Genomic DNA, 55008 nt, shown 5'->3' on the forward strand with positions numbered 1-55008 from the left:
CCAGCTCGCCGACGCGCACCCGGCCGTCCTTTTCCGAGATCCGGCCGTTATAGTGATTGCAGCCTGCTTTACCCGCGATCAGGCCCTTTTCGGGATGGGTCAGCGTGACTTCGACGCCGTCGGGCAGGGGCTTGCCGTCGATCGCGACAACTTCCCAGATCGCGTTCGGCGCGATCACCTCGAGAGGGTCGCCCGGCTCCGACTGGCATCCTGCCACAAGCCCCAAGGCCAGCAGCGGCCCGATCACGATCGCACGCATTTTAAGCATCCCTTCTGGTCTCACGCGCCTTGCTTAGACCCTGGGAATGGGCTGTGCCATTCACGCCCCCGTGAGCGGCTATCGGAAAGTTGCGACATCGGCGCGCATCCTCCTTGGCCCGAAGGCCGGATATCTCTATGCTCTCGCCCCGCGACAGGAGGAGTCCCATGATCAATGAACTCGGGCATTTTGCCCTGATTCTCGCCTTTGCGGTGGCCATCGTGCAGGCCATCGTGCCCATCGTCGGCGCGCAAAAAGGCTGGCGCGGCTGGATGGCGGTCGGCGAACCCGCAGCGACAGCGCAGTTTTTGCTCATCGCGGTGAGCTTCGCGGCGCTGACCCACGCCTTCGTCGTGTCGGACTTCTCGCTGAAGCTGGTCTGGGCGAATTCCCATACCGACAAGCCGATGCTCTACAAGATCACCGGCGTGTGGGGGAATCACGAAGGCTCGATGCTTCTGTGGGTGTTGATCCTGTCGCTCTTCGGGGCGGCGGCGGCCGTGTTCGGTGGCGCTCTGCCGCCGCGACTGCGCGCCCGCGTGCTGAGCGTTCAGGCCTGGATCGGCGTGGCGTTCCTCGGCTTTATCATCTTCACCTCCAACCCGTTCCTGCGTCTCGCAGAGCCGCCGTTCAACGGCGAGGGGATGAACCCGCTGCTGCAGGACCCGGGCTTGGCTTTCCACCCGCCCTTCCTCTATCTCGGCTATGTCGGCCTCTCGATGTCGTTCTCCTTCGCGGTGGCGGCGCTGATTGAGGGCCGGGTCGACGCGACCTGGGCGCGCTGGGTGCGCCCGTGGACGCTGGCGGCGTGGATCTTCCTGACCATCGGCATCGCGCTGGGCTCGTGGTGGGCCTATTACGAGCTTGGCTGGGGCGGTTTCTGGTTCTGGGACCCGGTGGAGAACGCCTCCTTCATGCCGTGGCTTCTGGCCGCCGCGCTGTTGCACTCGGCCATCGTGGTCGAGAAGCGCGAGGCGCTGAAGTCGTGGACCATCCTTCTGTCGATCATGGCCTTCGGTTTCTCGCTGATCGGCACCTTTATCGTGCGTTCGGGCGTGATCACCTCGGTGCATAGCTTCGCCTCCGACCCGCAGCGCGGCATCTTCATCCTCGGCATTCTTGCGCTCTTCGTGGGCGGGGCGCTGACGCTCTATGCATTCCGAGCGACCTCGATGCAGGCCAAGGGCGTGTTCTCGATGCTGTCGCGGGAAACCGCGCTGGTGATCAACAACATCCTGCTGGCGGTCGCGGCGCTGGTGGTCTTCGTGGGCACGGTCTGGCCGCTGGTCGCGGAGATGTTCTTTGGCCGCAAGCTGTCGGTCGGCGCGCCGTTCTTCGATCAGGCTTTCACCCCGTTCATGGTGATCCTCGCCCTGATCCTGCCGATCGGCGCGATGATGCCGTGGAAACGCGCGCGTCTTGGCCGCGTGGTGAAGCCGCTGATCCCGGCCTTCGTGCTGGCGCTGGCCGTGGGCGGGCTCGCCTGGGCCGTCGAGAGCGGCAATTCGCTGCTCGCCCTCGTCGCGGTGTTCCTGGGCAGCTGGCTGGTCTTCGGGGCCATGACCGAGCTGTGGCAGCGTTCGGCGCGCAATTTCGGACGCCTCAAGCGCCTGCCGCGCGCTGATTGGGGCAAGGCCACCGCGCATGCGGGGCTGGGTGTTACCTTCATCGGCATCGGTCTTCTGACCGCGGGCCAGATCGAGGATATCCGCGTCGCCAAGATCGGCGAGCCCTTCACCGTGGACGGCTACCAGATCACGCTTCAGAAGGTCGAACAGGTCAAAGGCCCGAACTACACCTCCTCCACCGGCACGATGACGGTCGAGAAAGACGGCAAGCTGATCGGCACCATGCATCCCGAGAAGCGCGTCTATCCGGTGCAGCGGATGCCGACGACCGAAGCCGCTATCCACACCACGCCGCTGGGCGATATCTACCTCGTGCTCGGCGATCCGCAGGATCAGGGCGGCTACGCGGTGCGCACCTATATCAAGCCCTTCGCGGACTGGATCTGGGCGGGCGCGATCATCATGGCGTTGGGTGGGCTGCTGAGCCTTTCGGATCGCCGCTACCGTGTGGCAGCGGGGGCGCGCAAATCGCGTGCCGCCTCGTCGCAAGCGTCTCCGGCGGAGTAAACGATGCTCAGGAAAACCTTCTTTGCCTTGGCGTTGGTGCTTTCGGCGCTCCTCTCGATCGGGCCTGCGCTTGCGGTGCAGCCCGACGAGATCCTGAAGGACCCGGCGCTGGAGGCGCGGGCGCGCGAAATCTCCAGAGTGCTGCGCTGCCCGGTCTGTCAGGGCGAGAATATCGACGACTCCAATGCCGAAGTGTCGAGGGATCTGCGGCTGCTGGTGCGCGAGCGCTTGCAGGCGGGCGACACCAATAGCCAGGTGATCGACTACATTACCGCGCGCTACGGCGAATATGTCCTGTTCGAGCCGGAGAAGCGCGGGGCGAACCTGCTGCTGTGGTATCTCGGCCCGGGGGCTTTGATCGTCGCGCTGATCGGCGGGTTCTTCTATGTCCGCTCGCGCCGCTCCGCGTCCGAGGGTCCGGCTCAGCCCGATCTCTCCGAGGACGAGCGCAAGCGGCTTAATGAGCTGATGGGCGAGTAGGGGGCTTTCCTGCCCTCGCTCGAGCCTTCCATCCAGACGGAAAAGCAGGGCGCGCGGCGGCCCGTGGGGTGGCGCATCGCGACCTTGGACGGCAGGCGCTTTATGCCAGCCACGCCCCTCCATCGAATGAACGTCGCGCGCGGTTACCAATGCGTCAGCCCGTCGGGTCGGGCCGGCGCGCGCCCTGCGCCTTCGGCGCGCTCCGGGCGCAGGCGCTCTTCAGGCGTCTGAAAATGAAAGAAGCGCCGGGTAAGCCCGCCGCTTCTCTATTCTCGCCCTGATCTCTCGGGGGCAGCGCTTACTCGATCCCGCCGAGGCACATGTATTTCAGCTCGGTGAAATCCTCGATCCCGTATTTCGAGCCTTCGCGGCCGACACCCGATTGCTTGATGCCCCCGAACGGGGCGACCTCGGTCGAGATCAGCCCAGTGTTCACACCGACGATCCCGGTCTCCATCGCCTCGGCCACACGCCAGACGCGGGCGAGGTCGTTGGCGTAGAAATAGCCCGCCAGCCCGAACTCGGTCGCGTTGGCCATCTCGATCGCCTCGGCCTCGGTCTCGAAGCGGATCAGCGGAGCGAGCGGCCCGAAGGTCTCCTCGCGCGCGACCCGCATCTGCTGCGTCACGCCGGTCAGCAGCGTCGGCTCGAAGAAGGTGCGCCCGAGGTTCGAGCGATGCCCGCCTGCTGCGACCTGTGCGCCCTTTTCGGTCGCGTCGGAGATATGCGCCTCGACCTTGGCCAGCGCGTCCGCGTTGATCAGCGGCCCGGTGGTCACGCCCGGCTCGAAGCCGTTGCCCGGCTGCAGGGTCGCAAGCCGCGCGGCCAGCTTCTCGGCGAAGGCGTCATAGACCCCGGCCTGCACGTAGATCCGGTTCGCGCAGACGCAGGTCTGCCCGTTATTGCGGAACTTCGCGATCATCGCGCCGTCGACCGCCGCGTCGAGATCGGCATCGTCGAAGACGAGGAAGGGCGCGTTGCCGCCGAGTTCCAGGCTGATCTTCTTCACCGTCTCCGCCCCTTGGCGCATCAGGATCTTGCCCACGCGCGTCGAGCCCGTGAAGGTGATCTTGGCGACCTTGGGGTTGGCGCAGAGCTCTTCGCCCATGCCCGCCGCATCGACGCCGGGGATGATGTTGAAGACGCCCGCAGGGATACCCGCGCGCTCGGCCAGAACGGCCATCGCGAGGGCCGAGAGCGGCGTCAGTTCGGAGGGGCGCCCGACGAAGGTGCAGCCCGCCGCCAGCGCCGGGGCCAGCTTGCGCGCGATCATCGCGTTGGGGAAGTTCCACGGCGTGATCGAGCCCACCACGCCCACGGGCTGGCGGATCACGAGGATGCGCTTGTCGCGCTGGTGGCCGGGGATCACGTCGCCATAGACGCGCTTGGCCTCTTCGGCGAACCATTCGAGGAAGCTTGCGCCATAGGCGATCTCGCCCTTGGCCTCGGCCAGCGGCTTGCCCATCTCGGCGGTCAGGATCGCGGCGAGGTCATCCTGATTTTCCATCATCAGGTCGTGGAAGCGGCGCAGGTAGCCTGCGCGCTCCTTGCCGGTGAGCGCGGCCCAGTCCGGTTTCGCGGCATGGGCGGCCTCAATCGCGGCGCGCGTGGCGTCCACGTCGAGATCGGCCACTTCGGCGACGGTTTCGCCGGTCGCAGGATCCTGCACGGCGAAGCGTTTCGCGCCCTCGATCCACTCGCCGTTCACATAGGCGCGGGTCTCCAGCAGGCTCGGGTCGTTCAGCTTGAGCATATCAGCCCTCCTTCGCGGCGGTCATCGCCTCTTCGAGGATGTCGAGCGCCTTGGCCATCTGGTCGTCGGGGATGGTGATCGGCGCGAGGAAGCGGATCACGTTGCCATAGACACCGCAGGTCAGCAGCAGCAGACCGCGGTTGAGCGCCTCGACACGGATGCGCTGGGTCAGCGCTGCATCGGGCTTGCCGTCCGACATCAGCTCGACCGCGACCATGAAGCCGGGGCCGCGGATCTCGGCGATCTCCGGCATGTTGGCGCGGATCGCTTCGAGACGCTGCTTGAGACGCGAGCCGAGCTCGTTGGCGCGGGCGCAGAGGTCTTCTTCCTCGATCACGTCGAGCACCGCGTTCCCGGCAGCGATTCCCAGCGGGTTGCCGCCATAGGTGCCGCCCAGACCGCCCGGGTTCGCCGCGTCCATGATTTCGGCGCGACCGGTCACTGCCGCGATCGGAAGACCGCCGCCCAGACCCTTCGCCATCGTGGTGATGTCTGCGGCCACGTCGTAGGCGTCCATCGCAAACATCGTGCCGGTACGCGCGAAGCCGGTCTGCACCTCGTCCGCGATCATCACGATGCCATGCTCGTCGCAGAAGGCGCGCAGGCGCTTGACGAAATCATGCGGCGCCGGGTTGAAGCCGCCTTCGCCCTGCACCGGCTCGAAGATCACCGCGGCGAGGCGCGTGGGGTCGAGATCGGTTTTGAACAGGCTCTCCATCGCGGCGAAGCTGTCCTCGGTCGACACGCCATGCAGCGCGTTCGGGAAGGGGACGTGGAACACGTCGGGCATCATCGCACCGAAGCCCGCCTTGTAGGGCGCGACCTTGCCGGTGAGCGTCATGGTCATGAAGGTCCGGCCGTGGAAGCCGCCGCTGAACGCGATGACCGCGTTGCGACCCGTGTAGGCGCGGGCGATCTTGATCGCGTTCTCGACCGACTCGGCGCCGGTGGTGACGAAGATCGACTTCTTGCCGAAATTGCCCGGCACTTTTTCGTTGAGCCGCTCGGCGAGGCGCACATAGGGCTCGTAGGGCATCACCTGATGGCAGGTATGGGTGAAGGCGTCGAGCTGGGCTTTCACCGCCTCGATGACTTTCGGGTGGCGGTGGCCGGTGTTCACCACCGCGATCCCGGCGGCGAAATCGATCAGTTCGCGGCCATCGGCATCGGTGACGGTGGCGTTCTCGGCGGAGACGGCGAAGTTCTGGGTCTGCACTCCCACGCCCCGGGCAAGGGCGGCGGCGCGGCGGGTTTCGAGGTCGGCATTGCGGGACATGGGCACTCCTCAGGGGCTGGAGAATCACGGAATGATGTGACGCTAGTGTTTAACGGATGACTGTGCAATGTTTAGTTTGTTAAACGCATGGCGACGGTGCGCGCGCTGGAATTCCGCCCGGCCGCACTCTAGAACAGGCAAAGGACAGGAGGATTGCGGTGAGCGAATTCGACGTGGGCGGACGGCTTCGGGCGATCCGCGAGGACAAGGGATTGTCGCAGCGCGAGCTGGCGCAGCGCTCGGGCGTGACCAACGGGCTGGTTTCGCTGATCGAGCGTAACAAGACCTCGCCCTCGATCACCTCGCTGCGCAAGATCCTCGAAATTCTCGAGACGACGCTGGCGGAGTTCTTCGACAGCGATACGCCCTCCGAGCCCGGCAAGTTCGTCTTCCGGCATTCCGAGCTTACCGAGATCAACCCGGGCCGGATCTACCGCTCGGGCGGCGCGGCGCTCGATGCGCTTTCGCTCAAGCGGGCGGGCAAGTCGCGGCAGACCAACATTCTGCTGCTCTACGAGACCTATGAGCCCGGCGCCGATACCGGGGCGGAGGCCTATGCCCATGAGGGCGAGGAGGGCGGTTTTGTCATCGAGGGCGAGTTGCTGCTGACGGTCGGCGAGACCACCGAGTTGCTGCGCGCGGGCGATGCCTACCTGTTCGACAGCCGCCTGCCGCATCGTTTCCGCAACGTGGCCAAGGCGCGTTGCGTGGTGGTCTCGGCCGCGACCCCGCCGACTTTCTGAGCGGTGCTCTCAGTAATAGGTCCGCTCTTTCAGGTCGCTCTCGGCCATCATTTTTTCGCAGGCCGCGAGGAAGGCGGCTTCCGCGCTCGACTGCTTTCGCTGCCGATTGGTGAGCAGGTAGATATTCACCATCGGCAACCCGTCATAGGGCGGCAGCTGGCGTAGCCGACCCGACTCGACGTCGCGATGCGCGACGTGCAGCGGCAGCGCCCCGATGCCGATGCCGGCCACGATCATCCGGCGCAGTTCGTGCAGGTTCGACGACACCCCGCGCCAGCTCGGGGCGAGTTTGGCCCGCGCACGCAGCAGCGAAACCGGGTGAAGCGGGCCGTCCTCGGTCTCGGTCTGGAACGACACCGAGGTCTCGCCTTCGATTTCGGCGAGCGTGATGTCCTTGCGGTCGAAAAGGGGATGGCGCGTGCCGCAGAACAATCCGAAATACTCGCGGTAGAGCACCTGCGCGCGAAGGTTCTCGGGCGTTTTGTGAAGCAGGCAAATCCCCAGGCTCGCCCGATTCTGTTGCACCCGGTTCACCACTTCCTCGCTCTCGGCCACCGTCATCGAGAAGGTCACCTTCGAATGTTCGGTGGCGAAATCATGCAGCACCGCGTCGTAGTGATCCGAGATCACATGCGAGGTCGTCGTGATCGCGATATGGCCGCGCAGCTCCTCCGCGCCGGTCTCCAGCAGGGAAGGTATCTGCGACACCGCGCCGAAGATCTGGGCGCATTCCTGATAAAGCAGGTTTCCCGCCCTAGTGACTTTGAATTCATTGGGTTTTCGGATGATCAGCTCGTGGCCGGTGCGTTCCTCCAGCCGCTTGAGCGCGGCCGAAATCGTGGGCTGTTTGAGCCCCAGAAGATAGGCCGCCCGGGAGATGCCCCGCTGCTCCACCACCACCATGAAAGTGCGCAGAAGGTTCCAGTCGAGATGCCAGGGGAAACGTTGTTCGTAGGGCTTGACCATAGCCTAGATCTATATTGAAGATTTCTATTATTTATTTGCGCAATGGCGGTCGCCATGCAAGCGTTTCCGTCAACGAGGCTCTGGAAGGGGCGCTCGCCGTGGCGGGACGCGCCGGAAACAAGGCCGCCCGCAGTCATGACCAACAGGAGAAATCCATGACCAACCGCAGAACCGTTCTCAAAACCATCCTCGGGGCTGGCTCGCTCGCCGCGACCGGCATCTCGCTGCCCAGCCTCGCCGCGGCTGACGAGCTGGAGAGCCTCAAGGACAAGGGCGTGATCCGGATCGCCATGTCGGGCGCTTACCCGCCCTTCAACTTCATCAACGATTCGAACGAAGTCGTGGGCTTCGACCCGGCCATCGGCGAGGAGATCGCCAAGCGCATGGGGCTGAAGACCGAGATCGTGACGACCGCATGGGACGGGATCATCGGTGGTCTGCTGGCCAACAAATACGACGCCATCGTCGGCTCGATGTCGATCACGCCCGAGCGCGAGAAGGTCGTCGATTTCGTCGGCCCTTATTACACGACGAAGCGCGCGATCTTCGTGCTGCCCGACAGCCCGATCAAATCCGTTGCCGACCTGAAGGACGTGACTGTCGGCGTGACGCTGGGCGAGACGCACGAAGAGTGGGCGCGTGAGCAAGGCTATGACGTGAAGACCTACAAAGGTCTGCCCGAGCTGATCCTCGAGCTTCAGAACGGTCGTGTCGACGCGATCATCAACGACTCGATCGCGGCGATCCTCGCGATGAAGAAGAACGATTACAAATACCGTATTCTCGACGATCTGAAGACCGACGCGATCGGTGCGGGCATCGCCATCCGCAAGGGCAATCCCGAGCTGAAAGACGCGATGCAAAAGGCGCTCGATTCTATGATGGAAGACGGCACCTACGAGAAAATCGCGATGAAGTGGATCGGCGCTGACATCCGCTGATCGGCGCGATCCAAGGAATGGTGGGCAGTCCGTCGTCTGACGGCTGTCCCGCCACACCCCAAACTTCGATGGATTCCCGAAAGGACACCGAACGGATGACCGCCGACTATGGAAAGCTGACTTGGGAGCAGGTCCGTGACGCGGATAAGGATCGTGTGGTGATCCTGAATGTTTCCGCAACGGAAGATCACGGGCCGCATATGCCGCTCGATACCGATACGGTTCTGGGAATGGCGGTGGCCAACGGCGTTGCCGAAGCCGCGCCCGACGAAGTTTTCGTCATGCCCGCGATCCCCTATGGCTTCAACGAGCATCACAAGGACTTTCCGGGTGTCATCTGGATCCAGCCGGAGACGCTGATCAATTTCGTCTGCGACGTGACCGAGTCCCTCGCGCATCACGGCTTCCGCCGGATCCTGCTGCTGAACTCGCACGGGTCGAACCACCCGATCCTCGATCTCGCGGCGCGCAAGACGGTCATCCGCACCGGCATCATCTGTGTTTCGGCGTCCTATTGGAACTTGTGCAGCGATCGAATTCAGGGCCTGCGCAAATCCGAGGTGGGCGGCATTGCCCATGCCGGAGAATTCGAAGCTGCGATGTACAAGCATCTGCACCCCGAGCTTGTCGATCTCGACAAGGCCGAGTGTCAGAACCTGCACGATCCAGACACCAAATTCTTCAATCTCGATTTGGCGGCCGGTGGTGGCAAGGCGATGCTGATGCGCTGGTGGTCCTCTGTGTCACCCGACGGCACGATGGGGGATCCAACCGTCGCCGATGCCGAGACCGGCAAGGCGTTCCTGGAAGCGGCGATCGAAGAGACGACAGCGCTCGTGCGCGAGATACGCGCGCTGCCCATCCTGTCCCGCCGCGATCATCATTAAGGGGAATGCCGTGGATATCGAACTAATCCTCAAGGTCTATCCGTACTTCCTGAAAGCTGCCGTGATCACGGTCGAACTTTCGGTTCTGACCATCGTGCTGGGGCTCATCTGCGGCGCACTTGGCGCAGCGTCCCGGCTTTCGCGCTTTGCCATCCTGCGCTTCATCGGGGCGGCCTATGTCAGCTTCTTTCGTGGCACGCCCGCGCTGATCCAGCTGTTTCTGCTTTATTTCGGCGGCCCGCAGATCGGCATCCAGCTCGATGCCTTTCAGGCAGGTGTGATCGGGCTGGGCGTCAATATCGGGGCCTACATGACCGAGACGATGCGCGGCGCGATCGTCGCGGTCGACCGGGGGCAGACCGAGGCCGCGCGCACGCTGGGTCTGTCGAAGGCGCAGGCCTTCCGCAAGGTGACGCTGCCGCAGGCGCTGCGCCTGATGATCCGACCGCTCGGCGTGAATATCAACGCGCAGATCAAGGGCACGGCGCTCGTCTCGGCGATCTCGGTGGTGGAGCTGACCTACACCGCGCAGCGCTACATCGGTTCGACCTACAAGCCGTTCGAGATGTTTTTCCTCGCGGGGGTTCTCTACCTCATCATCATCACCGCGGTGGGTAAGGGCGTGTCGTTCCTCGACCGCAAGGTGCGCATCCAATGAGCCGCGCATCCGCCCCCCTTTCCCGCCCGCAAGAGAAGGAGTGAGCCATGGGTCTCGATTTCTCCGTCATCCCGCCTTTCTACGGCACGCTCTTGCTGGGTGTCCTGTGGACCATCGCCATCACCGCCGCCTCGGCGCTCCTGAGCTTCTTCGGGGGTATCCTGCTTGCGGTGATCGCGCTTTACGCGCCAGCCATCATTCGCCTGCCGGTGCGCTTCATCGCCTGGCTCTTCATGGGCACGCCGCTGCTGCTGCAACTCTTCTTGATTTATTTCGGGCTGGTGCAGATCGGCATCGACCTTCCGGCCTTCGTGGCGGGCGTGATCGGCCTCGGCTTCCACTTCGCGGTCTATAATTCCGAGCTGATCCAGACCGCGATGCTCGCGGTGGACAAAGGCCAGATGGAGGCCGCCCGGACGCTGGGCCTGTCGCGCAGGCAGGCGCTCGTCAAGGTCGTGGTGCCGCAGGCGGTGCGCGACGTGCTGCCGCCCATCGGCAACAACATGATCGCGCTTCTCAAGGACTCGGCGCTGGTCTCGGTGATCGGGGTGTCGGAACTGACGCTCTCGGCGCAGCGCGCCATCGGCCAGACCTACCGCGCCTTCGAGTTCTACGCGGCCGCTGCCGTCCTCTACTACATCATCAATCTCGGCATGGAGGCGGTGATCCGCTGGTTCGAGAACCGCAACCGCCTCTATCGCTGATCCGGGAGATATCGACATGACAGAGACAAAATCCTTCGTCGAGATCCGTCACGCCCAGAAATCCTACGGCACGCTGGAAGTGCTCAAGGACATCTCGCTCAATGTGGAGCGTGGCCAGATCGTCGCGATCATCGGCCCCTCGGGCTCGGGGAAATCCACGCTGCTGCGCGCCATCAACGATCTCGATCCGCTGACCGGCGGCGAGGTTTGGCTCGACGGGGTGCAGGTGAATAAGTCCCTGCCGCACAACCAGTATGAGAAGCACATCAACCAGATGCGTCAGGACATCGGCATGGTGTTCCAGCACTTCAACCTGTTCCCGCATCTCAGCGTCCGGGACAACGTGACGATGGCGCCGAAGCTGCTGAAGAAGATCTCCGACAAGGAGGCCAACAAGCTTGCCGAAGAGCAGCTCGATCACGTCGGCATGCTGGAGCGGATCGACTATTACCCGGCGCAGCTTTCGGGCGGTCAGAAGCAGCGTGTGGCGATCGCCCGTGCGCTCGCGATGAAGCCGAAGCTGATGCTGTTCGACGAAGCCACCTCGGCGCTCGATCCCGAGCTGGTGGAAGAGGTGAACCTGGTCATGAAGAAGCTCGCGCAAGAGCACATGACCATGATCATCGTCACCCACGAGATGGATTTCGCCGCCTCGGTCTGCGATCGCGTGCTGTTCATGGACAAGGGCGTCGTGGTCGAGGAGGGCCCGCCCGAGCAGGTCTTCAAGAACCCGACCCAGGAACGGACCCGGAATTTCCTGCGCAAACATCTCGAAGGTGCAAAATGACGACTGAAAGGTCTCACCTGTTCTACCAGTCGCGCCAGCCGCGGCCTTTCCTCGAACGCTCCGAGGGAATCTACCACTACGACGAGAACGGGAAACGCTACATCGACGGTTCATCGGGGGCGATGGTCTCGAATATCGGCCATTCCAATCCGCGCGTGCTGGAGAAGATGAAGGCGCAGATGGACCGTTCGACCTTCGGCTACCGGCTGCATTTCCGCACGCACCCGTCCGAGGATCTCGCCGCACGGGTCGCCGCACGGATGCCCGAAGGGCTCGACAAGGTGTTCTTCGTCTCCGGCGGCTCCGAGGCCGTCGAGACCGCGATCAAGCTCGCACGGCAATATGCGGTCACGCAGGGCGAGGAGAGCCGCTACAAGGTGATCTCGCGGCTGCCCTCCTATCACGGTGCGACGATGGGTTCGCTGAGCGTGACCGGCAGCCCGCTCTTCACCGGAAAATTCGCGCCGATGTTCACGGAGATGCCGAAGATCCCGGCGCCGACCTGCTATCTCGACCGCGACAATCTCACCGAGGAAGAACGCGGCATCAAATATGCCGAGATGCTGCGTGAGAAGATCGAGGCCGAGGGCCCCGAGACGGTGCTCGCCTTCCTGATGGAGCCGGTGGGCGGGGCCTCGACCGGCGCGCTCGTGGCGCCCGACAGCTATTACACCCGCGTGGCTGAGATCTGCCAAGAATACGGCATCCTGCTGATCTATGACGAGGTGATGACCGGGGCAGGGCGCACCGGCAAGTTCCTCGCCGCCGAGCATTGGGGGATCACCCCCGACATCGTCGCGCTCTCGAAAGGGTTCGGGGCGGGCTACGCGCCGCTGGGCGCCGTGGTCGCGCGTCACGACATGGTCGAGGCGCTGCTCGACGCGGGCGGCTTCCTGCACGGCTTCACCTATGCGGGCAACCCGCTGGCCTGCGCGGCCGGTCTCGCGGTGCTCGACGAGATGGAAGAGCAGGACCTGATCGGCAATGCCGCGCGGATGGGCGATGTTCTCAAGGCCCGGCTGACCGGTCTGATGGACCGCTATCCCTTCATCGGCGATGTGCGCGGCAAGGGCCTTCTGCTGGCGTTCGAACTGGTTTCGGACCGCGACACGATGGAGGTTCTGCCGAAAGAGTGGAACGCCCATACCGAGCTGGTCGAATTGGCCTATGAGCGCGGTCTCATCATCTATTCGCGGCGCACGCGGGGCGGTTACGAGGGCGACCATTTCCTCGTCTGCCCGCCGCTGATCGTGACCGAGGCGCAGATCGACGAGATCATGGCGATTCTCATCGACGCGCTCGATGCCTTCGCCGCCAATCACGACCTGCCGGTGGTCGAGGAGGTCAGCGCATGAAGCTGCCCGACAAATCCATCGCGATGGAAGAGGTGGTCGCGCAGATCCCCGACGGCGCCACGGTGCTGGTGGGCGGCTTCGGCGTGCCCGGTACCCCCTTCGCGCTGCTGCGCGAGCTGGCCCGTCAGGGGCAGCGCGATCTCGTGCTGGTCAAGAACGACGCCAACGAGGCGGGCATGGGTATCGACCACCTGATCGCGGGCGGTCAGGTGCGCAAGCTGATCGTGACCCATCTCGGGCTCAACGCCAACGCCATCGCGGCGATGAACGAGGGCCGGATGGAGGTCGAGTTCTGCGCGCAGGGCATCCTCGCCGAGCGTATTCGCGCCGGTGGCGCGGGGCTTGGCGCGATCCTCACCGATATCGGCATCGATACCGAATTGGCGCAGGGCAAGCAGGTGGTCGAGATGAATGGCCGCCCGATGCTGGTCGAACCGGCTCTGCGTGGCGATGTGGCGCTGGTCCATGCCGCGCGCGCCGATTGCTTCGGCAACCTCGCCTATGCCGCCACCGCGCGCAATTTCAACCCGCTTATGGCGATGGCCGCGACCCGCGTGATCGCCGAGACCGAAGAGCTGCTGCCGTTGGGCGGGATCGACCCGGACGCGGCCGAGAGCCCCGGTGCCTTCATCGACCACGTCGTGAAGCTCGACGAGATTTCCGAGGAGTATGGCATTGTCAGACGCTAGATCCCGCATGGTGGCCCGTGCCGCGCGCGAAATCGCGCCCGGCATGGTCGTGAACCTGGGTATCGGCTTGCCCACCAAGGTGGTCAACCATCTGCCCGCCGACTTCCCCGTCTGCCTGCATTCGGAAAACGGGCTGACCGGGATCGGGCCGACGCTGCCGCCCGAGCGCGCCGACCGCAACCTGATCGACGCGGGCGGGGCCTATGTCTCGACGATCCCCGGCTCGGCCTTTTTCGACAGCGCGGTGAGCTTCGCGCTGGTGCGCTCGGGGCGGCTCGACCTGACGCTGCTGGGCGCTTTCGAGGTCGCGCAGAACGGCGATCTGGCGAACTGGAAAATCCCGGGCAAGTTCTCCCCCGGCGCGGGCGGCGCAATCGAACTGGCGCAGAAGGCGCGCCGCGTCGTCGTGATGACCACCCATTGCGACCGCAAGGGCAACCCGAAGCTGCTCGAGACCTGCTCGCTGCCGCTGACCGCGAAGGCGCGGGTGGCGCGGATCTATACCGACATGGCGGTCGTGGACGTGACCGCGCAGGGCTTCGCGCTGGTCGAACTGGCCGAGGGCATCTCCGAGTCGGAGATCCGCGAAGCGACCGGCGCGCCCCTTGCACTGCCGCAAGGCGACATTCCCAGATTCTGAGGCACCACATGGATACCGAGCTGAAAACCCGCATCCTCTCGGCGGTCGACGCCGCATTCGACGACGAGACCGCGTTTCTCTCCGAGCTGACCTCGCACCCGTCCACCCGTGGGCAGGAGCAGAGCGCGCAGGACTTCATGGCCGCCGCCCTCGACGAGCGCGGCTACGAGGTGGACCGCTGGCAGATCGATGTCGACAAGATCCGCGACATGCCGGGCTTTTCGCCGGTGATGGGCGATTACGAGGACGCGGTGAACGTGGTGGGCACCCATCGCAGCCAATCGCAAAAGGGCCGCTCGCTGATCCTCAACGGTCATATCGACGTGGTGCCTGCGGGCCCTCTGGACATGTGGGACGCGCCGCCGTTCGAGCCGCATGTTGCCGATGGCTGGCTCTATGGCCGCGGCGCAGGCGACATGAAGGCGGGGCTGGTGTCGAACCTCTTCGCGCTCGATGCGCTGCGCAAGGCGGGCTTCGCCCCCAGCGCGGATGTGTTCTTTCAATCCGTCGTGGAAGAGGAATGCACCGGCAACGGCGCGCTGGCCTGCCTTGAGCGGGGCTACCGCGCCGACGCCGCGCTGATCCCCGAACCGTTCGAGGAAAAGCTGGTCGGCGCACAGCTCGGCGTGGTCTGGGCACAGGTGCACCTGAAAGGTCTGCCCACGCATGTGGCCTATGCTGGCACCGGCGCCAATGCGATCGAGGCCGCGATCCCGCTGATCGAGGCGCTGCACGGGCTGGAGGAGCGCTGGAACGAACCGGGCTGCCGGCACGGTGATTTCGGTCATGTGCATCACCCGATCAACCTCAATATCGGCAAGATTCAGGGTGGCGACTGGGCCTCCTCCGTCCCGGCCTGGTGCATCTTCGACATGCGCATCGCGATCTATCCGGGTCAGGATATTGCCGCCGCGCGCGCCGAGATCACCGAGACCATCATGGATGCCGCGCGCTCCAACGCCTTCCTGAAGAACTCGCTGCCCGAGATCGTCTGGCACGGCTTCATGGCCGAGGGCTACGCGCTTTCCGACGACCACTCCGCCACCGCGAAGGCGGCGATCGGTGCCCTCGAAGGCGCGCATCGCAGCGTCAACGAGAGCGATCTCGACCGCGTGGCGATCACCGCGACCACCGATGCCCGCTTCTTCGGGCTCTATGCCGACACGCCCGCGCTGGTCTACGGGCCGCGCGCCGAGGCGATCCACGGCTTCAACGAGCGCGTCGAGCTGGAAAGCATCCGTCGCATCACCCAGAGCACCGCCCTGTTCATCGCGGACTGGTGCGGGCTCGAAACCATCTGAGGATTCCCATGCGCGACGCTGTCATCGTCTCCACCGCCCGCACGCCGATCGGCAAGGCCTATCGCGGGGCGTTCAACAATCTCGAAGGTCCGGCGCTGGCCGCCCATGCCGTGCGTGCTGCCGTTTCTCGTGCAGGGCTCGAAGGCGGCGAGATCGCCGATGCGATCTTCGGCTCCGCCCTTACGCAGGGCTCCACCGGCGTCAACGTGGCGCGCCATATCGCGCAGGCTTCGGGCCTGCCCGATAGCGTGGCGGGCGTCACGCTGGACCGGCAATGCGCCTCGGGTCTCAATGCGATCGCGGCGGCTGCCCATGGCGTGATGACGGGCGAGATGGACGTGGCGCTTGCGGGCGGGCTCGACTCGATCTCGCTGGTGCAGAACGAGCATTGGAACGGCTATCGCTATCGCAGCCCCGGTGTGCCCGACGCCTATTACATGTCGATGATCGAGACGGCGGAGGTCGTGGCCGAGCGCTATGGCGTGACCCGCGAAGCGCAGGACAGCTACGCGTTGCAAAGCCAGATGCGCACCGCCGCCGCGCAGGAGGCGGGGCGTTTTGACGCCGAGATCGTGCCGGTCGAGGCGGTGAAGCTGGTGAAAGACAAGGCCACGGGCGACGTCTCGGAACAGTCGGCGCGGCTCGAGCGCGACGAGTGCAATCGTCCGCAGACCACGCTGGAGGGGCTTCAAGGGCTCAAGCCGGTGCTGGGGCCCGACAAATGCGTCACCGCAGGCAATGCGAGCCAGCTCTCCGACGGCGCGTCCGCCTGCGTGGTGATGTCCACCGAAGAAGCCGCGCGGCGTGGGCTGGAGCCGCTGGGCGCGTTCCGGGGCATGGCGGTTGCGGGCTGTTCACCCGACGAGATGGGCATCGGCCCGGTCTTCGCGATCCCGCGCCTGCTGGAGCGCGCGGGGCTCTCCATCGAAGATATCGATCTGTGGGAGATCAACGAGGCCTTCGCCTCGCAGCTTCTCTATTGCCGCGACCGGCTGGGCATTCCCGACGACAAGCTCAACGTCAATGGCGGCGCGATCTCGATCGGCCACCCCTATGGCATGTCGGGCGCGCGCATGGCGGGCCATATCCTGCTGGAAGGCAAGCGCCGGGGCGCGCGCTACGGCGTGGTGTCGATGTGCATCGGCGGCGGGCAGGGGGCTGCGGGCCTGTTCGAGATCTTCTGAAGAAAACAAGGCGGGCGCGCTTCGTGACGCCCCGTTCCGCTTTCCCTTCGCGTGACCCGCGTTATCGTGGGGCCGCGACAAAGAGGGAGGCGCGTTTTCCAGATGGTGTTCAAGGTTATCCGGTACGAGGTCGAAGAGCAGGTCGCGGTGATCACGCTCAATCGGCCCGATGTGATGAACGCGCTCAACGCGCAGATGCGCGCGGAAATCCTCGAGGCGGTAAAACGCGCCGAGGATGAGGCCCGGGTGATCGTGCTGACCGGAGCGGGGCGGGCCTTCTGCTCGGGGCAGGATCTGGGCGATGGCGTCTCGGCGGCCGGGCTCGATCTGGAGCGGGTGCTGCGCGACGAATACGAGCCGATGCTCAAGGCGATCTACGAGAGCCCGCTGCCGGTCGTTTCCGCAGTTAACGGACCCGCGGCAGGGGCGGGGGCGAATATCGCACTGGCTGCGGATGTGGTGATCGCCTCGGAAGCGGCGAGCTTCATTCAGGCCTTCACGCGGATCGGGCTGATGCCGGATGCGGGCGGCACCTATTGGCTGCCGCGTCAGGTGGGCTTTGCCCGCGCGATGGGCATGGCGCTGTTCGCCGACAAGATCTCGGCGCGGCAGGCGGCCGATTGGGGCATGATCTGGGAAGCGATCGCGGAGGTCGATTTCGACCATCACTGGCGCGCCCGCGCGGCGCATTTGGCCAATGGCCCGACGGCGGCCTATCGCGCCGTGAAGCGCTCGCTGCGCGAGGGCTACAGCAACGATCTGTCGACCCAGTTGGAACTGGAAGCGGAGCTTCAGGGCGGCCTCGGCCAGAGCCATGATTTCCGCGAAGGCGTGACCGCGTTCCTCGAGAAGCGCGCGCCGAAATTCGAGGGGCGCTGAGCGCCTCGCGGCCTTGCCAAGTCGCCGCGCCCGCGCTAGCCAGAGCGCGCTGCGGGCGTGGCGAAATGGTAGACGCACGGGACTTAAAATCCCTTGGGCATTGCCCGTGCCGGTTCGAGTCCGGCCGCCCGTAGCCTTTTCGGCGAAAATGTGAGCTATCGTGAGGCCGTCCGGGCATGGGCGTGCCGCAGGCTTGACCAATCGAGGCTTGCCCGCAATGCCCCCGCCGCCTAAACCCGTCGTCAAGCAAGGGGGAATTCATGGCTCGCAGACCGACGGGACCGGCCGATGACCGGCCGAAGACGAAGAAGATCGGCGCGCTCAAGGGGCTCGGCCCCTTTATCGCACCTTACAAGGGACTTGCCTTCGGAGCGTTGCTGGCGCTGATCGCCACCGCCTCGATCTCGCTGATCCTGCCGCTCGCGGTGCGCCGCGTGGTGGACGGGTTCCAGAAGGGCGCGGCGCTGCTCGATCAGTATTTCTTCGCCGCTCTGGTCATCGCGGGGCTGCTCGCGATTGGGACGGGCCTTCGCTACTACCTCGTGACGCGCTTTGGCGAACGGGTCGTAGCCGATATCCGCAAGGCGGTGTTCGACCGGGTGATCTCGATGAGCCCCGCCTTTTTCGAGCGCATCCTGACCGGCGAGATCATCAGCCGCATCACCACCGACACGACGCTGATCCTCTCGGTGATCGGGTCCTCCGTCTCGGTGGCGCTGCGTAATGTGCTGATCCTGATCGGCGGGTTGATCATGTTGATGTTCACCTCGGCCAAGCTGACCGGGCTGGTGCTGCTGGTCGTGCCGGTGGTCGTAGTCCCGATCGTGGTTCTGGGCCGTCGGCTGCGGGTGCTGGGTCGCGAGAACCAGGACTGGATCGCGAATTCGTCGGGCTCGGCCTCGGAGTCGCTTCTGGCCGCGCAGACCGTGCAGGCCTTCACCCATGAGGCGATCACCCGCGAGAAATTCTCCGACGTCACTGAGAAAGCTTACCAGTCCGCCAAGAAGCGGATCGGCACGCGCGCGGTGATGACCGTGATCGTGATCTTCCTCGTCTTCGCAGGCGTCGTGGGCGTGCTGTGGATCGGTGCGCGCGACGTGCGCGGCGGTGAGATGAGCGTGGGCGAGCTGGTGCAGTTCGTGATCTACGCGGTGATGGTGGCGGGCTCTGTCGGCGCGCTGTCGGAAATCTGGTCCGAATTGCAGCGGGCGGCAGGCGCGACAGAACGTCTGGTGGAGCTGCTGCAAAGCGAGGATTCGGTGAAGGACCCCGAGCATCCGGTGCCGCTTCCGCTGCCCGCTACCGGCGCGATCCGGTTCGAGGATGTGAGCTTCCATTACCCCTCGCGGCCGCAGGCCTCGGCGCTCGACCATGTCGATCTCGACATCGCGCCGGGCGAGACGGTGGCGCTGGTCGGCCCGTCGGGTGCGGGCAAGACGACCGTCGTGCAGTTGATCCAGCGGTTCTGGGATCCCGAGACCGGCAAAGTCACGATCGACGGATACGACCTGCGCGATATGGCGCGGCACGATTTCCGTCAGGCGATCGCGCTGGTGCCGCAGGACCCGGTCGTCTTCGCCGCTTCGGCGCGCGAAAACATCCGCTTCGGTCGTCCCGATGCGAGCGATCGCGAAGTCGAAGAAGCGGCCCGCGCGGCCCATGCCTACGACTTCCTCGAAGCGTTGCCAGAAGGGTTCGATACCTATGTCGGCGAGCGCGGCGTGATGCTCTCGGGCGGTCAGAAACAGCGGATCGCGATTGCGCGGGCGATCCTGCGCGACGCGCCGATCCTGCTTCTGGACGAGGCGACCTCGGCGCTCGACGCAGCCTCGGAACGCGAAGTGCAGGCGGCTGTCGATCAGCTGGCCAAGACCCGCACCACGGTGATCGTGGCGCACCGTCTGGCCACCGTGAAGAAGGCCGACCGGATCGTCGTCTTCGAGGAGGGCAAGATCGTCGCGCAGGGCACACATGACAGCCTCGTCTCCGAAGGTGGTCTTTATGCCGAACTCGCGAGGCTGCAGTTCACCGAAGGGGCGTGACGGGGCGTTCGCGCCTTTGCACCTTGAACCCGGACGCTTGTTTCCCCACGTCAGAATTTGCGTGACGTGACGTTTTGGCGGCGGCGTAACTCTTGCCGTGACGGGCGCTTTTGCCGCATCCTGCGCATGGCCCGTCAGTGGAGGAACGCGGCGGCCCCGGGAGGAGAATAATGCAGAAATTCGCGACAGTTGCCGACCGTGATGCGGTCGAGGCCGAGAAACCCTGGGAGGCGCGCAACCGCCCCGAAACGCTTTACGGCTTTCTGAGCGAGACCGCCAAGGCCCATGGCGATCGTCCGGCCCTGTCATTCCAGATCATGTCCGGCCCGACCGACAAGGCGGAGACGCTGAGCTGGTCGCAATTGCACGGCAAGGTCACGCAGGCTGCGAACCTGCTGCGCCATCTGGGCGTGGGGCCGACCGACACGGTGGCCTATCTGCTGCCGAACTCGCTCGAGACCGCGACGGTGCTTCTGGCAGGCGCGACGGCCGGGATCGTGAACCCGATCAACCCGCTTCTGGATGCCGAGCAGATCGGCGCCATTCTGCGCGAGACCAAGGCGAAGGTTCTGGTGACGCTGAAGGCGTTCCCGAAGACCGACGTGGCGCAGAAGGCGGCTGAAGCCGTGCGCCTTGCGCCCAATGTCGAGGCCGTGCTGGAGGTGGATCTCAATCGCTACCTCTCGCCGCCGAAAAGCTGGATCGTGCCCTTCATTCGCCCCAAGACCGAGGTGAAGCACAACGCGAAGGTGATGAGCTTCAACGGCGAAGCCAGCAAGATGCCCGGCGACCGGCTGATGTTCGACGATCCCAACGAGGATCGCGTCGCCGCCTATTTCCATACTGGCGGCACGACGGGCATGCCCAAGGTCGCGCAGCACAAATATTCCGGCATGATCTACAATGGCTGGCTCGGCGGGCGGCTCTTGTTCAAGCAAGACGACGTGATGATGTGCCCGCTGCCGCTGTTCCACGTCTTCGCGGCCTATCCGATCCTTATGTCGGCCATCGCGAGCGGGGCGCATGTCATCTTCCCAACCCCTGCGGGCTATCGCGGGGAGGGCGTATTCGACAATTTCTGGAAGCTGATCGAGCGCTGGCAGGTGACCTTCCTGATCACCGTGCCGACCGCTGTGTCCGCGATGGTGCAGCGCAAGGTCGATGCCGATATCTCCTCGCTGCGGATCGCGCTCTCGGGCTCGGCCCCGCTGCCGATCGAGCTTTACAACCGCTTCAAGGCCGCGACCGGGGTCGAGATCGCCGAGGGCTACGGCCTGACCGAGGCGACCTGTCTGGTGTCGGTCAACCCGGTGGACGGGATGAAGAAAGTGGGCTCGGTCGGTATCCCGATGCCCTATACCCATGTGCGCATTCTCAAGAAGCGCAACGGCACCTACGACGAATGCGCGCGCGATGAGATCGGCGAGATCTGCGTCGCCAATCCGGGCGTCTTCGAGGGCTCGACCTATACCGAGCCGGACAAGAACCACGATCTGTTCGCCGAGGAGCGGTTCCTGCGCACCGGCGATCTGGGCCGTATCGACGAGGATGGCTATCTCTGGATCACGGGCCGCGCGAAGGACCTGATCATCCGCGGCGGGCACAATCTCGACCCGGCGGAGATCGAGGACGCGCTGCTGAGCCACCCGGCGGTGGCCTTCGCGGGCGCGATCGGCCAGCCCGACAGTTTCGCGGGCGAGCTGCCCTGCGCCTATGTCGAACTGGTGGCCGATGCCGAGGTGACCAACGAGGAGCTGATGGAACATGCGCGCGCCAATATCCACGAGCGCGCCGCGGTTCCGAAACATCTCGAGGTGATGGACGAGCTGCCGAAGACGGCGGTGGGCAAGATCTTCAAGCCCGACCTGCGCAAGAAGGCGATCATCCGGGTGCTCAATGCTGAGCTGGAGACGGCGGGCATCAAGGCGCATGTGATCTCGGTCACCGAGGACAAGAAGCGCGGTCTGGTGGCGCATCTGGCGACCACGGGAGACTGCGATCAGGATGCGCTGGCCCATAAGCTGGGCGAGTTCACCGTGCCGTGGGATTGGGCCCGGTAACCTGTCTCTCGCATCGCTAGCAACAATCGCGCCGCCCTCCGGGGCGGCGTTTCGATTGTGGAAACATCATGGCGGGGCATCGCGAAATTGCCCCGGTGGAGCCCCAGTGCGTCCCGATTCCGATGGTTAATGAAAGGTAACGAAGTCGTCCCCGCATCAAGAACGGGGCGAGCCCATCGAGATCGAGCGTGTCATGTTGTTACCGATTGCCAGTTTTGCGAAACGCTGTCTCGCCCTTGTGGTGGCGAGCGTCCTTTATGCCTCTGCCGCGCAGGCGGTGACGGTCGATCTGATCACCAACGGTGATTTCGAGACCGGCGACCTTTCGGGCTGGAATTCGACCAGCACCGCGCTTGCCGATGACTTCCAGATCAATAATGGGCGGTTCAATCCGCGTGGGCCGACACGCCGCGTGGATCCGATCTCTGGCAATTACGACGTGATGAACGAACAGACCGGCTACGGGATTTCGACCCTGACGCAGTTCTTCACGGTCCCCGATCGGGTGATCAGCGCAAGTTTCAACTTCACCTATCAGCTCGTGAACCACTACGCGTCGGGCTTCGACGACCCTAATCAGCAGTTCCGCGTGAGCCTGATCGACGATGCGGGCGCGGTGATCTCGCAGATTTTCTCGACCCAGCCGGGCGACGCGGCGGTCCAGGGCGCGACGCCGCTGAGCTACGATCTGACCAGTTATCTGCAGGCCGGGGCAGGTTCGACGCTGGGCATCCAGTTCGATGTCGAGACGAGCTATTACTATATGAACACCTCGCTCGACGATATTGCGATGATGGTGGAGACGCCCGCCACCGTGCCGCTTCCCGCCTCGGTCTGGATGATGCTGGCGGGGCTGGGGCTTTTCGCGGCGCTTGGCTGGTCGCGCAAGGCCCGTAATGGCGTGGATATCGCAAACTGCGACGGTCCTGTCGCGGCGTAAGAGGCCGTGAAAGCGTCCCGACAACGCCTTCGACATATCCACAACCCGCCATGCAAGCGCCTCAATTGGCCGGAAATCTCGAAGGGTGACGCCAAAACGGCGTCGATACAAAGGAGACACGAAATGCGCTGTCTGGCTGCCCTTTTTCGCCTCTTCAAGCGCCGCGAGGATCGGATTGACCTGCGGATGAAAGAACTCGGCTCGATGCCCGCACCGTGCCGCAGACGCGTATCGCCTTTCGCTGAGATGCCGAAACCTCAGTAAAAGCGCGCGCCTTAGTCAACCACCCGTACCAGTACGAAACGCCCGAGGGTCACTCCCAGCGGGCGTTTGTTTGTCTCAAGGGGTCTGTCGCGCCGTGAGAGAGGCTCAGAAGTCGACCGCGACGCCGGGCAGGTCCAGCTCCTTCATCAGGTCGCGCACTTCCTGACGGGCCGCCACGTTGGAGATGTTGAGGCTCTCGACGCCGAGATCCTTGAGGTCCAGAAGCGTCAGCCCGCGCGGGAACAGCTCGCGGAAGATCACCCGCTCGGAGAAGCCGGGCGAGACGCGGAAGCCGATGCGCTTCGAGAGCTGCTCCAGCGCCGCGCCCACCTTGCGCTTGTTGTGCATCTGCTGGGCGCCCACGCGGTTGCGCAGCACGATCCAGTCGATCGGCTTCAGCCCCGCCTTCGCGCGCAGCTGCCGCGCCGACCAGACCATCTCGGAATAGATCGAGGGGCCGATCACCTTCGACGTCACCGGGTCGATCCGTGCCAGCAGGTCGAAATCGATGAAGCTGTCATTGAGCGGGGTGACCAGCGTATCGGCCAGCGAATGCGCGACCTGAGACAGCCGCGTATGCGAGCCGGGGCAGTCGATCAGGATGAAGTCGCAGGACGGCTCCATCTCGGCCACGGCGGTCGACAGGCGGTGGTCATAGGGGTTCTCCCCCGGACCCAGCGTCGAGGCGTCCACCTCGGGCAGTTCACGATAATCGGGGCAGGGCAGGTCGAGCCCCTCGCGATCCATATAGGCCAGCCGGTTCTCGACATAGCGCCCGAAACTGCGCTGCCGCAGATCGAGATCGAGCGCCCCCACTTTCCATCCCATCCGCGCCAAGGCGGTCGCCACATGCATCGAGGTGGTGGACTTCCCCGACCCACCCTTTTCGTTGCCCATCACGATGATATGCGCCAAGTCCCATCCCCGCTTTGTCTTGTGTCTTGTCCCTTACCAGACACTATAGATGGCAATGGGGAACTGGGGAAGGTGGCGCGCAAGGTGCGAGGTGCCGTGGCGTAGAAACACTGCGTTTAAGCAACAGAGAAAGAGCGCAGAGCATGGATATGCTCTGCGCTCTTTCGTTTCGTTCGAAGTGTATGTCGGAACTTACCGGCTGAACTTCTTATACTTCACCCGCTTCGGCTCGACCGCATCCGGCCCCAGACGACGGATCTTGTCTTCCTCGTAATCCTCGAAGTTGCCCTCGAAGAATTCCACATGGGCGTCGCCCTCGAAGGCGAGGATGTGGGTGCAGAGGCGGTCGAGGAAGAAGCGGTCGTGCGAGATGATGATCGCGTTGCCGGCGAAGTCTTCGATCGCGGCTTCCAGCGCCTGCAAGGTTTCGACGTCCAGATCGTTGGTCGGTTCGTCGAGCAGCAGCACGTTGCCGCCTTCTTTCAGCAGCTTGGCCATGTGGACGCGGTTGCGCTCACCGCCCGAGAGGAGACCCACCTTCTTCTGCTGGTCGCCGCCCTTGAAGTTGAACGCGCCGCAATAGGCACGGCTGTTGACCTGCGCGTCGCCCAGCTCGATCAACTCGGCCCCGCCGGAGATTTCCTCCCAGACGGTCTTGTTCGCATCCAGCGCGTCGCGCGACTGGTCGACATAGGCCAGCTTGACCGTGTCGCCCACGGTGATCTCGCCGGTGTCCGGCTTGTCCTGACCGGTGATCATGCGGAACAGCGTGGATTTACCGGCACCGTTCGGACCGATCACGCCGACGATGGCGCCCGGCGGGATCGAGAAGGACAGGTTCTCGATCAGTTGCTTGTCGCCGTAATGTTTCGAGATGCCCTCGACCTCGATCACCTTGCCGCCCAGACGCGGGCCGTTCGGGATGATGATCTGGGCCTTGCCGACGCGCTCGCGCTCGGACTGGTCCGCCATCTTCTCATAGGCCGAGATACGCGCTTTGGATTTCGCCTGACGCGCCTTGGCTCCGGCCCGGATCCACTGAAGTTCCTTCTCGAGGACCTTCTGCTTGGCCTTGTCCTCGCGGGCTTCCTGCTCGAGGCGCTTGGCTTTCTGCTCCAGCCATGCGGAGTAGTTGCCCTCATAGGGGATGCCGCGGCCGCGCTCGAGTTCGAGGATCCACGAGGTGATGTCGTCGAGGAAGTAACGGTCGTGCGTGACGCAGAGGATCGTGCCCTTGTATTCGATCAGGTGCTTTTGCAGCCAGGCGATGGTTTCCGCGTCGAGGTGGTTGGTCGGTTCGTCGAGCAGCAGCATGTCGGGCGCTTCGAGCAGCAGCTTGCACAGCGCGACCCGGCGGCGCTCACCGCCCGAAAGGGTTTCGACATCGGCCTCGTCGGGCGGGCAGCGCAGGGCTTCCATCGCGACGTCGACCTGGCTGTCCAGATCCCACAGGTTTTCCGAGTCGATCTCGTCCTGAAGCTGGGCCATCTCCTCGGCGGTCTCGTCCGAGTAGTTCATCGCCAGCTCGTTGAAACGCTCCAGCTTGGCCTTCTTGGCGGCCACGCCTTCCATGACGTTGCCGCGCACGTTCAGCGCCGGGTCCAGATCGGGCTCCTGCGGGAGGTAGCCGACTTTCGCGCCTTTCGCGGCCCAGGCCTCGCCCGAGAAGTCCTTGTCGATTCCCGCCATGATGCGCAGCAGCGTGGATTTACCCGCGCCGTTGACGCCGACGACGCCGATCTTCACGCCGGGAAGGAAATTCAGGCGGATGTTTTCGAAGCATTTCTTGCCACCCGGATAGGTCTTCGAGACACCATCCATGTGATAGACATATTGATAGGACGCCATGGTCGACCTCGTTTGGAATAAGGGGTTTGGGCGCCTTCTATGCGGAAAGCAGGCATAGGGAAAGGGGGCGTGGCGGGGGCCTACGGGCGAGCCTGCCGCTTCTGTCGTTTAACTGTCATTTTTCAAGGTGCGCAAATGCGCAGAACTGTGTGTGAAAAGGATGGTTTTCTGCGAATGCGAACGGTCCTAAATCCCTCTCATCGCCGAGAGCACAGACGCTTCCCCCTGTCGCTTCGCTCTCGGTGAGAAGCACAACACGCGTATTCGTATAGGAGAGTAACAATGAAAACGCTGATCACGACTTCGGTCCTCGCCCTCGCCCTGAGCACCTCGCTGGCCGCTGCCGGCGGTGACGGCTACGGCTCCATCGCACCGTCGATGTCGCAAAGCTCCTCGGCCAGCAAAGGCTCGGCTGTTGGTGAAGTGACCCCCGGCAAAGCTCAGATCGCAGCCCAGCTCGGCCTGAACCCGGCTGAATACACCACCGCTGAACTGTTCCGCATCCAGAACGCGCTGCGTAACGGTAACCGCGAAGAGGCAAAATTCGTCATCAACCACACCAACCGTCAGCCGGTTGACGTGGCGCCGCAGCCCGTGATGGGCCGTGACGCGTAAGATCGACACAGTCTTCTGACCGAAAACGGCCCCCTCTGGGGGCCGTTTCTATGTCCGGGCTATCGTACCAATTTCTTTCGAGAAAATAGATTTCCTTTTGTATTCCAGTCACTTCACGGAATCCGGATTGGATGAGAGTTCCCTGTGTATATGTGTTTGAGTGAACACGAGGCGGGGCCAAAACGGCCTTTTGTGCGATGATTGGGCTCATATGTCGGGGTCATCGGCGCCAGATGGTGCCGCTGGAATTTAACCTGCTGATGAAAGGAATTCATCATGACCCGCAATCTTCTGACCACCGCTATCGCAGCCCTCGCACTGACCGCTGGCTCCGCCGGGATCGCCTCGGCCGCCACGACCCAAGTCGGCGCCGACAATGGTACGGATCTGGGTGTCATCGCCCCTTCGATGACGCCGCAACCCCAAGCGTCGTCGATGGTCGTCAATGCGACCAATCAGGGCAAGACCCAGATCGCGGCCCAGCTGCAAACCTTCCCCGGCCTGAACAATGTCGATCCCACGCAATATTCGGTGGACGAGTTGCAGAAGATGTTGCACGCGGCCCGCAATGGCGATGTCGCCAAGCTCGCCTATTACCGCAGCCACGCGGACCGGCAGCTGGGCGGTCCCGGCCTTGGTGAGACCACACCGGGCAAGACCCAGATGGCCGAGCAGCTTGGGCTCAACCCCGATGATTACACCGTGGCCCAGCTCCAGCGCATCCAACATGACGTGCAGCGCGGACGTTACGGCGACGCCAATTACATCGTGACCCAAGGCGCCTCGTCGCAGCCCGCGATGATGCTGTTCGCGCCCAGCGCCCAATGAGCTGATATGAGCTGACTCAACGAAAAGGGCGGTCCTTCGGGGCCGCCTTTTTCATGCGCTTTGACAGGGCGTTCAAAGCCTGTATCCCTGAGCGAAGACGATGGGAGAGACGATGCTCAAGACGCTGCACCATTACTACGAGGAGGATTCCCGCCGCGCCCATGCGTTTCGCTACGCGCTTCTGGCCTTCGATCTTGCCACGATCCTCTTCGTCATCGTCACCTCCTTCTTCCCGCACACGGTCACGATCGAAGTCATCGATGCGGTGATCGGCGTCGTGATCGTGGCGGATTTTCTCGCCCGCTACGCGATCTCAGGCGAGAAGGTCCGCTTTTGGACCCGTGCGGCGACATGGGCCGACATCATTGCGATCGGCTCGTTCCTCGCGCCGATCGCAGGGGAGGGGTTGGGCTTTCTGCGGATTCTGCGGACGTTGCGCTTGCTGCACACCTATCAGCTCATGGCGCGGCTGCGTCACGACTTCAAATTCTTCCGCCATCATCAGGAAATCATCGTCGCCGCCATCAATCTGGGCGTGTTCCTTTTCGTGATGACGGGGCTGATCTATGCCACGCAGGTTCGGATCAATCCGCAGATTTCCAACTATGCCGACGCGCTCTATTTCACCGTGACCACGCTGACCACGACGGGGTTCGGGGATATCACGCCCAAGGGTGAATGGGGGCGGATGATCTCGGTCGCCATCATGATCTTTGGTGTCACGCTGTTCTTGCGGCTCGCGCAGGTGTTGTTCCGGCCTACGAAGGTACGCCATGAGTGCCCGACCTGCGGGCTGAGCCTGCACGATGCCGATGCGATCCACTGCAAACATTGCGGCGAGGTCATCCACATCGACACAGAAGGGCTGACCTGAGCTTCAGCAGGGCTTCGCGAGCACCATCACATACCACGGGCCCTTGCCGTCGCGCCGGGGCACGACCGCCACGCCGATCCGGGTCACGCCGCGCAGCAGGATGTTGCGGCGATGGCCGGGCGAATGCATCCAGGCGTCGAACACCTCGCCCGGATCGCGCTGGCCCATCGCGACATTCTCGGCGATCAGGCAGGCGCGGAAGCCAGCCTTCGCCGCCCGCCTGAGCGGGGTCGATCCGTCCGAGCCCTTGTGTTCGAAGAACCCGCGGCGGGCCATGTCGCAGCCTTGCGCTGCTGCGGCCTGCGTCAATTGCGGATCCATCGCGAGCGCGTTCAGCCCCTGGGCTTGCCGTTGTTGCGAAGTCGCCTGCGCAATCTCGCGCCCTTGAGCGGCATCGATGGCGCATGCGCCAGCCTGCGTCGCGACAGGCAGCAGGCCGAGAAGCAATGCGAGCAAAGCGAGAGTGCGGATCAAACGAGCCTTCCCCAGAGATCGTATTCCGAGGCCTCATCGACCTCGACCGTCACGATATCACCGGGGCTGAGATTCTCGAAATCCTCATCGATGAACAGGTTGCCGTCGATCTCGGGCGCGTCTGCCTTGGTGCGGCAGGTGGCGCCTTCGGCATCGACCGCATCGACGATGACCTGTTGCACCGAGCCGACCTTGGCTTGCAGCTTCGCCTCGGAAATCGCCTGCGCCTTCTCCATGAAGCGGTTCCAACGATCCTGTTTCACCTCGTCAGGCACGTGATCGGGCAGGGTGTTGGAGCGCGCGCCCTCGACGTTTTCATATTGGAAGCAGCCGACGCGGTCGAGCTGCGCCTCGTCCATCCAGTCGAGCAGATATTGGAACTCGTCCTCGGTCTCGCCGGGATAGCCCACGATGAAGGTCGAGCGCAGCGTGATATCCGGGCAAGCCGCGCGCCATGCCGCGATCTCGTCGAGCGTCTTGGCCGAGGCCGCGGGCCGCGCCATCCGTTTGAGCACATCGGGGTGCGCGTGCTGGAACGGAATGTCGAGATAGGGCAGCACGCCGCCGCCGTTTTCCTGAGCCTCCGCCATCAGCGGGATCAGGTTGCGCACATGCGGGTAGGGGTAGACGTAATGCAGCCGCACCCACGCGCCGAGCGAGCCCAGATCACGGGCGAGATCGGTGATGTGCGCGCGGTGGCCCCGCTCCTCGGCATGTTTGATATCGACGCCGTAAGCGGACGTGTCTTGGCTGATCACCAGCAGTTCACGCACGCCCGCGCTGACGAGCTTCTCGGCCTCGCGCACGATCGCATGGGCCGGGCGGCTGACGAGGCGGCCGCGCATGTCGGGGATGATGCAGAACTTGCACTTGTGGTTACAGCCTTCGGAAATCTTCAGGTAGCTGTAATGGCGCGGCGTCAGCTTCACGCCGGCGGCGGGCAGAAGATCGACGAAGGGATCGGGATCGGGCGGCACGGCGGCATGGACCGCGTCCAGAACCTGCTCGTATTGATGCGGGCCGGTCACGGCGAGCACGGAAGGATGCGTGCCGGTGATGTATTCGGGCTCCGCGCCTAGACAGCCGGTCACGATGACCCGGCCGTTTTCATTCAGCGCCTCGCCGATCGCCTCGAGGCTTTCCGCCTTGGCGCTGTCGAGAAACCCGCAGGTATTCACGATCACCGCATCCGCGCCCGCGTAATCGGGCGAGATCGCGTAGCCCTCGGCGCGCAGCCGCGTCAGGATGCGTTCGCTGTCGACCAGTGCCTTGGGGCAGCCAAGCGAGACCATCCCGATCAGCGGCTGACCGGGGCGGGGGGCATCCGTGATGCGCGCGCGGGGCGCGAGATCGGGACGCAGGTTCGGAGGGTTTGTGCTCATGGCGCGCGATATAGCCCTTGCAGAGCGTTCCGAAAAGCCCCCCGCGTGACGGGGGGTATTCCCGTGGCATGAGAGGCGGATTTCGGCCCCACTCGCGCCAAACGAGAAAACACTTGCCAGATCAGGTATGTTTAAAGTTGAATATTTGAAGCTGTTTTTCGAACGGCACAGCCGAGGCGCAGGGGGGAAGGGAGAGCCTGCCTGCGCGACAAACCGGCTCAGAGGGAGGAAACTAATGAAGAAGTTTGAATTACCCCGTTTTGCGGGGGCGGTTTCGCTGTGCCTGGCGTTGGGCGTTCCAGGTGCCGCAAGCGCGACCGAGGGCTACTTCGCCCTTGCCTACGGACCCGCGCAGCGCGGTGTCGGCGGGGCAGGGGTGGCCTATTCGGTCGACCCGATGTCGGCGGCGATCAACCCCGCGAATATCGGCGATATCGGCCACGCGATGACCTTCGGGCTCGAGGCGTTCTCGCCGCGGCGGGGATTTGACGCAAACGGGGCCTTCCCCTTGCCCGATGGCGGGGCGGATTCGGGGCATGAATGGTTCGCGATCCCGAATTTCGGCTATAACCGCCCGCTGGAAGGCGGCGGCGCGTTGAACGTCATGGTCTATGGCAATGGCGGCATGAATACGAGCTATCCCGATGTCGCGAACCCGAACTGCGCGGCCGCGCCGGGCGATTCCGGGATTTTCTGCGACGGGAAGGCGGGCGTCGATCTGATGCAGATGTTCGTCTCGGTCGGCTACGGGCGCAAGGACGGGAACTTCAGTTGGGGCATCGCGCCGACCTTCGCCGCACAACGGTTCGCGGCGCGCGGTCTGAATCCTGCGTTGTTCGGGCCGATGACGACGGATGCCAGCAATTTCAGTGGCAGAGGTTACGACATCTCCACCGGGTTCGGCCTGCGCGCCGGTATGAAATACGAGATTTCGCCGCAGATCACGGTAGGCGTCGCGGGGCAGACCCGGTTCAAGATGTCGAAATTCGACAAGTATGCCGGGCTTTTCGAGGATGGCGGCAGTTTCGACATTCCCGCTTCGATCAGCGCGGGCGTCACCTTCAAGCCGCGCAGCGATCTGGCGCTGATGCTGGACTACCAGCGGATCTTCTACAGCAATATCGCTGCGGTCGGGAACTCCAATACCAACGGGCTTTTCGGGGCCAAGGGCGGCGCGGGCTTTGGCTGGGACGATGTGGATGTCGTCCGGATCGGCGCGGAATGGCAGCAGACGCCGGATATGACGTGGCGCGCGGGCTATGCCTACGCGACGAACCCGATCGGCAAGGAGGACGTGATGCTGGGCGTGCTCGCCCCCGGTGTGGTCGAGCATCATTTCAGCTTCGGCGGGGCGAAGAAGCTCAACGAGCGCGACACGTTCGATTTCGCAATCAACTACGTTGCGCCGCATAAGGTCAAAGGGCCGGGCATGTTCGGCGGCGATGTCGAATTGGACATGCATCAGTTCTCGGCCTCGGTGGGCTGGACCCGGCGGTTCTGACCCTCCGACCAACCGACCAAAGAAAAAGGGCGCCTCGCGGGGCGCCCTTCGTCATTCGTATCGCGGTTGCCTCAGCGGCGACGGTCGCGGCGCGAGCTCATCGGCTGGAAGGCGACGCCGACATGGGCCTCGCAATAGGGTTTGCCGGATTGGCTCGGAAGGCCGCAGAACCAGAATTCCTCGGTCGCGGGGTCGCCGATCGGCCATTTGCAGGTGCGCTCGGTCAGCTCCATCAGGCCAAGCTTCTTGGCGTGTTTCTCGACCTCACCGACCTTGGCGAGTGCAGCCGGGTCGATCTCGTTGGCGGAGGGCTGCGGCGGAAGCGGCTGACCGGCGGGGATGATCGCCTTGCGCGCAGGCGAGACCGAAGGCGTTGCAGCCTGAGCGGGCGCGGGGCTTGCCGGTTTCGCGGCGGGCTTGGGCTCGGGCGCCTCGGCTGCGGGCTGCGCGGCGGGCTTCTCGGCCTTCGCCTCGACCTTCTCGGGCTTGGCTTTCGGCTCGGGTTTCGCGGGCTCTGCTGCGCCGCCGGTGCGGTTCGACAGGCCGAGGCGATGCACCTTGCCGATCACCGCGTTGCGCGTCACACCGCCCAGCTCTTTCGCGATCTGGCTGGCCGACTGGCCTTCGGTCCACATCTTCTTGAGCAATTCGACGCGTTCATCGGTCCAGGACATGGGCATCCTTCCTTGGTTTCCTGCAAGTTCGTCTTGCAGGCCATTCCAGTTTCAATCCCTATTTTAGCGGGAGAGCGCAGAGATACAATCGCGAGGCCCGCTTTTCAAGGCCCGCGAGGACGTCCGGAGCAGTGCGCAAGCGGGAAACCAGCTGTGCGCGGGCTACGTTGAGCTGCGGGCCGCGAGCGTGTAGGGAGCGGGCAACAACGGGAGTATCAGGATGTACGAGATCGGCGTGCGCCGTTTTGGCGCGGTGAACTGGATGGGCCTGCGGATGCTGGGGTGGCGCGAGATTCGCCGCTTTCTCGCGGTCTGGCAGCAGACGGTGCTGGCGCCGCTGATCACCGCCGGTCTGTTCCTGACCGTCTTCGCGCTGGCCTTCGGGCGCAACCGCGCCGACGTTCTGGGTGTCGATTTCCTGCATTTCATCGCGCCGGGCATCCTGATGATGACGGTGATCCAGAACGCTTTTGCCAACACGTCCAGCTCGATCGTGATCGCGAAGGTGCAGGGCAATATCGTCGACACGCTGATGCCGCCGCTTGCGCCGTGGGAAATCCTCGTGGGTTATCTGACCGGCGCGGTGGCGCGGGCGCTGATCGTGGCCGTGGTGATCTGGCTCGGGCTGTTCGCGGTGCTGGGGCAGGGGATCGCGCATCCGTTCTGGGCAATTGCGGCGGTCGTGCTCGGCGCGGCCTTCCTTGGCGGTCTGGGCATTCTGGCGGCCGTCTTCGCCGACAAGTTCGACCAGATGGCGGCGATCACCAACTTCATCATCACTCCGCTGTCGTTCCTGTCGGGCACCTTCTACTCGGCCAAGGCGCTGCCGCCGGCCTTCCAGATCCTGACCCATTACAACCCGGTCTTCTACCTGATCGACATGGCCCGCTTCGGCTTCCTGGGCGTATCGGACGCCTCGCCGTGGCACGGGTTGGCCGTGATCTGCGCCGCGCTGGTCCTGGTTCTGGGGCTTGGCTGGTACTGGCTGCGCATCGGCTATCGCATGAAGCCCTGAGCCGCGCTTAAGCGGCGCGTGGCCGTTCAGGCCGAATGCGCGCCGCCTGCGAGGCCCTTCACGAAGTCCAGCACCTCCGCCACCGGCTTGCCCTCGGCGATCTCTTTCACGATGGCCGAGCCCACGACGCAGCCATCGGCCACACCCGCGATGGTCTTTGCGGCTTCGGGAGTCGTGATGCCGAAGCCCACGATCACCGGCAGATCGGTCTTCGCCTTGATCCGGGCGACTTCCGGGCCGACCTCGGTCGCCTGCGCGGCCTGAGAACCGGTAATCCCCGTCACCGAGACGTAATAGACGAAGCCCGACGTGTTCTGCAGCACTTTCGGCAGGCGCTTGTCATCGGTCGTCGGCGTCGCGAGGCGGATGAAGTTGATCCCGGCGGCCTGCGCGGGGATGCAAAGCTCGACATCTTCCTCGGGCGGCAGGTCGACCACGATCAGCCCATCGATCCCGGCAGCCTTCGCGTCTTCGAGGAAGCGATCGACGCCACGCGAATAGATCGGGTTGTAATAGCCCATCAGCACGATCGGCGTGGTGTCGTCGGTCTTGCGGAACTCCGCCGCCATATCGAGCGTCTTCTGCAGCGTCTGCCCACCGTCGAGCGCGCGCTGGCCCGCCAGCTGGATCGTCGGACCGTCGGCCATCGGATCGGTGAAGGGCACGCCCAGTTCGATAATGTCGACGCCTGCCGCCGGCAGGCCCTTCATCACCTCGAGCGAGGTCTCCAGATCCGGGTCGCCCGCCATGATATAGGAGACGAAGGCTTTCTTGCCCTCTTCCTTGAGGCTGGCGAATTTGGCGTCGATGCGAGTCATGGCGTCCCTCCGGCTGGTCCCGAAGCGGTTTGCGCGAAGAGGGCGGGAAAATCAATGCCTCGCGCGCGGTCTCGCGCGCGGCGGCGACGTCCCAGACGGCCTGCGCCTACATCTTTGCCGGGCCGTTGATCATCCACGACGTGCCGAAGCGGTCCCGCAGCATCCCGAACCCGTCGGCCCAGAACGTGTCGTCGAAGGGCATCATGACCTCCTCGGCCCCATCCAGCAGCCGCTCGAAGATCGCCTTCGCGGCCTCTCGGCTTTTCGAGACATGCGAGATCGAGACCGAGCTTTGCGGACGATCGCGTCCCTCGGGCCAGTCCGAGGCCATCAGCGCGCCATCGCCGAGCTTGATCAGCGCATGCATGATCCGCGCCTTGCCTGCCTCGCTCATGCCTTCGCTGGCCTCGGGCATATCGCCATAGCGCATGATGAAGGGCGGCTCGGTGCCGAAAAGGTCGGCATAGAAGCGCATCGCCTCTTCGCAGTTTCCCTGAAAGTGGATGTAGGGTTCGAAACTCATTGCGGTCACCTCCCTGAACAAGAAGGCCAGCCTATCACGATTCCTGCCCTCGCGCGCGCTTGCACCGGGGGCGGCCAATGAATAAGAAGCGCGCAGCCACAAACAGGAGGGCGAAATGGGTTTCAAGATGGGTATCGTGGGTCTGCCGAACGTGGGCAAATCCACCCTCTTCAACGCGCTGACCAAAACGGCGGCCGCGCAGGCGGCGAATTTCCCCTTCTGCACGATCGAACCGAATGTCGGCGAAGTGGCCGTTCCCGATGAGCGCATCGACACGCTGGCCCAGATCGCAGGCTCGAAAGAGGTCATCCCGACCCGCATGACCTTCGTCGATATCGCAGGCCTCGTGAAAGGCGCCTCGAAAGGGGAGGGCCTGGGCAACCAGTTCCTCGCCAATATCCGCGAAGTCGATGCCATCGCCCATGTGCTGCGCTGCTTTGAAGATGGCGATGTGACCCATGTGGAGGGGCGCGTCGATCCGGTGGCCGATGCCGAGACCATCGAGACCGAGCTGATGATCGCCGATCTCGAAAGCCTCGAGAAGCGTATCGCGAACCTCGCTCGCAAGGTGAAATCCGGCGACAAGGAAGCGAAAGAGGCAATGCGCCTTCTGGAACAGGCGAAAGAGGCGCTGGAGGCTGGCCGTCCCGCGCGCACCGTTGAGGTGTCCGAGGACGACCGCAAGGCGTGGAATATGCTGCAGCTGCTGACCGCCAAGCCGGTTCTCTATGTCTGCAATGTCGAGGAAGGCTCCGCCGCGACCGGCAACTCGAAATCCGAGGCCGTGGCGAAGATGGCCGCCGAGCAGGGCGCGGGCACCGTCGTGATCTCGGCCAAGATCGAAGAGGAAATCTCGCAGCTCGACGCCGAAGAAGCGGAGATGTTCCTCGAAGAGATGGGTCTGGAAGAGGCCGGTCTCGACCGCCTGATCCGCGCGGGTTACGACCTGCTCGGCCTGCAGACCTATTTCACCGTCGGCCCGAAAGAGGCCCGCGCCTGGACGATCCGCAAGGGCACGCTGGCCCCGGCGGCGGCAGGCGTCATCCACGGCGATTTCGAACGCGGCTTCATCCGCGCCGAGACCGTCTCCTACGATGATTACGTCGCCAACAAGGGCGAAGCGGGCGCGAAAGAGGCGGGCAAGTTCCGCGTCGAGGGCAAGACCTACGAAGTGAAAGACGGCGACGTCCTCCACTTCCTGTTCAACGCGTGAACCTCGGCTGGGGGCGTTACTTCTTCGCCCCCGCCGTGACCTCCGTGATCGCGTCGGCCTCCACCATCTGCCACGCCATTCCCGCATTGCGATAGAGCCGTTTGCCGAGGTCGGGGTAGTCGCCCACGTCATGGCCCAAGCGCTGGCCCATGACGAGCAGCCGCAACAGCTCCGATCCGGTATTCTCGATCGTATGGGCCGCGCCGCCCGCGCGGTAGCCGATGAAATCGCCCGGCCCGATCGCGTGACGCTCTTCGCCGATCCGCGCGGTCGCCTCGCCACTCAGCACAAAGATCGCCTCGTCCTCATGGTGGTGGCGGTGAAACTCGGTGGTCTCGCAGCCGGGCTCCACCTCGATGATATGCACCCCGATCCCCGTCAGCCCCGTCGCGTCGCCAAGGCTCTTGTTGATCCGCCGCGCATTCGGGTTGAGGAAATGCTTCTTCGCCAGCCCTTCCATTGCCGCGATCTCATCGGCCCGGATCAGATACCGGTCTTCGCTCATCGCGCCTCTCCTTCTCATTGATCCAAATATCCCCGCCGGAGGCTTCCGCAGTCTCAGCCAGCGATCCGGCCCAGGATAGCAGAGACATCGCTGCCCGCCATCGCCCCGGTGGTCCGGCCCGCCTCGCCCGCAAGCCGCGTCGCGACGAAGGCGTCGCTCACCGCCGCAGGTGCATTTCGGATCAGCAGCGACGCGGTCAGGAGCAGTGCCAGCCGTTCCGCGAACCAGCGCGCTTCGGCCTCGGGTGGGAGCGCTGGCCAGCGGGCGAGGTGATCGGCCAGCGCCGCGTCGTAGCGCGGATCGGTGCCGCGCGCCGCGTCCAGCTCCGCGCGCAGCATCTCCGCCGCCAGTGGTTCTTTCGCCAGCGTGCGCAGTATGTCGAGACAGATCACATTGCCCGAGCCCTCCCAGATGCCGTTCAATGGCGCTTCGCGATAGAGCATCGGCATCGGCGTGTCCTCGACGTAACCGATGCCGCCCAGCACCTCCATCGCCTCATAGGTCACGACGGGGCAGCGCTTGTTGCCGTAATATTTCGCCAGCGCCACGCCGATCCGGGCGAAGGCGCGATCCTCGGGGCGCGTGCTGTCGAAGGCCTGCGCCACTCGCATCCCCAAGGTCAGCGCGCCTTCCCAATCCAGCGTCAGATCGGCCAGCACCGCGCGCATCAGCGGCTGGTCGATCAGGCGGCGTTGGAAGGCAGCGCGATGCGTCGCCCAGTGATGTGCCTCGGAAATCGCGGCGCGCATCAGCCCCGCAGGCGCGAGCGCGGTGTCGAGCCGGGTGTGGTGCACCATCTCGATGATCGTCGCGACGCCCCGGCCTTCCTCGCCCAGAAGATGGGCCACCGCGCCCTCATATTCGATCTCGGAAGACGCGTTGGAGCGATTGCCCAGCTTGTCCTTCAGCCGCTGGATGCGGATCGCGTTGCGCTCGCCTTCCAGCCAGCGCGGTACGAGGAAGCAACTGAGCCCCTTTTCGGTCTGCGCCAGCGTCAGGAAGCCGTCCGACATCGGCGCAGAGCAGAACCACTTATGCCCGGTCAGCCGCCAATGCCCGTCTGCGCGCTCGGCCCGCGTGGTGTTCGCGCGCACGTCCGAGCCGCCCTGCTTCTCGGTCATCGCCATCCCCAGCGTCGCGCCGGTCTTCTCGCCCACCGGCAGCACGCGCGGATCGTAGCTGCGCGCGGTGAGTTTCGGACGCCAGAGTGCGGCGATCTCGGGCGTGGCTTCGAGCGCGGGCACTGCGGCATAGGTCATCGTCATCGGGCAGCAACTGCCGGGTTCGATCTGGCTCGCGAGATAGACCATCGCGGCATGGGTGGCATGGCCGCCATTCGCGCCTTCCCACGGCAGCGCGACATAGCCCGCGCCGATCCCGGCCTCCATGAAGCGATGATAGGCGGGATGAAAGCGCACCTCGTCGAGCCGCCGCCCGCCCATATCGAACAGGCGCAGCTCCGGCAGGTAGCGGTTCGCGTCGCGCCCGGCCTCTCGCATCTCCGTGGTGCCGAGGGTCTGACTGTAATCTGACAGCCTCTCCGCCTGACCGCCCGCCCGCGCGACGGCCTCGCGCAGGGGCGCATCCGTCCCGAACAGATCGACGTCGCCGCGCGCGGGCGGCTGGTTCTCGACGCGGTGGGTGGGCAGATCGGCGCGGGGATCGGGTGTGGTCATGGTCGGCTCCTCCTGATCCGGATGGTAGGCTTGCGCCGTAGAACATGCGAGCGAAACGCGGCGGCAGGGGTTTTCTAAGCCCGCGCGCCGCCTAGATCAGGCCCAAAAGGGAGACCCATCATGAGCAACTGGCAGAAATCCGACGAGGCGATCGCGAAGCTCACCCCCGAGCAATATCGCGTCACCCAGCAAAACGGCACCGAGCGGCCCTTCACCGGCGAATATGACAACCACGCCGCCAAAGGCATCTATGTCGACGTGGTCTCGGGCGAGCCGCTTTTCGCCTCCTCGACCAAATACAACGCGGGCTGCGGCTGGCCGTCCTTCACCAAGCCGCTGATCGACGATCATGTCGTAGAGTTGACCGATACCAGCCACGGCATGACCCGGGTCGAGGTGCGCTCGAAAAACGGCGACAGCCATCTGGGCCATGTCTTCCCCGACGGGCCGCGCGATCAGGGCGGTCTGCGCTATTGCATCAACTCCGCCTCGCTGCGCTTCGTGCCTTACGAGGAGATGGCGGCCGAGGGCTATGGCGACTACATGGACAGGGTCGAGTAAGCACGACGTCAAGCGAAGCACCGGGTCAGGGGCCTTTACCTTCCCGCGGCCCGGTGGCAGGGTCCGCGCAACATCATATGACAAAGGGGGCGCGGGCATGCGCAAGCTGGAACTTGGTCAAAGCGGGATCATGGTGTCCGAGATTTGTCTCGGGACGATGACCTGGGGCAGCCAGAACACCGAGGCCGAGGGCCATTACCAGATCGATTTCGCGCTCGACCGCGGGGTCAATTTCCTCGACACGGCCGAGATGTACCCGGTGAACCCGGTGAAGGCCGAGACGATGGGCCGGACCGAGCAGATCGTGGGCACTTATCTGGCCAAACGCGGCAAGCGCGACGATCTGGTGGTGGCCACGAAGATCACCGGCGAGGGCTCGAACGCGATTGAGGGCGGCCCCGAGATCAGCCCGACCCGGATCCGTCAGGCGGTCACGGATTCGCTGACCCGTCTTCAGACGGATTATATCGATGTTTACCAGTTCCACTGGCCCAATCGCGGCTCCTATCACTTCCGCAAGACGTGGCGCTTCGATCCGTCGAAGCAGCCTTCGAAGCAGGAGGTGCTCGACGATATGAGCGCCTGTCTCGAGACGCTCGAAGATCTGCGTAAAGAGGGCAAAATCCGCGAATTCGGCCTGTCGAACGAGAGCGCCTGGGGCACCGCGCAATGGCTGGCACTGGCCGAGGCGGGCAAAGGGCCGCGCGTCGAGACGATCCAGAACGAATATTCGCTGATGTGCCGCTACTACGACCTCGATCTGGGGGAGTTGGGGCAACAGGAGAAAGTGACGCTGCTGGCCTATTCGCCGCTCGCCGCCGGTATCCTGACGGGCAAATATTCGGGCGACGTGATCCCCGACAACACCCGCCGGTCGCTGGTCAACAATCTCGGCGGGCGCGCCAATCCGCGCGCTTTCGAGATCGCTGACCGGTATGTCGCGCTTGCGAAGGAGTTCGATCTTCACCCGGTGACGATGGCGATTGCCTGGGTGATGAGCCGTCCCTTCCCGGTGATCCCGATCGTCGGCGCGACCTCTGTCGATCAGCTCAAGCCGAACCTCGACGCCGAAGGGGTGGAACTGCCGAAGGAGCTGCTCGACAAGATCGCCGAGCTCCACAAGCATTACCCGATGCCCTACTGATGCGCGGGGCGTCGATCTTTCTGTGTGCGGCGCTCGCCTTGGCGGGCTGCAATCCCTTCGGCCCTGCTGACGGGACCGATACGGCGGAGCAACTGCCGCTGGTCGGGCAGGAGAAGATCGATGCCGGGAAATTCGAATGCGTCGCGCGCGGCGGCAAATGGCTCGCGCGCGACGGGGCGTTCATCTGCGTTAAGATGACCTCCGATAGCGGCAAGAGCTGTCAGGCGGGCAGCGAGTGCGAGGGTGAATGCCTCGCGCGCTCGAAGACCTGCGCGCCGGTGACGCCCCTTCTGGGGTGCAACGAGGTGATGAGCGAGGCGGGCTACCCGATGCAGCTATGCGTGCAATGAGCTGGGCGAAGATCGCTGCGCTGGGCGGGATGCTCGCGCTGACCCTCGCAGGCTGTGCGCCCCAGCCGGAGACCGCGTCGCTGCGCAAACCGGGCGCGCTGATCTCTTCGGCGTCGCTCTTCGACCCGCAGCGCTTCGGCGGCGAATGGCATGTCGTCGAGAGCGGCATTCCGGGGTGTTCGGGCACGCAGAACTGGGCGTGGGACGGCAAGAGCACCTACCGGCTGCGCGGCACGAATTGCGCCATCAAGCCTGCCGCCGTCGACGAGACCGTGACGCTAACCGGGCCGGGCGGGCGACTGCTGGCGAAGGACGCGTTCGGCGGCGAGCCGATCTGGGTGCTCTGGGTCGATTTCGATTATCGGGTTGCGGTGCTTGGCACACCTTCGGGCCGCTGGGGGATGATCCTGTCGCGGCAGGCCTCGCCACGGCCCGATCTGATCAAGGCGGCGCGCGATGTCATGGATTTCAACGGCTATGACATGACGCGGGTCAGTAAGTGACCGACGCGCCGGTGCATCTCTGGGTCTGGGTGACGCTGTTCGCGGCGGCCGTCCAGACCATTCGCTTCATGTTGCAAAAGCTGCTGGCGGGGGCGCAGCTCTCGGTGGGCGGCGCGACGTTTTCACGCTTTCTCTTTGGCTTTCCGCTCGCGGCTGTAACGGCGCTGGGCTTTCTGGCCGCGACGGACACGCCATGGCCGCATCTGAGCGGGCCTTTCTGGGGTTTCGTCATCGCGGGCGGGGCGGCGCAGGTGGCGGCGACCTTCCTGACGGTCGCGCTGTTCGGCTTGCGCAATTTCGCGGTGGGCGTGGCTTTCACCAAGACCGAGACGGTGCAGGTCGCGCTGTTCTCCGCGATCATCCTCGGCGAATTTGTCGGGCCCATCGGCTGGATCGGGATCGCGATCGGACTGGCGGGGGTGCTGTTCCTGACCAAACCGCCCGAAGGCGGCTTCACCCCGCGTGCGGCGCTTTACGGCGTCGGGGCGGGGGCGCTGTTCGGCCTGTCGTCGATCTTCTATCGCGGCGCGACGCTGGAGCTGGAGCCGCTCGACTTCTTCGCCCGCGCCATCGTCGCGTTGGCCTGCGCGACCTTCGCGCAATCGCTCGGCATGGGGCTGTATCTGCGGCTGCGCGAGCCGGGCGAGTTGACCCGCGTGTTCGGCGCGTGGCGGCGCACGGTGCTGGTGGGGATCACCGGCGTTCTGGGCTCGGCGGGTTGGTTCACCGCGTTCTCGCTGCAAAACGCGGCCTTCGTGCGCGCGCTGGGTCAGGTGGAGATCGTCTTCACGCTGCTCGCCTCGGCGCTGGTCTTCCACGAGCGGCTGCACAAGCGCGAAGGGGCGGGCATCGCGCTCGTCGTGGTGTCGCTGATCGTTATTGTGCTGGCGGGACTTTAAAGCCCGATCCGCCGGAACTCCGAACGCGGCCCGCGATTGTCGAAGAACGGCACCGAATGCGGCGTGCCAAGCGCGTGTTTGGTGGTGACGAGGGCGGCGATTTCGGCCAAAACCACTTCGGTGATGAAGGGCAAGTTGAGCGCACGCGCCTCGGGCAGGGGCACCCAATGCAGATGCGAAAGCTCGTCGCAGGCGCGCGAGAAATCGTCGAGATCGCCCTGGATCGCGCCCGCATCGATCAGGAAGAACCGCGCATCGAAGCGGCGCGGGCGGCCCGGCGGCGTGATCGCGCGGAACACGAAATGCAGATTGGCCGCCGAGGGCAGAAAGCCCAGATCGGCGAAGCCCTGCCAATCGGTGGGCACCGCGCCGGGCCAGCTGGTTTTCTCGCCCAGCACCAGCCCGGTCTCTTCCCACAGCTCACGCAGAGCGGCGGCGGCCAGCGCCCCGCCGATCCCTGCGGGCGCATCGGCCTCGAGCCGCGCGTGATCGGGCGCGGGCAGGGGAGAGGCGAAGGGCACCTCCCAATCCGTGGCGTCGAGCGCGCCGCCCGGAAAGACGTATTTCGACGGCATGAAGGCGGCTCCAGCGCCACGCTGGCCCATCAACACGCTCGGCGTCGCATTCGCGTCACGGCGCAGGACGATCACGCTGGCCGCGTCGCGTAGCGCGGTTTTGTCGACCGGGGGGCGCGTGTCAGTCATGGACGATTTCGCCTTCGCCGAAACCATGCATCCGGCGCGACCATTGGATGCCCACCAGCATCCCCTTCATCAGCGGCAAAAGCACAGCCGAGAGCACCATCGAGCCGATGCCGAAAATCCAGATCATCTCCCACGGTCCGGGGCGGAAGGCGATGAAATAGGCCGCCATCATCGGAATCGCGAGATGGCCGACGATCAGGATCGTCAGATAGGCGGGGCCGTCATCGGCGCGCTGATGCGAGAGGTCCTCGCCGCAGGCCGGGCAGGTATCACGCACCTTGAGATAACTGTGCAAAATCCGCCCCTTGCCGCAGGCCGGGCAGCGGCAGCGCAGGCCCCGCCCGATCGAGCGGCCCAGCGGGCGGTCATCGTGATACTCGTCATGCGACTGCATTGCGCTCTCCCTTGTGGCGGTCTCTCTCCGCCCGTTCGCAGGGCAGTATGGCGGCAGCCGGGGCGGATGGAAAGTCCGGCGGGTCTATCACGGATGCGTGAGTTTGGCGACGGAATGCTGCGGGCGCCTCGTTTGGTTAGACATCGACGGCGCGAGATGTGCCGTGGGAGCGAGAACAGGAGTTTCGAATGAAAGTCATGAACAGGCAGACCCTCGTCGCGGCAATCCTCGCGGGCAGCGCGATCACCCTCGCAATGCCGGTGGTGGCGCAGAACCAGACCGGCAACCAGGCGCAGGGACAGCAAGTCATGCCGGGGAATGGGCCGGGCAACGGACCGGGCAACGGTGCTGGCAATGGCCCCGCCAATGGTATGGGGCAGAACATGAAGCCCGGCGCGATGCGCGATCAAGACGGGCGCGGCTTCGGCTTCGACATCAGTCGCTTCGACACCGATGGCGACGGTCAGGTGACGATGGAGGAAATCCAGGCCAAGCGAGCTGCTGACGCTGAGGCGCTCGACGCCAATGGCGATGGGATGATTTCTCAGGAGGAGCTCGTCAATTCCGAGATGGCCAAGGTGAAAGCCCGCATCGAAGCCCGCGTGAAAGCGCGCTTCGCCGCGCAGGACAGCAATGGCGATGGGGAGCTGTCGGCCGCCGAACTGATGGCGCATCCGATGCCGACGCGCATGTTCGACCGGATGGATCGCAACAATGACGGGGCGATCAGTGCCGACGAGATGCAGATGGCGAAACGCTTCATGCAGCGGATGAGCGACCGCCGCGACCATGGACGGATGGGCAAAGGCGATTACCACGGCCATGACCGCATGGGCAAAGGGGATCGCCATGGCCATGACCGTATGGGGTGGAACGGCGACCGCGACGGCTACGGGCGGATGATGCAAGGCGAAGGCCCGATGGGTCAGGGTCCGATGGGGCAGGGGCCGAACGGCCAAGGCCCGCAGGGCACGCCGCCGATGCAGCCGGGCGCCGGGGCTGGCCAAGGTCAAGGTCCGGGCAATGGACCCGCGGATGGCTCGGGCCGCTCCACGAACTGAGTTTCGAGCAGTGAAAAAAGCCGGGGCGCGGAAAAGCGCCCCGGCTGCATGTCAAATTGCATGCGCAGTGAAAGCAGGCTAGGCCTTTGACGGAATGACGATGGCACTGGATGCGATGAACGAGGCTTCGGACGAGGCTCTGCTGGAGCTTTACGCGCAGGGCGACCCGGCGGCGGCGCGGGCGTTGACGCTGCGCTTCGGGCCCTTGGCCTACCGGCTCGCCTATCGCTATCTGCGCGATGCGGCCGAGGCCGAGGACGTCGCGCAAGAAGGGCTCTTGCGGCTCTGGAAGATCGCGCCGGAGTGGCGCGCCGGCGAGGCGAAGGTCTCGACTTGGCTTTACCGGGTGGTGGCCAACCTCGCGACGGACCGGCTGCGCAAGCGCCGCGGCGTGGGGTTGGACGAGGCGCCAGAGGTGGCCGATGACCGCGCGAGCGCGCTGGACGAGTTGATCGCGCGCGACCGTTTGGCAGCGCTGGAAGCGGCGCTGGAGCAATTGCCGGAACGGCAGCGGATTGCGGTGACACTGCGACATATCGACGGTTTGTCCAATCCCGAGATCGCTGCCGCGATGGAAACTGGCGTCGAGGCCGTAGAAAGTCTGACAGCGCGTGGAAAACGCGCTTTGAGCAAGCTGCTTCGGGGGCAGCGAGAGAAATTGGGGTTTGGCGATGACTGACAAACGCATGGATCGGGAGACGGACGCGTTCGACGACGCGGCGCTGGAGCAGCTGTTCAGCGAGGCGCGCGCGGCGGGCGGGCCCGAGGCCGAGGCGGGGTTCCTCGCCCGGGTTCTGGCCGATGCGGAAGCGGAGCAAGCTGGCTTCGCGCGTCCCGGCCCCGCTGGAGCGTCCGACAAGCCTGACGTCTTGGCCGGTATCTGGGACGCGCTTCGCGGCGCGTTCGGCGGCTGGGCTCCGATGGGCGGTCTGGTCACGGCCGCTCTGGCCGGGGTCTGGATCGGCTTCGTGGGGGCCGACGAGATCGGCGCGCTCAGCCCGTTTTACGCCAGCAGCACGACCGAAAGCCTCGGCACGGTTAACCTGCTACCCGAGGGCGACACCTTCGCCTTCGCCGATGAAGGAGGGTTCTGATGGCGGCTGCCGAGACGCGAAATGGCCGGGGATTGCGCTGGGCGCTGATAGGGTCGGTGGTGCTGAACCTGCTGTTGCTGGGGTTCTTCATCGGTGGCTGGCTTGGGCATGAGCGGCATCCGCCTCGTCCGGTGGTGGGCGATGTCAGCCTCGGCGCTTTTACCGGGGCGCTGAGCCCGGAAGATCGTGATGCGCTGCGCAAGGCGGCGCAGGCGCGCGGCTCCGAGTTCCGCGATATGCGGCGGCAGGCGCGCAGCGACATGACGGCGCTGATCGCTGCGATCGACGCGAAGCCCTGGGATCGTGCGCAGGTGGCCGAGCTGCTTGAGCGACACAAGGCGCGGACGGTGCAGCGGGTCGATATCGGCGAGCAGCTGATCCTCGACCGGCTTGATGCGATGAGCGCCGAGTCGCGGCATAGCTTTGCCGAGCGTCTGCGCGAGGGCGCGGCGCGGTTCGACAAGCGCAAAAAGGACCGTGAGGACACCCCAAAGCCCAAGCCCTGAGGTCAGGCGGACGGGCCCAAGAGGGCATGACCATTGCCGTTTGGAAATTCGCCAGCCCTCAGTCTCATCACCTGCCCATGCGCGGCGTGACCCTGCTATTTCGGGTCAGGCCGCGTTTGTGTGTTGGGCGAGGGAGACTTGGTTACGACCGCTTCCCTTGGCGCAGAGAAGCGCCGCATCGGCCTCGTCGATAAGATGTTGCGGATCGTCATGGCGCGTGCCGCCGAAGGCGAGGCCAATCGAAATGGTGACCTGCGTCATTCGTCCGTCGGGCAGCGTGATCTTGCTCTGTGCGATTTCGTGCCGGAGCCGTTCCGAGATCCGGCAGCTCTCGACCAGAGAGCTGTCGGGCAGCGCCACGAGAAACTCCTCGCCGCCGATGCGGCCGATCAGATCGACGTCGCGCAGGCTTTGGCGCAGATGACTGGCGATACTCGCCAGCACTTCGTCACCCGCGCCGTGGCCATAGGTGTCGTTCACTGATTTGAACCGATCGAGGTCGAGCAGCATCACCGCATAGCCACGCCCGCTGCGGCGCGCGCGCTCGGACATGCGCGACAGATGCGCGTTCACGTAGCGACGATTGTGCAGCCCGGTCAGGGGGTCGACCAGCGCAAGACGCAGACCTTCATCGACCGAGAGGCGCAACTGATCCGAGAGGCGCTTGCGGCGGAGCTGCGCACCAATCCTGAGTGCGGCTTCCTTTGCCGCGAGCGGTGTCGACATCTCGGCGGGCAGCAGATCATCCGCACCCAGATCAAGCGCGCTGGCTTGCGTTTCGCGCGCGTCGGGCTGGCTGGCGATCAGGATCGCCGCATGGCGCGTTTCGGGATGCGAGCGCAATTCCGACATCAGCCGTAGCCCATCGCCGCGCTGCGCGAGGTCTGCGCCGATCACGAATAGATCGGGGGTGCGACGGGTGGGATCGTCGCCGCAGGGCTCGTCGTAACTGGTCAGCAAAATCCGATTCGTCGTCAGCAGGGGCGCGAGCGCGGATTTCCAGCGCAGCCCCTCGGACGGGCTGGGCGCGATCAGAGCGATCCGCGCGAGAGGGACGAAGTCGCTCGCGGCCTCCGCGAAACCGAGTTCCCGGCAGGTCTGTTCGCGCAGCGCCGAATCCTCGTCGCCGACATGGGCGCGTATCAGGCTGCGCAGTCGGGCGAGCAGGACAAGTTCGTCGAAGGGTTTGGCCAGCACCTCATTCGCCCCGGCCTGCAGCAGCGTCACGCGCAGTTCCGGCGTGTCGCGCCCCGTCATCGCGATGATCGGGATGCGCCGGGTCCGCGGGTTCGCCCGCAACCGGGCAATGAGGCCCTCTCCGGTCATGTCGGGCAAGGCGACGTCGAGCAGGATCAGGCCGGGCCGTTGCGCCGCGGCGAGGGCGAGCGCCTCCGCCGCGCTTGCGGCTTGCAGCGTGTTGTAGCGCGCGCCGGTCAGCTTCGCCTTAAGCACAATGCGATTGGTCGCCACATCATCCACGATGAGGATCGATCCCGGCATATAACGCTACTCCTTCAACCTCCGGCGCGGTGCGGCTTGCATCGGGCGGTTCCCGACTGCGCCAGCTTCTCATCGCGCCTTTTCTTGACCTTAGCGGTCGATAGGTTAACAAAGCGTTTCTCCCCGACAGAGAAGGACCCGTCATGCGGCAAGAAAACGCTCATACGCTCGCGTTGCAGACCCTCGGCTGGCTTGCCGGTCGCGAAGATCTGATCGGCGCGTTCCTCGCCAATTCCGGGGCCAGCGTGGACGATTTGCGGACGCAGGCGAGCGATCCGGACTTCCTCGCAGGGGTTCTCGACCATGTTCTGCAGGACGATCAGGTGGTGCTGGATTGCGCGCAGGACCTTGGTGTGCAGCCCGAGGCGCTGATGCAGGCGCGCGCGGTCCTCGGGCGCGGCGATCTGCGCCACTGGACCTGACGCGCAGCTTTAGGCAATCTGCCCGCAAAGGGAGGCAGATCGCAGATGGCAGGCGGCAAGATACGGGCGGTGCTGTTCGACAAGGACGGTACGCTTTTCGACTTCGACGCGACATGGGGCGCGTGGGCGAAGCTGCAGATCGAGGCGTTGGCGAAGGATGCCGAGCAGGCTGGTAGGCTTGCCGCGGCGATCGGGTTCGACCTCGAGCGGATAGAATTCGAGCCGCACTCGCCGGTGATCGCGGGCACGGTTCGGGAGGCGGCGGAACTGCTGTTGCCGCATCTTCCGGGGCGGTCGCTCGACGATCTGGTGCTCGAACTGGAGCAGGCGGCGCATGACGTGCCTCTGGTGGAGCCGGTGCCGCTTGCAGCGCTTCTGTCCGATCTGCGCGGACGCGGATTGCAGCTGGGCATTTGTACGAACGATGCCGAGTCCTCTGCGCGGGCACATGCCGCGCAGGCGGGCATCACCGATCTTTTCGACCTGATTATCGGCTATGACAGCGGGCATGGGGCGAAACCCACGGCGCGCCCGCTTCTGGCCTTCGCGGATTCGCTGGGGCTGGACCCGGCCGAGGTCGTGATGGTCGGCGACAGCCAGCATGACCTGCACGCGGCGCGTGCGGCAGGCATGATTGCGATCGGCGTGTTGAGCGGACCGGCGGAGCGGGCCGATCTGGCCCCGCTCGCCGATGCGGTGCTCGATCATATCGGGGGGCTTCCCGACTGGCTCGCACAGCGCGCGGGCTAGCACGACGCGTCAGACGCGCGAGGAGCCTCGCGCAAGACAGGAGAGGGACGCATGCAACTACGTTTGCAACATATTCTGCTCGGGCTGCTGGCGGGCATGTTCTTCTGGGCGCTCGATAACCAGTTGCAGCAACGGCTTCCGATTGACGCGCACGGACAATTCGGCGTGTCGGTTCTGGGCACGGTGTTCTTCGCGACCGCGCTTGCGATGCTGGGTGAGATCGGATGGCGCAAGGCATTCGGCGCGGCGGCGCTGATTGCGGTTCCGGTTGCGCTGCTCGGATGGTGGGCGTCGCTTGGCTATGCTGCGAGCGAGTCGCTGGCGGGATATATGCCTTACGAGCTGCTCGCGCTCTCGGTTCTGGCGATGCTGCCGATGCCCTTCGCGATGGCCGTGGCGCAGGGCGGCGGGCGCGCCTGGAACGACTATCCGGCGCTGTTCCTGCATGCCTGGAATATCGTGGTGCGCTATGCCGCCGCGTGTATTTTCCTCGGGATGGTCTGGCTCGTGCTGTACCTCTCGGCGCGCCTGCTCGAGAGTGTGGACCTCGATTTCCTGCGCCAGCTTCTGCGGGAGAAGCTGTTCGCCTTTATAGTCTCGGGCGGCATTCTCGGGCTCGGGCTGGCAGTGGTGACCGAGCTGGAGGAGATGATCTCTCCGACCCTGATCCTGCGGCTTCTGAGGCTGTTGCTGCCGCCTGTGCTTCTGGTCGCGGTGATCTTTGTGGCTGGGTTCATTGCGCGCCGCGGGGAGGTCTCGCTGATCGGGTTCTCGCAGATCGAGACGCTGCTGGCGATGGCCGCGGCGGCGGTGACGCTGATCTCGATCGGCATTGAGCGCGACGATGAAAGTGCCGTCCGGGCGCGAGTCTTGCGGCTGTCGGCTCAAGGCTTGGCGCTGGTGCTGCCCGTGCTGGTCGGGGCGGCGGTCTGGACCGGATGGCAAAGCGTCACGGCGCAAGGCTGGACCCCGGGACGCGTGGCGCAGGCGGTGCTGATCGTGCTTCTGGCGGGCTATGCGCTGGGATATGCCGGGTCGGTGCTGCTGGGGCGCGGCTGGATGGTGCGCTTGCGGCGGATCAATATCGCCATGGCGGGTGTCCTGCTGCTTGCCGCTTTGGCATGGCTGACGCCGGTGCTGGATGCGAACGGGGTGGCTGCGCGCTCGCAACTGGCGCTGTACCGTGAAGGGCGCATCACGGCGGGGGCTTTGCCGCTCTACGCTTTGAAAAACCACTGGGGGCTTGCCGGGCAGGCGGCCTTCGCGGAGTTGGAAACCCAAGCCGGTGATGACCGCGCGCTCGCGACGGCCTTGGCCCGTTTGAGCCCGTCTGCGGATGGGGCGGAGGGTGCCAGCGCCGCGCGCGCTCAACTGCGCCGGGATCTCGTGCTGCCCCCCGGTGCGAAAGCGCCCGAGGATGCGCTGCTCGATGCGATCCGCGCGCGCGCGCCCGAGGTTGCGGCGGGGCTTTGCGCCTCGGCCGAGGGGGCGGCGGCGAATTGCGCTTTGATTGAGGCCGATTTTCTTTCGGATGTTCCCGGCGACGAGGCGATGGTGCTGCTGCATCTGCCCGACCGCGATGCGATCTACGTGCTGCGGCAGTCGAAAGGCGCGTGGGATTCGATCGGTTGGGGCAGCGTCGTCGATGCGCAGGGCGAGCCGCGCTTCCGCGTCGATCTGGCCCCTGTCATCGCCGCGATCAAACGTGGTGAGATGCAGCTGGCCCCGAGCGGGATCATGGCGCTTGAGGCCGGTGGGCTGCGTCTTTTGCCGCTGTCGCGCTGAGCCGGGCGAGTTTGGAGCTTTGTTAACTTCTGATCGCTAGCGTGGCGATCAGGAGGACACATGCTCGGCTTGATCAACCGCTCTATCGAGGCGTTTCTGACCGACACCCACGGGGCGGTGCTCTGCGCGCGTGTGCGGCGGCGCGCGGATTTGCCGGGCGAGAGCTATGAGCGCGAGAGCTATGAGCCCCTGCTGCAATATGACGATGCGCAGACCTTGCGGCTGATCGATGCCGCCTGCGACGAGTTGGGGCGGGCGCGATCCGAGTTTTTGGAAGACCTTGGGGCGCATCTGTGCAGCCGCGAAGCGGTGCGGCGGCTGTTGCGTTACGGCGGCTGCGACTATCGCGGTTTTCTGAACTCGCTCAACGAGTTGAATGACCGCGCGCGCATGGCGCTTCCCGATCTCAAGCTGCCGGACCTGCATCTGGTCGCAACCCAGCCGGGGCAGTTCCGTCTGCGCGTCGCCGCGGATCTGCCGGGATGGGGGGCGGTGCTGGCGGGGATCCTGCGCGCGATGGCGGATGACTATGGCAGCCTCGCGCTGATAGAGGTGCCGCCGCGTGTCGCCGGGCGCGATCTGCGCGATCCCGACCCGAGGGGGGAAACCGTGACGATCCAACTGCTCGACGCCACCCATGCCGAGGCGCGCCAGTTCGCCCTCGCGCGCATGATTGGTGAGGTCTGATGAGCGTGCCGGGCGAGAACGCTGTCACGAGACTGGCCGCGCAGCCACCCGCCGATCGGGGCGCGCACGCCTATTGGCTGGCGCTGTTGACCGGGCTTTTGCCGATGTTTCTCTGGCTCGACGAGCGGGCCTGCATCCTTGGGGTCGGGCGCACGTTGCGCAAGGTTCTGGGGGTGCCGGAAGCCCAGATCGTCGGCGCGCCGTTCTCGCGGTTTTTCTCGGTCGCGCGGCGCGGCGGGGCGGTGCGAATGTGCCCGAAGGAATTGCGCTCAAGTTGCGGTGCTATTGATTGCGATTGCCAGATCGGGCGCTGCGGGCGCTCCCTCGGGGCCATGACGGCGGAGGAGATGCTGCATGTCACCCTTCGCATGCGCCCACAGGTAAGCCTGCGTGGCGCGCTGGTGAGCGACACGGGTCCACCAGTTCAGGGGCGCGCGCCGACGCAGGCGGGGGGCGATATGCTCCTCAATTTCAGCTTCGGTATTCACCTGCGCGAACTTGTGGCGGAATTCGACCTGACCGAACATGATTTCTCCGCCGCCGATCTCGCGATGGAAATGCTGTATCTGCAGGAAGCGAAATCGCTCGTGCTGGAGGAGTTGCGGGCTCTGACCGGGCGGCTCGATCAGGCGCGCAAAGCGGCGGAGGATCAGGCGCTGAGCGACCCGTTGACGAAACTCGCCAACCGCCGGGCCATGGCGCAGGCGCTTGCGCGGGCCGTCGACCACGCGACGAACGGGCTGGCGAATTTCGCATTGCTGCAGGTCGACCTCGATCACTTCAAGACGATCAATGACACGCAAGGCCATGCGGCGGGGGATTTCGTGTTGCAACTGGTGGCCCGCAACCTGTGCGAAAGCGTGCGCGGAGGTGATCTGGTCGCGCGCATGGGCGGCGACGAGTTCCTCGTTCTCTTGCGCGGTAATCCGAGCCGCGCGGAGATTGGCGCGCTCGCCGCACGCATCATCGAACAGCTCGAAGCGCCGAAATGGTATCGGGGGCAGGAATGTCTGGTGTCCGGATCGCTCGGCGCTGTGTCGTCGCGCGACTACGAGAACCTCGACATCGAGGCGCTGCACAACGATGTCGACAGGGCGACATATGCCGCGAAGACCGCAGGGCGCGGATGTCTTCGTTTCGGGTCCGGGTCTGTCGAAAACGTCGAGGATGGGCCGGCGACGTCACCCGGCGCTGCGCCTTAGCCGCACAAACGCTCTTTTCCTGACCGGTCGCCTTCGGGTAAGGGCAGCGCATGAGACAAGGTTTCCCCTATGCCCGCGCCGGACAGCGCATCGGTCTTCTGGGCGGGTCGTTCGATCCGGCGCATGAAGGTCACGTCCTGATCACGCGTGAGGCGCTGCGCCGCTTCAATCTTGATCGGGTTTGGTGGATCGTGAGCCCCGGCAACCCGCTCAAGGCGCATGGGCCCGCGCCGCTCGATCAGCGGATCGCGAGTGCGCGGGCGAGCCTTGGGGGCGATCCGCGCGTCGTGGTGACCGACCTCGAAGCGCGACTCGGCACGCGTTACACGGCCGACACGATAACGCGGCTGCGCGCGCTCTATCCCGGCGTGGATTTCGCGTGGCTGATGGGGGCCGATAACCTCGTGCAATTCGACCGCTGGGATCATTGGCGGACGATCATGGAGAGCGTGCCGGTCGGTGTGCTGGCGCGTCCGGGCTGGCGGATGCCGGGGCGCTGGGCACGCGCGGCGCGCATTTATGCGGGGGCCGAATTGCCCGCGGTCGCCTCGCAGCGCCTCCTCGACGGACCGGCGCCGCGCTGGTGCTTCGTCAACATTCCGATGTCGTCTCTTTCCTCCACGGAAATTCGCGAGAAAGGCGGCTGGCGGGCATCGACACCCGCTTGAAGACGGTGCGGGGCGCGCTACGCTCGGATTGACGCCGAGGGAGGAATCGCCATGCCGCTATCGATATCGCGCCGCTTTGCACTGCTGGGTGGCGCCGCGCTTTTCGCCACTCCGAAAACGGGCTTCGGCCAGACGGTCGCGGCAGCCGAATTGGTCCGGATGGCCGGGCTCAGCGGCGATGTGGGCTATGTCGTCGCGGACCTGAAGAGCGGCCAGATCCTCGAACAGCGCAATGCAGGCCAAGCGATGCCGCCCGCCTCCGCGCTCAAGTCGATCACCTCGCTCTATGCGATGGAGCAACTGGGCGGCGATTTCCGTTTTGGCACGCAGTTGATCGCGACCGGCCCGATCTCTGGCGGGCGCATTCAGGGAGATCTGATCCTCGCGGGCGGGGGCGATCCGACGCTGACGACCGACGATCTGAACGCGATGGCGAAGTCGCTGGCGGCGAAGGGCGTGCAGGGCGTCACGGGGCGTTTTCTGACTTGGGCCGGGGCGTTGCCCTACAAGAACGAGATTGCAAACGATCAGCCGATTTTCGCGGGCTACAACCCGTCGATCTCCGGGCTGATGCTGAACTTCAATCGCGTGCATTTCCAGTGGCGGCGCTCCGGTGGGGGCTGGGCGCTGAGCATGGATGCGCGCGGGCGCGACGTGCAGCCGCAGGCCTATACCGCGAAGGCGTCGATCGCGAAACGCTCCTCGCCCACTTTCACCTATTCCGACCGCGGCGGGGTCGAGCATTGGACGGTCGCCTCGGCGGCCTTGGGGCGGGGCGGAAGCCGGTGGTTGCCGGTGCGCCATCCGGCGGCCTATGCGGGCGACGTGTTTCAGACATTGGCCCGCGCACAGGGCACACCGCTGCCCGCGCCGGAAGCGGTGCGCAACCTGCCCGGCGGCACGGTTCTGGTGAGCCATGGCAGCGATCCGCTTGTGCCGGTTCTGCGCGAGATGATGAAATATTCGACCAATATCACCGCGGAAGCGGTGGGTATGACGGTCAGCAAGCGGCTGGGCGCGGGGAACTCCCTGAAGCAGTCGGGACAGACGATGACCCAGTGGCTGCAGCAACGCACGGGCGCGCGCTCGGCCCGGTTTACCGACCATTCCGGGCTGCGGGCCGATGCCGAGCTTTCGCCGCAGGATATGGTGGCGGCGCTGCGCAATCTTGGTGCGCCGATGGGGCTGCGCAGTTTGATGAAGCCATTCAAGCTGCGCGATGCGACGGGCAAGAACATGCCAGCCCAGCCATTCCGAGTGGATGCGAAGACCGGGACGCTGAATTTCGTCTCGACTTTGGCGGGCTATATGACCGCGCCTGATGGCACCGAACTGGTCTTCGCGATCTTCACCGCCGATCTAAACCGGCGTCGTCGTGCGGGCTCGGCGCCGCGCCCGCCGGGGCAGGTCCAATGGGTGCGGGCGTCGAAAATCCTGCAGAGCCAGCTGTTGGAGCGTTGGGCCGGGATTTACGGCTGAGGGGTCGCTCCGCCTGGACGGCGGGGCGGTCGTCAGGTTTCCTCGCCGGGACTCTATCGTCCGATCAGAGCGTGACGTGGCGCACTTTCGCACCCCATTCGATGGCGACGGCGTGCAGCCGGTCGATCGCCAACTCACCGCGAATTTCTTCGAGAAGACGTAGTTCGGTTTGACGGATCGTGCCATCTGCGGCGGCCACATCGCAGGCCAGCGCATACGCGGTTTCGAAAATATGTTCGGGCAGCGCGTCGCGGATCAGGCCGAACAGCGCCTCGAGCCCGTCTTCCTCTTCGAACAGCGTGAAGACCGAGCGGGAGACCCGCGAGACGCGGTCGAAATCGTAGCCCGCGAAGATCGGCATGTGGTTCACTATCCGCTCGATTGCGACGAGTTCGGAGGTCGGCACGTCCTCATCGGCGGCGGAAATCGCGACCATCACGGCGACGAGCGCGTCTTGGGGCGAAAGCGAGGCGAGAACGTCGGGCACGTGGGAGCTCCTTGATAGTGTTCGAGTGCTAATTATTGACTGTCCCCGTCCGCTTCAATAGGTCAGGCGCGACTGGGCGCACGGGGCGCCTTCATGAGGTATGCAATGACGAGCTTGCGTGACGCTGCGATGAAATCCAAGGCCTGGCCCTTCGAGGAAGCCCGCCGGGTGCTCAAGCGTTACGAGAAACGGGACCCGGAAAAGGGTTACGTCCTGTTCGAGACGGGCTACGGTCCCTCGGGTCTGCCGCATATCGGCACGTTTGGCGAAGTTGCGCGCACGACGATGATCCGTCGCGCTTTCGAGCTGATCTCGGATATCCCGACGAAGCTTTTGTGCTTCTCGGACGATATGGACGGGATGCGGAAAGTGCCGAGCAACGTGCCCAATCAGGACATGCTGCGTCAGCATGAGCAGAAGCCGCTGACCTCGGTGCCCGATCCGTTCGGCGAGTTCGACAGCTTCGGCAACCACAACAACGCGATGCTGCGCCGTTTCCTCGATACGTTCGGGTTCGAGTATGAATTCGCGAGCGCGACCGATTACTACAAGTCGGGTCGGTTCGACGAGATGCTGATCAAATCGGCTTACGAATACGATCAGATCATGGAAATCATGCTGAAGTCGCTGCGCGAAGAGCGTCAGCAGACCTATTCGTGCTTCCTGCCGATCCATCCCGAGACGGGCCGCGTGCTCTATGTCCCGATGAAGGAGGTCAATGCGCGCGACGGCACCGTGACCTTCGACGACGAGGACGGGCGCGAATGGACGCTGCCGGTCACCGGCGGCAATGTGAAGCTGCAGTGGAAACCCGATTTCGGGATGCGTTGGGCCGCGCTCGGCGTCGATTTCGAGATGTATGGCAAGGACCACTCGACCAACACGCCGATCTATGACGGCATCTGCCGCGTCCTCGGTGGGCGTGCGCCGGAGCACTTCACCTACGAGCTGTTCCTCGACGCGAATGGCGAGAAGATCTCGAAGTCGAAGGGCAACGGGCTGTCGATC

The 55008-nt window shown here is 64.8% G+C and carries 57 protein-coding genes and 1 tRNA gene (2 of these 58 only partly in view); 41 read left to right on the forward strand and 17 right to left on the reverse strand.

Translation table 11 applies throughout. From position 1 onward, the window contains the following. Positions 1-259: the 5' portion of an META domain-containing protein gene (locus ACZ7GB_RS06275; RefSeq protein WP_472157999.1), read on the reverse strand. 149 nt of this gene lie to the left of the window's left edge; 259 of the gene's 408 nt are visible here — the first part of the coding sequence; it begins with the start codon at positions 257-259; its stop codon lies off the left edge, out of view. Between the two features lie 167 nt (positions 260-426). Here ACZ7GB_RS06275 and ACZ7GB_RS06280 point away from each other — a divergent pair, with 167 nt between their 5' ends. Together ACZ7GB_RS06280 and ACZ7GB_RS06285 are read left to right on the forward strand one after the other, a co-directional pair. Beyond that, positions 427-2394: a heme lyase CcmF/NrfE family subunit gene (locus ACZ7GB_RS06280; RefSeq protein ID WP_274962240.1), complete on the forward strand. Its 1968-nt coding sequence runs from the start codon at positions 427-429 to the stop codon at positions 2392-2394. Positions 2395-2397: 3 nt separating this feature from the next. Then, a complete protein-coding gene (locus ACZ7GB_RS06285; protein WP_274962239.1) occupies positions 2398-2874 on the forward strand; it encodes a cytochrome c-type biogenesis protein in 477 nt (158 codons plus the stop codon). 298 nt (positions 2875-3172) lie between these two features. Here the strand turns inward: ACZ7GB_RS06285 and ACZ7GB_RS06290 are convergent, their stop codons facing one another. Both ACZ7GB_RS06290 and ACZ7GB_RS06295 read right to left on the reverse strand, forming a co-directional pair. Next, positions 3173-4627: an NAD-dependent succinate-semialdehyde dehydrogenase gene (locus tag ACZ7GB_RS06290; RefSeq protein ID WP_472158000.1), complete on the reverse strand. Its 1455-nt coding sequence runs from the start codon at positions 4625-4627 to the stop codon at positions 3173-3175. A gap of 1 nt (position 4628) precedes the next feature. Next, positions 4629-5903 carry a 4-aminobutyrate--2-oxoglutarate transaminase gene (locus ACZ7GB_RS06295; RefSeq protein WP_472158001.1) on the reverse strand — a complete coding sequence of 425 codons (1275 nt, stop codon included), beginning with the start codon at positions 5901-5903 and terminating at the stop codon, positions 4629-4631. Between the two features lie 158 nt (positions 5904-6061). On the opposite strand from ACZ7GB_RS06295, the gene ACZ7GB_RS06300 reads away from it, so the two are divergent. Further along, positions 6062-6646 (forward strand): cupin domain-containing protein, encoded by a 585-nt coding sequence (locus ACZ7GB_RS06300; protein ID WP_472158002.1) that lies wholly within the window; start codon positions 6062-6064, stop codon positions 6644-6646. Between the two features lie 9 nt (positions 6647-6655). On the opposite strand, the gene ACZ7GB_RS06305 is transcribed toward ACZ7GB_RS06300, so the two are convergent. Continuing rightward, positions 6656-7612: a LysR family transcriptional regulator gene (locus tag ACZ7GB_RS06305; RefSeq protein WP_472158003.1), complete on the reverse strand. Its 957-nt coding sequence runs from the start codon at positions 7610-7612 to the stop codon at positions 6656-6658. Between the two features lie 155 nt (positions 7613-7767). Here ACZ7GB_RS06305 and ACZ7GB_RS06310 point away from each other — a divergent pair, with 155 nt between their 5' ends. The 15 genes from ACZ7GB_RS06310 to ACZ7GB_RS06380 all read left to right on the forward strand — a co-directional run bounded on the left by ACZ7GB_RS06310 (position 7768) and on the right by ACZ7GB_RS06380 (position 22679). After that, positions 7768-8553 (forward strand): ABC transporter substrate-binding protein, encoded by a 786-nt coding sequence (locus ACZ7GB_RS06310; RefSeq protein ID WP_078522566.1) that lies wholly within the window; start codon positions 7768-7770, stop codon positions 8551-8553. 95 nt (positions 8554-8648) lie between these two features. Next, positions 8649-9440: a creatininase family protein gene (locus tag ACZ7GB_RS06315; protein WP_168174750.1), complete on the forward strand. Its 792-nt coding sequence runs from the start codon at positions 8649-8651 to the stop codon at positions 9438-9440. A gap of 10 nt (positions 9441-9450) precedes the next feature. Beyond that, on the forward strand, positions 9451-10098 hold the full coding sequence (locus ACZ7GB_RS06320; RefSeq protein WP_078522568.1) for an amino acid ABC transporter permease: 648 nt from the start codon (positions 9451-9453) through the stop codon (positions 10096-10098). A gap of 47 nt (positions 10099-10145) precedes the next feature. Continuing rightward, a complete protein-coding gene (locus ACZ7GB_RS06325) occupies positions 10146-10802 on the forward strand; it encodes an amino acid ABC transporter permease (RefSeq protein ID WP_078522569.1) in 657 nt (218 codons plus the stop codon). 16 nt (positions 10803-10818) lie between these two features. Then, positions 10819-11589 (forward strand): amino acid ABC transporter ATP-binding protein, encoded by a 771-nt coding sequence (locus ACZ7GB_RS06330; RefSeq protein ID WP_078542169.1) that lies wholly within the window; start codon positions 10819-10821, stop codon positions 11587-11589. Then, the gene (locus ACZ7GB_RS06335; protein WP_472158004.1) at positions 11586-12944 is read left to right on the forward strand and encodes an aminotransferase family protein; all 1359 of its coding nucleotides are present in this window, start codon (positions 11586-11588) and stop codon (positions 12942-12944) included. The genes ACZ7GB_RS06330 and ACZ7GB_RS06335 overlap by 4 nt, the downstream gene beginning before the upstream one ends. Next, positions 12941-13633: a CoA transferase subunit A gene (locus ACZ7GB_RS06340; RefSeq protein ID WP_078542167.1), complete on the forward strand. Its 693-nt coding sequence runs from the start codon at positions 12941-12943 to the stop codon at positions 13631-13633. The genes ACZ7GB_RS06335 and ACZ7GB_RS06340 overlap by 4 nt, the downstream gene beginning before the upstream one ends. Continuing rightward, on the forward strand, positions 13620-14273 hold the full coding sequence (locus tag ACZ7GB_RS06345; protein ID WP_246831871.1) for a 3-oxoacid CoA-transferase subunit B: 654 nt from the start codon (positions 13620-13622) through the stop codon (positions 14271-14273). Before ACZ7GB_RS06340 ends, ACZ7GB_RS06345 begins: the two co-directional genes overlap by 14 nt. Positions 14274-14281: 8 nt before the next feature. Further along, entirely contained in the window at positions 14282-15574 is a 1293-nt protein-coding gene (locus tag ACZ7GB_RS06350) for an ArgE/DapE family deacylase (RefSeq protein ID WP_078600468.1), read from the forward strand. Positions 15575-15582: 8 nt separating this feature from the next. Beyond that, positions 15583-16758, forward strand: a complete 1176-nt coding sequence (locus ACZ7GB_RS06355; RefSeq protein WP_472158005.1) for an acetyl-CoA C-acyltransferase — start codon at positions 15583-15585, stop codon at positions 16756-16758. A gap of 102 nt (positions 16759-16860) precedes the next feature. Further along, positions 16861-17637 (forward strand): enoyl-CoA hydratase-related protein, encoded by a 777-nt coding sequence (locus ACZ7GB_RS06360; RefSeq protein WP_078600464.1) that lies wholly within the window; start codon positions 16861-16863, stop codon positions 17635-17637. Between the two features lie 51 nt (positions 17638-17688). Then, a tRNA-Leu gene (locus ACZ7GB_RS06365) sits at positions 17689-17770 on the forward strand. 127 nt (positions 17771-17897) lie between these two features. Further along, positions 17898-19679, forward strand: a complete 1782-nt coding sequence (locus ACZ7GB_RS06370) for an ABC transporter transmembrane domain-containing protein (RefSeq protein ID WP_472158006.1) — start codon at positions 17898-17900, stop codon at positions 19677-19679. A 170-nt stretch (positions 19680-19849) separates the two neighbouring features. Further along, on the forward strand, positions 19850-21739 hold the full coding sequence (locus ACZ7GB_RS06375) for an acyl-CoA synthetase (RefSeq protein WP_472158007.1): 1890 nt from the start codon (positions 19850-19852) through the stop codon (positions 21737-21739). 193 nt (positions 21740-21932) lie between these two features. Further along, positions 21933-22679, forward strand: coding sequence for a VPLPA-CTERM sorting domain-containing protein (locus tag ACZ7GB_RS06380; RefSeq protein ID WP_472158008.1), 747 nt, complete (start codon positions 21933-21935; stop codon positions 22677-22679). 369 nt (positions 22680-23048) lie between these two features. Here ACZ7GB_RS06380 and ACZ7GB_RS06385 read toward each other — a convergent pair whose 3' ends face one another. Then, positions 23049-23858, reverse strand: a complete 810-nt coding sequence (locus ACZ7GB_RS06385; protein ID WP_078522580.1) for a division plane positioning ATPase MipZ — start codon at positions 23856-23858, stop codon at positions 23049-23051. A gap of 192 nt (positions 23859-24050) precedes the next feature. After that, positions 24051-25706, reverse strand: a complete 1656-nt coding sequence (ettA, locus tag ACZ7GB_RS06390; RefSeq protein ID WP_078569868.1) for an energy-dependent translational throttle protein EttA — start codon at positions 25704-25706, stop codon at positions 24051-24053. Between the two features lie 282 nt (positions 25707-25988). Here ettA and ACZ7GB_RS06395 point away from each other — a divergent pair, with 282 nt between their 5' ends. The 3 genes from ACZ7GB_RS06395 to ACZ7GB_RS06405 all read left to right on the forward strand — a co-directional run bounded on the left by ACZ7GB_RS06395 (position 25989) and on the right by ACZ7GB_RS06405 (position 28023). Continuing rightward, the gene (locus ACZ7GB_RS06395; RefSeq protein ID WP_078569869.1) at positions 25989-26321 is read left to right on the forward strand and encodes a hypothetical protein; all 333 of its coding nucleotides are present in this window, start codon (positions 25989-25991) and stop codon (positions 26319-26321) included. Positions 26322-26597: 276 nt separating this feature from the next. Then, on the forward strand, positions 26598-27149 hold the full coding sequence (locus ACZ7GB_RS06400) for a hypothetical protein (RefSeq protein ID WP_472158009.1): 552 nt from the start codon (positions 26598-26600) through the stop codon (positions 27147-27149). A gap of 112 nt (positions 27150-27261) precedes the next feature. Beyond that, positions 27262-28023 carry an ion channel gene (locus ACZ7GB_RS06405; RefSeq protein WP_078522585.1) on the forward strand — a complete coding sequence of 254 codons (762 nt, stop codon included), beginning with the start codon at positions 27262-27264 and terminating at the stop codon, positions 28021-28023. A 3-nt stretch (positions 28024-28026) separates the two neighbouring features. Here ACZ7GB_RS06405 and ACZ7GB_RS06410 read toward each other — a convergent pair whose 3' ends face one another. Further along, positions 28027-28497, reverse strand: coding sequence for a CAP domain-containing protein (locus ACZ7GB_RS06410; RefSeq protein WP_472158010.1), 471 nt, complete (start codon positions 28495-28497; stop codon positions 28027-28029). Further along, positions 28494-29879, reverse strand: a complete 1386-nt coding sequence (rimO, locus tag ACZ7GB_RS06415) for a 30S ribosomal protein S12 methylthiotransferase RimO (protein WP_078522587.1) — start codon at positions 29877-29879, stop codon at positions 28494-28496. Before rimO ends, ACZ7GB_RS06410 begins: the two co-directional genes overlap by 4 nt. A gap of 235 nt (positions 29880-30114) precedes the next feature. On the opposite strand from rimO, the gene ACZ7GB_RS06420 reads away from it, so the two are divergent. Then, positions 30115-31380: an OmpP1/FadL family transporter gene (locus tag ACZ7GB_RS06420; RefSeq protein WP_472158011.1), complete on the forward strand. Its 1266-nt coding sequence runs from the start codon at positions 30115-30117 to the stop codon at positions 31378-31380. 71 nt (positions 31381-31451) lie between these two features. Here the strand turns inward: ACZ7GB_RS06420 and ACZ7GB_RS06425 are convergent, their stop codons facing one another. Further along, positions 31452-32054, reverse strand: a complete 603-nt coding sequence (locus tag ACZ7GB_RS06425; RefSeq protein WP_472158012.1) for a GcrA family cell cycle regulator — start codon at positions 32052-32054, stop codon at positions 31452-31454. A gap of 220 nt (positions 32055-32274) precedes the next feature. Between ACZ7GB_RS06425 and ACZ7GB_RS06430 the strand changes: the two genes are divergently transcribed. Beyond that, complete coding sequence (locus ACZ7GB_RS06430; protein WP_078522590.1) at positions 32275-33069, forward strand: ABC transporter permease; 795 nt, start codon at positions 32275-32277, stop codon at positions 33067-33069. A gap of 26 nt (positions 33070-33095) precedes the next feature. Here the strand turns inward: ACZ7GB_RS06430 and trpA are convergent, their stop codons facing one another. Both trpA and ACZ7GB_RS06440 read right to left on the reverse strand, forming a co-directional pair. Next, on the reverse strand, positions 33096-33887 hold the full coding sequence (gene trpA / locus ACZ7GB_RS06435; protein WP_078522591.1) for a tryptophan synthase subunit alpha: 792 nt from the start codon (positions 33885-33887) through the stop codon (positions 33096-33098). 106 nt (positions 33888-33993) lie between these two features. After that, positions 33994-34410: a VOC family protein gene (locus ACZ7GB_RS06440; RefSeq protein ID WP_347429851.1), complete on the reverse strand. Its 417-nt coding sequence runs from the start codon at positions 34408-34410 to the stop codon at positions 33994-33996. A gap of 115 nt (positions 34411-34525) precedes the next feature. Between ACZ7GB_RS06440 and ychF the strand changes: the two genes are divergently transcribed. Then, a complete protein-coding gene (gene ychF / locus ACZ7GB_RS06445; RefSeq protein WP_078600446.1) occupies positions 34526-35623 on the forward strand; it encodes a redox-regulated ATPase YchF in 1098 nt (365 codons plus the stop codon). A gap of 16 nt (positions 35624-35639) precedes the next feature. Here the strand turns inward: ychF and ACZ7GB_RS06450 are convergent, their stop codons facing one another. Next, on the reverse strand, positions 35640-36128 hold the full coding sequence (locus ACZ7GB_RS06450) for a cupin domain-containing protein (RefSeq protein WP_078548781.1): 489 nt from the start codon (positions 36126-36128) through the stop codon (positions 35640-35642). Between the two features lie 53 nt (positions 36129-36181). Beyond that, complete coding sequence (locus ACZ7GB_RS06455) at positions 36182-37804, reverse strand: acyl-CoA dehydrogenase family protein (protein WP_472158013.1); 1623 nt, start codon at positions 37802-37804, stop codon at positions 36182-36184. 120 nt (positions 37805-37924) lie between these two features. Here ACZ7GB_RS06455 and msrB point away from each other — a divergent pair, with 120 nt between their 5' ends. The 5 genes from msrB to ACZ7GB_RS06480 all read left to right on the forward strand — a co-directional run bounded on the left by msrB (position 37925) and on the right by ACZ7GB_RS06480 (position 41261). Next, positions 37925-38365 carry a peptide-methionine (R)-S-oxide reductase MsrB gene (gene msrB / locus ACZ7GB_RS06460; protein WP_472158014.1) on the forward strand — a complete coding sequence of 147 codons (441 nt, stop codon included), beginning with the start codon at positions 37925-37927 and terminating at the stop codon, positions 38363-38365. 97 nt (positions 38366-38462) lie between these two features. Next, entirely contained in the window at positions 38463-39509 is a 1047-nt protein-coding gene (locus tag ACZ7GB_RS06465) for an aldo/keto reductase (protein WP_472158015.1), read from the forward strand. Then, entirely contained in the window at positions 39509-39859 is a 351-nt protein-coding gene (locus ACZ7GB_RS06470; RefSeq protein WP_078600439.1) for a hypothetical protein, read from the forward strand. The genes ACZ7GB_RS06465 and ACZ7GB_RS06470 overlap by 1 nt, the downstream gene beginning before the upstream one ends. Further along, positions 39847-40362, forward strand: a complete 516-nt coding sequence (locus tag ACZ7GB_RS06475; RefSeq protein WP_472158016.1) for a lipocalin family protein — start codon at positions 39847-39849, stop codon at positions 40360-40362. Before ACZ7GB_RS06470 ends, ACZ7GB_RS06475 begins: the two co-directional genes overlap by 13 nt. After that, the gene (locus ACZ7GB_RS06480) at positions 40359-41261 is read left to right on the forward strand and encodes an EamA family transporter (protein WP_472158017.1); all 903 of its coding nucleotides are present in this window, start codon (positions 40359-40361) and stop codon (positions 41259-41261) included. The genes ACZ7GB_RS06475 and ACZ7GB_RS06480 overlap by 4 nt, the downstream gene beginning before the upstream one ends. Here the strand turns inward: ACZ7GB_RS06480 and ACZ7GB_RS06485 are convergent. Further along, the gene (locus tag ACZ7GB_RS06485) at positions 41258-41965 is read right to left on the reverse strand and encodes an NUDIX hydrolase (protein WP_472158018.1); all 708 of its coding nucleotides are present in this window, start codon (positions 41963-41965) and stop codon (positions 41258-41260) included. The two genes, ACZ7GB_RS06480 and ACZ7GB_RS06485, sit on opposite strands and share 4 nt — an antisense overlap. Continuing rightward, positions 41958-42359: a DUF983 domain-containing protein gene (locus tag ACZ7GB_RS06490; RefSeq protein ID WP_078522601.1), complete on the reverse strand. Its 402-nt coding sequence runs from the start codon at positions 42357-42359 to the stop codon at positions 41958-41960. Before ACZ7GB_RS06490 ends, ACZ7GB_RS06485 begins: the two co-directional genes overlap by 8 nt. Positions 42360-42547: 188 nt before the next feature. On the opposite strand from ACZ7GB_RS06490, the gene ACZ7GB_RS06495 reads away from it, so the two are divergent. The 4 genes from ACZ7GB_RS06495 (at position 42548) to ACZ7GB_RS06510 (ending at position 45020) form a co-directional block, all read left to right on the forward strand. Continuing rightward, positions 42548-43420: an EF-hand domain-containing protein gene (locus ACZ7GB_RS06495; protein ID WP_472158019.1), complete on the forward strand. Its 873-nt coding sequence runs from the start codon at positions 42548-42550 to the stop codon at positions 43418-43420. Positions 43421-43514: 94 nt separating this feature from the next. After that, on the forward strand, positions 43515-44099 hold the full coding sequence (locus tag ACZ7GB_RS06500; RefSeq protein WP_078569883.1) for an RNA polymerase sigma factor: 585 nt from the start codon (positions 43515-43517) through the stop codon (positions 44097-44099). After that, positions 44092-44514, forward strand: coding sequence for a hypothetical protein (locus ACZ7GB_RS06505; RefSeq protein ID WP_078569884.1), 423 nt, complete (start codon positions 44092-44094; stop codon positions 44512-44514). Before ACZ7GB_RS06500 ends, ACZ7GB_RS06505 begins: the two co-directional genes overlap by 8 nt. Then, positions 44514-45020, forward strand: a complete 507-nt coding sequence (locus ACZ7GB_RS06510) for a periplasmic heavy metal sensor (RefSeq protein WP_472158020.1) — start codon at positions 44514-44516, stop codon at positions 45018-45020. Before ACZ7GB_RS06505 ends, ACZ7GB_RS06510 begins: the two co-directional genes overlap by 1 nt. 105 nt (positions 45021-45125) lie before the next feature. Here the strand turns inward: ACZ7GB_RS06510 and ACZ7GB_RS06515 are convergent, their stop codons facing one another. Next, entirely contained in the window at positions 45126-46520 is a 1395-nt protein-coding gene (locus ACZ7GB_RS06515) for a diguanylate cyclase (protein WP_472158021.1), read from the reverse strand. Between the two features lie 143 nt (positions 46521-46663). Here ACZ7GB_RS06515 and ACZ7GB_RS06520 point away from each other — a divergent pair, with 143 nt between their 5' ends. Genes ACZ7GB_RS06520 through dacB form a run of 7 tightly spaced genes read left to right on the forward strand, consistent with a single transcriptional unit; the run spans position 46664 to position 53513 of the window. Continuing rightward, a complete protein-coding gene (locus ACZ7GB_RS06520) occupies positions 46664-46942 on the forward strand; it encodes a DUF3572 domain-containing protein (RefSeq protein WP_078522607.1) in 279 nt (92 codons plus the stop codon). Positions 46943-46987: 45 nt separating this feature from the next. After that, positions 46988-47692 carry an HAD family hydrolase gene (locus ACZ7GB_RS06525; RefSeq protein WP_472158022.1) on the forward strand — a complete coding sequence of 235 codons (705 nt, stop codon included), beginning with the start codon at positions 46988-46990 and terminating at the stop codon, positions 47690-47692. Between the two features lie 51 nt (positions 47693-47743). Beyond that, positions 47744-49477 carry a hypothetical protein gene (locus tag ACZ7GB_RS06530; protein WP_472158023.1) on the forward strand — a complete coding sequence of 578 codons (1734 nt, stop codon included), beginning with the start codon at positions 47744-47746 and terminating at the stop codon, positions 49475-49477. Between the two features lie 60 nt (positions 49478-49537). Next, positions 49538-50164, forward strand: a complete 627-nt coding sequence (locus ACZ7GB_RS06535; RefSeq protein WP_472158024.1) for a heme NO-binding domain-containing protein — start codon at positions 49538-49540, stop codon at positions 50162-50164. Continuing rightward, complete coding sequence (locus ACZ7GB_RS06540) at positions 50164-51366, forward strand: GGDEF domain-containing protein (RefSeq protein ID WP_472158025.1); 1203 nt, start codon at positions 50164-50166, stop codon at positions 51364-51366. Before ACZ7GB_RS06535 ends, ACZ7GB_RS06540 begins: the two co-directional genes overlap by 1 nt. Before the next feature lie 50 nt (positions 51367-51416). Further along, positions 51417-52034: a nicotinate-nucleotide adenylyltransferase gene (locus tag ACZ7GB_RS06545; protein WP_078522612.1), complete on the forward strand. Its 618-nt coding sequence runs from the start codon at positions 51417-51419 to the stop codon at positions 52032-52034. A 51-nt stretch (positions 52035-52085) separates the two neighbouring features. Continuing rightward, positions 52086-53513: a D-alanyl-D-alanine carboxypeptidase/D-alanyl-D-alanine endopeptidase gene (gene dacB, locus ACZ7GB_RS06550; RefSeq protein ID WP_472158026.1), complete on the forward strand. Its 1428-nt coding sequence runs from the start codon at positions 52086-52088 to the stop codon at positions 53511-53513. A gap of 64 nt (positions 53514-53577) precedes the next feature. On the opposite strand, the gene ACZ7GB_RS06555 is transcribed toward dacB, so the two are convergent. Further along, positions 53578-54000, reverse strand: a complete 423-nt coding sequence (locus tag ACZ7GB_RS06555; RefSeq protein ID WP_078522614.1) for a tellurite resistance TerB family protein — start codon at positions 53998-54000, stop codon at positions 53578-53580. Between the two features lie 105 nt (positions 54001-54105). Here ACZ7GB_RS06555 and ACZ7GB_RS06560 point away from each other — a divergent pair, with 105 nt between their 5' ends. Then, positions 54106-55008 carry the 5' portion of a lysine--tRNA ligase gene (locus ACZ7GB_RS06560; protein WP_078600417.1) on the forward strand. It continues 744 nt past the right edge of the window, so the window shows 903 of its 1647 coding nt (coding positions 1-903); the start codon lies at positions 54106-54108; the stop codon falls past the right edge of the window.

Source organism: Thioclava sp. PTB-PU3-1, assembly GCF_055666785.1.

Excerpts from the sequence above, each read along its gene's own strand:
- ACZ7GB_RS06450 (WP_078548781.1), bottom strand. The coding sequence starts at position 36,128 with ATGAGCGAAGACCGGTATCTGATCCGGGCCGATGAGATCGCGGCAATG.
- ACZ7GB_RS06465 (WP_472158015.1), top strand. The coding sequence starts at position 38,463 with ATGCGCAAGCTGGAACTTGGTCAAAGCGGGATCATGGTGTCCGAGATT.
- ACZ7GB_RS06360 (WP_078600464.1), top strand. The coding sequence starts at position 16,861 with ATGGTGTTCAAGGTTATCCGGTACGAGGTCGAAGAGCAGGTCGCGGTG.
- ACZ7GB_RS06375 (WP_472158007.1), top strand. The coding sequence starts at position 19,850 with ATGCAGAAATTCGCGACAGTTGCCGACCGTGATGCGGTCGAGGCCGAG.
- ACZ7GB_RS06495 (WP_472158019.1), top strand. The coding sequence starts at position 42,548 with ATGAAAGTCATGAACAGGCAGACCCTCGTCGCGGCAATCCTCGCGGGC.
- ACZ7GB_RS06370 (WP_472158006.1), top strand. The coding sequence starts at position 17,898 with ATGGCTCGCAGACCGACGGGACCGGCCGATGACCGGCCGAAGACGAAG.
- msrB (WP_472158014.1), top strand. The coding sequence starts at position 37,925 with ATGAGCAACTGGCAGAAATCCGACGAGGCGATCGCGAAGCTCACCCCC.
- ACZ7GB_RS06380 (WP_472158008.1), top strand. The coding sequence starts at position 21,933 with ATGTTGTTACCGATTGCCAGTTTTGCGAAACGCTGTCTCGCCCTTGTG.
- ACZ7GB_RS06510 (WP_472158020.1), top strand. The coding sequence starts at position 44,514 with ATGGCGGCTGCCGAGACGCGAAATGGCCGGGGATTGCGCTGGGCGCTG.
- ACZ7GB_RS06485 (WP_472158018.1), bottom strand. The coding sequence starts at position 41,965 with ATGACTGACACGCGCCCCCCGGTCGACAAAACCGCGCTACGCGACGCG.
- ACZ7GB_RS06340 (WP_078542167.1), top strand. The coding sequence starts at position 12,941 with ATGAAGCTGCCCGACAAATCCATCGCGATGGAAGAGGTGGTCGCGCAG.
- ACZ7GB_RS06400 (WP_472158009.1), top strand. The coding sequence starts at position 26,598 with ATGACCCGCAATCTTCTGACCACCGCTATCGCAGCCCTCGCACTGACC.
- ACZ7GB_RS06280 (WP_274962240.1), top strand. The coding sequence starts at position 427 with ATGATCAATGAACTCGGGCATTTTGCCCTGATTCTCGCCTTTGCGGTG.
- ACZ7GB_RS06515 (WP_472158021.1), bottom strand. The coding sequence starts at position 46,520 with ATGCCGGGATCGATCCTCATCGTGGATGATGTGGCGACCAATCGCATT.
- ACZ7GB_RS06455 (WP_472158013.1), bottom strand. The coding sequence starts at position 37,804 with ATGACCACACCCGATCCCCGCGCCGATCTGCCCACCCACCGCGTCGAG.
- ACZ7GB_RS06325 (WP_078522569.1), top strand. The coding sequence starts at position 10,146 with ATGGGTCTCGATTTCTCCGTCATCCCGCCTTTCTACGGCACGCTCTTG.
- ACZ7GB_RS06440 (WP_347429851.1), bottom strand. The coding sequence starts at position 34,410 with ATGAGTTTCGAACCCTACATCCACTTTCAGGGAAACTGCGAAGAGGCG.
- ACZ7GB_RS06530 (WP_472158023.1), top strand. The coding sequence starts at position 47,744 with ATGCAACTACGTTTGCAACATATTCTGCTCGGGCTGCTGGCGGGCATG.
- ACZ7GB_RS06290 (WP_472158000.1), bottom strand. The coding sequence starts at position 4,627 with ATGCTCAAGCTGAACGACCCGAGCCTGCTGGAGACCCGCGCCTATGTG.
- ACZ7GB_RS06475 (WP_472158016.1), top strand. The coding sequence starts at position 39,847 with ATGCGTGCAATGAGCTGGGCGAAGATCGCTGCGCTGGGCGGGATGCTC.
- ACZ7GB_RS06470 (WP_078600439.1), top strand. The coding sequence starts at position 39,509 with ATGCGCGGGGCGTCGATCTTTCTGTGTGCGGCGCTCGCCTTGGCGGGC.
- ACZ7GB_RS06330 (WP_078542169.1), top strand. The coding sequence starts at position 10,819 with ATGACAGAGACAAAATCCTTCGTCGAGATCCGTCACGCCCAGAAATCC.
- ACZ7GB_RS06505 (WP_078569884.1), top strand. The coding sequence starts at position 44,092 with ATGACTGACAAACGCATGGATCGGGAGACGGACGCGTTCGACGACGCG.
- trpA (WP_078522591.1), bottom strand. The coding sequence starts at position 33,887 with ATGACTCGCATCGACGCCAAATTCGCCAGCCTCAAGGAAGAGGGCAAG.
- ACZ7GB_RS06430 (WP_078522590.1), top strand. The coding sequence starts at position 32,275 with ATGTACGAGATCGGCGTGCGCCGTTTTGGCGCGGTGAACTGGATGGGC.
- ACZ7GB_RS06310 (WP_078522566.1), top strand. The coding sequence starts at position 7,768 with ATGACCAACCGCAGAACCGTTCTCAAAACCATCCTCGGGGCTGGCTCG.
- ACZ7GB_RS06315 (WP_168174750.1), top strand. The coding sequence starts at position 8,649 with ATGACCGCCGACTATGGAAAGCTGACTTGGGAGCAGGTCCGTGACGCG.
- ACZ7GB_RS06305 (WP_472158003.1), bottom strand. The coding sequence starts at position 7,612 with ATGGTCAAGCCCTACGAACAACGTTTCCCCTGGCATCTCGACTGGAAC.
- ACZ7GB_RS06525 (WP_472158022.1), top strand. The coding sequence starts at position 46,988 with ATGGCAGGCGGCAAGATACGGGCGGTGCTGTTCGACAAGGACGGTACG.
- ACZ7GB_RS06295 (WP_472158001.1), bottom strand. The coding sequence starts at position 5,903 with ATGTCCCGCAATGCCGACCTCGAAACCCGCCGCGCCGCCGCCCTTGCC.
- ACZ7GB_RS06500 (WP_078569883.1), top strand. The coding sequence starts at position 43,515 with ATGACGATGGCACTGGATGCGATGAACGAGGCTTCGGACGAGGCTCTG.
- ACZ7GB_RS06350 (WP_078600468.1), top strand. The coding sequence starts at position 14,282 with ATGGATACCGAGCTGAAAACCCGCATCCTCTCGGCGGTCGACGCCGCA.
- ACZ7GB_RS06285 (WP_274962239.1), top strand. The coding sequence starts at position 2,398 with ATGCTCAGGAAAACCTTCTTTGCCTTGGCGTTGGTGCTTTCGGCGCTC.
- ACZ7GB_RS06420 (WP_472158011.1), top strand. The coding sequence starts at position 30,115 with ATGAAGAAGTTTGAATTACCCCGTTTTGCGGGGGCGGTTTCGCTGTGC.
- ACZ7GB_RS06535 (WP_472158024.1), top strand. The coding sequence starts at position 49,538 with ATGCTCGGCTTGATCAACCGCTCTATCGAGGCGTTTCTGACCGACACC.
- ACZ7GB_RS06540 (WP_472158025.1), top strand. The coding sequence starts at position 50,164 with ATGAGCGTGCCGGGCGAGAACGCTGTCACGAGACTGGCCGCGCAGCCA.
- ACZ7GB_RS06355 (WP_472158005.1), top strand. The coding sequence starts at position 15,583 with ATGCGCGACGCTGTCATCGTCTCCACCGCCCGCACGCCGATCGGCAAG.
- ACZ7GB_RS06425 (WP_472158012.1), bottom strand. The coding sequence starts at position 32,054 with ATGTCCTGGACCGATGAACGCGTCGAATTGCTCAAGAAGATGTGGACC.
- ettA (WP_078569868.1), bottom strand. The coding sequence starts at position 25,706 with ATGGCGTCCTATCAATATGTCTATCACATGGATGGTGTCTCGAAGACC.
- ACZ7GB_RS06335 (WP_472158004.1), top strand. The coding sequence starts at position 11,586 with ATGACGACTGAAAGGTCTCACCTGTTCTACCAGTCGCGCCAGCCGCGG.
- ACZ7GB_RS06395 (WP_078569869.1), top strand. The coding sequence starts at position 25,989 with ATGAAAACGCTGATCACGACTTCGGTCCTCGCCCTCGCCCTGAGCACC.
- dacB (WP_472158026.1), top strand. The coding sequence starts at position 52,086 with ATGCCGCTATCGATATCGCGCCGCTTTGCACTGCTGGGTGGCGCCGCG.
- ychF (WP_078600446.1), top strand. The coding sequence starts at position 34,526 with ATGGGTTTCAAGATGGGTATCGTGGGTCTGCCGAACGTGGGCAAATCC.
- rimO (WP_078522587.1), bottom strand. The coding sequence starts at position 29,879 with ATGAGCACAAACCCTCCGAACCTGCGTCCCGATCTCGCGCCCCGCGCG.
- ACZ7GB_RS06520 (WP_078522607.1), top strand. The coding sequence starts at position 46,664 with ATGCGGCAAGAAAACGCTCATACGCTCGCGTTGCAGACCCTCGGCTGG.
- ACZ7GB_RS06405 (WP_078522585.1), top strand. The coding sequence starts at position 27,262 with ATGCTCAAGACGCTGCACCATTACTACGAGGAGGATTCCCGCCGCGCC.
- ACZ7GB_RS06545 (WP_078522612.1), top strand. The coding sequence starts at position 51,417 with ATGAGACAAGGTTTCCCCTATGCCCGCGCCGGACAGCGCATCGGTCTT.
- ACZ7GB_RS06490 (WP_078522601.1), bottom strand. The coding sequence starts at position 42,359 with ATGCAGTCGCATGACGAGTATCACGATGACCGCCCGCTGGGCCGCTCG.